Here is a 57,671-nt window from a genome sequence, read left to right as displayed (position 1 = left end):
GTGCGCCAGGTCCTCGCCGGTGGTCGCGGACTGGGAGCCCAGCTTCAGCTTGCCGCTCTTGATGTCGTCGAGGGTCTTCGCCTTGACCCCCTTGCGGGCGAGCAGCGCCTGGTCGGCGTCGAAGTAGGGGTCGGAGAAGTCGAGGTTCTGCTTGCGCTCGTCGGTGATCGTCATGCCCGCGGCGGCGACGTCGCACAGGCCCGCGTTGAGGTCGGCACCGGTCTTGATGGTCTCGAAGGACTTGTCGATGATGTCCTGCTTCACCTCGAGCTTCTTCGCGACGAGGTCCATCAGGGAGACGTCGAAGCCGACGACCTTGCCGTTCTTCTCCGACTGGAAGGGCGCGTACGGCAGGTGCGTGCAGGTGGTCAGCTTGCCCTTGTGGACCAGCTTCACCCCGCCCGCGGTCATCGTGACGTCGTCGCTCTTGCTGCACGAGGTCGTCAGGGCCACGAGGCAGGCCGCGACGGCGAGCGGGACACAGCGGCGGGCGAGGCGGGCGGTTGAAGTCACGGGGCTTCCCTGGGACTTGGAGGGGCGGGCGATGCGCGGCACGGGCGGCCGAGAGCAGGTCGGACCGGGGTGCGGGACCGGCACTGACCTCGGAAAACATGAGGTTCGGACACACTGACGCACGGGCGCGGCAAGGTCTACATCACATTTCTTTGCCCACCCCAAGAAATGCTTACCGATCTTGACTTGCGGAATGAACTCCATAGCTTGTACGCATGTTTGACTCGCGGCACATCCAGACGTTCGCCGAGGTCGTGCGCACCGGCTCCTACGCGGCGACCGCGCGGGACCTCGGGTACACGCAGCCCGCCATCAGCCAGCAGATGAAGGCGCTCGAACGCGCCGCGGGCACACCGCTGTTCGTCCGGGCGGGGCGCGGCCTGCGGCTCACGGACGCCGGGCAGCTGCTGGCACGGCACGCCACGGGCATCCTCAGCTCCATCGCGACGGCGCACGGCCAGTTGAAGGCGATCACGCGCCTGGAGTCGGGGCGCGTACGCGTCTGCGCCTTCCCCGCCGCGAACGCCACGCTGCTCCCGGCGACCGTAGCCCGCGTCGCCGCGGCCCACCCGGGCCTCCGCGTCGAGCTGCTGGAGGAGGAGCCGCCCGACTCGCTGCGGGCGCTGCGCGAGGGGCGGTGCGATCTGGCGCTCGCCTTCTCGACGGGACACACCGGCGCCGTCGCGCACCATGACGGTGAGGAGGGTCTGGTCGAGTTGCCGCTGCTCGACGATCCGCTGATGGTGCTCCTCCCGGCGGGCCATCCCCTCGCCGGGAGCGACCACGTGGAGCTGGGAGAGCTGGAGCGGGAGCGCTGGATAGCGGGGTGCCGGCACTGCCGGGGTCACTTCGTCGCCGCCTGCGCGGAGGCGGGTTTCACGCCGGACATCGCCTTCACCACCGACGACAATCTCGCGGTGCGGAGTCTGGTGGCCGCCGGTGCGGGCGTCGCGCTGATCCCCGGCATGACGCTGCCGCTCCTGCGGCACACCGAGGTCGTGGCCCGCCCACTCACCCCCGCGGGCGGGCGCCGCGTCTCGGCCTTCGCCCTCGAAGGACACGAGACGGCGCCGGTCACCGCGCTGCTGCTGCGGACGCTGAGTGAGGCGGCTGCGGACATGGAGCGGGCCACTTCCGGTTTTCCCCTGCCCGAGGCTTGACCCGCGGAGGCCATCCGAGCTTCGGACACCTCCTTCACCGGCGCGAACTCTTCTGACAGGGTGAGCCACCGGACGATCCGTTCACCCTGCAAGCACCGTGTCGAGGAGTAGCCGAGATGAGCCGCCGCACGTCCAGACAGCGTGTCGCCACCCTGTCCGCCCTGGTCTGTCTGCTGGGTCTGACCGCCGCCGCGCCCGCGGCGCCGTCGGCCACCCAGCAGTCCGCCAAGAAGCAGCCGACGAGCCTGCTCGACTCGGTCCCGAAGTCCGGCGTGCTGCGCGTGTGCACGACCGGGGACTACAAGCCGTTCACGTACAAGGACCCGAAGGACGGTTCGTACAGCGGCATCGACATCGACATGGCGAAGGACCTGGCCAAGAGCCTCGATGCCAAGGCCCAGTGGGTGGACACCACGTGGGCGAATCTGACGAAGGACCTGTCGGACGGGAAGTGCGACGTCGGCGTCGGCGGTGTCTCGATCACGCTGCCGCGCGCCCGCCAGGTGTACTTCAGCGAGCCGACCCGCGAGGACGGCAAGACGCCGATCGTGCGCTGCGCGGACAAGGACAAGTACCAGACGCTCAAGGACATCGACCAGGCGGGGACGACGGTCGTCGTCAACCCCGGTGGCACCAATGAGCAGTTCGCCCGGGCGAACATCAAGCAGGCCACCATCAAGGTCCACCCGGACAACCGCACGATCTTCGACGAGATCGTGGCGGGCCGGGCGGACGTGATGATGACGGACGCGAGCGAGACGCTCTACCAGGCCAAGCTCCACCCCGAGCTGTGCTCGATCCACCCCGACAAGCCGTTCTCGTTCGCGGAGAAGGCGTACGCGACGCCGCGCGGCGACCGCGACTTCCACGAGTACGTGGACCAGTTCGTGCACCTGACGACGCACGACGGCACGTACAAGAAGTACGAGGCGGAGTGGCTGAGTTGAGCCCCGTACGACTCAGAGGATGACGGGTGTGAGGTCGGGGCCCGCCCCGGTCTCGTACGCGTCCTCGTCGAACGGGTACAGCGGGCGCTCCACCCGGTGGTGTCCCAGGCGCAGCAGGTCCTGGTCGACGCCGCCGGGGGTGAGCGCGAGCAGCCAGTCCGCGGCCATGTCGTGCAGCTCCGGCTCCAGGTAGCCGATCTTGACGACGACCACGTCGTACGTCCGCGGGTCGATGCCGAGGCCGCCCTCGGCCGGGCCCGTGAAGTCGGCGAGGGTGTGGAACGGCTTGCGGCGCTCGACGAGGATCACGGTGAGGCCGCCGACACGGACGGCCGCCATGTCGACACCGCGGTCGTACGCGCCGCCCTCGGCGCGGTCCTTCTGGTCGGCTGCGCGCTGCAACCCCTCGACGGTGCCGGTGAGTTCGTACGGTCCGCCGTGGTTCGCATCGACCTTGCCGCCGACGGAGAGCGTCACCTCGGCGCCCACCCCGGCCTCGAAGCAGGCCGCCACGGCGACGGGGTCGGTGATGCCGGGGTGGACGGCCGTGACCTTCCCCGTGCGAATCGCGTCGTTCTCCAGCAGCTTGCCCAGCATGTACGCGAGGTCACCCGCGCCGCCCGCGGTCGGGTTGTCGCCGGAGTCGCTGATGAGGAAGGGCCGCTTGTCGGAGGCGACCGCCTTGTCGATGCACTCCTCGGCGTTGCCGGTCGGGCCGACGAAGAGGAAGTCCTTGCGGGCGTCCCAGTAGCGGCGGGCCAGCAACTCGGCTTCCTGCGAAGCGAGTTCGGCGTCCTCACCGGTGACGACGATGGCCGCCTTGCAGCGCGGCTCGTCGGCCCAGGCGTAGCCGACCCACATCGCCGCGTCGAGGATGCCGTCCTTCCGCTCGATGTCGGCGAGCGAGGCGTAGAGGGACTTGGCGGGCTCCAGGCGGGTGCTGGTCTTCTCGCCGGGCAGCAGGACCGGGACCTGGACCCAGGCGCGGTGCGGGCGGGTGCCCTCGCGCAGGCAGTGCACGAGGTTGCGGGCGGCGCGCTCACGGGTGTCCCAGGCGTCCTCGTGCGGGGCGAGGCGGTGCGCGGTGAGCAGGTCGATGGGCTCGGCGAAGCGGCGGGACACGTTGCCGTGCAGGTCCATGGCCGTGGAGATCATGGGGCGGGTGCCGTCGGGCGTGCCGTTGTGGTCGAGCGCCGCGCGGACCGCCTCGGTCAGGTCGCCCTCGGCGTCGGTGAGGCCGATGACGCTCATGGCGCCGTGGATGTCGTAGACGAGTCCGTCGAGCGGGCCCGCCTCCCGTATCCGGGTGACGAGTTCGTTCTTGAGGATCAGGTACGACTCGGCCTCCACCGGGCCGCCGGGCAGCGAGGTCGCGTGCAGCAGCGGCACCCACTCGACCAGCTCCGCGAGGTCGGAGTCGGCCTGTGTCCACGTGTAGCGGTCGAGGAGGTCCTGGCCGCGCGTCTGCCGGAAGTCGTCGGTGGTGGAGCGGTGCGGGCAGAACGTGGACGACTCGATACCGATGCCGCCGATGCCGATGCGCAGGCGGCGGCCGGTGATCGGGGTGGTGCTCGTCATGCGTGGACGCTCTCTTCCTTCAAGGCGGGGGCAGTGGACGACAGGTTGTTGTGCAGCGCCGTGAGGCCCGCGCCGAGCAGGCCCGCATCGCGGCCCGCGGCCGTCGTGGTGATCTCCAGGTCCGCGGTGGCGAGCGGCAGACAGCGCTCGTAGAGCACGCCGCGGACGGCGGCGACGAGGGGTTCGGCGGTGGCGAGGACACCGCCGATGGCGACGGCCCGCGGGTTGAAGAAGTTCACGACGACCGAGAGCACGGTGCCGATGTGCCGTCCCGCGGCCCGTACGAGGGTGGTGGCGAGGGGGTCGCCGTCGGCGACGAGCTGAAGCAGCTCGGTGGTGCTCGCCACGTCGACGCCCTGCGCGGCGAGTTCGCGGATGAGGGCGGCGCCGCTCGCGACGGTCTCCAGGCAGCCGATGTTCCCGCAGGAGCAGGGCCGCTCACCGGCCTCCTCCACGCGGACGTGGCTGATGTCTCCGGCGCTCCCGTTGGCACCGTCGTGCGGCCTGCCCGCGACGATGACGCCGCTGCCGATGCCGCGGCCGGCCTTCACGACGACCATGTGGTCGAGCTCGGGCCGGGAGGTGCGGTGCTCGCCGACCGCCATCATCGTGGCGTCGTTGGCGACGGTCACCGGCATGCCGAGCCGCTCGGCGAGGACGTCGCGCAGCGGGTAGCGGTGCCAGCCGGGCATCCGGGAGGGGCTCAGGACACGGCCGTCCGCCGGGTCGACGGGGCCGGGGAAGGAGACGCCGAGCGCGCGCACGGTGCGCCCCGACTCCTTCTGCTTCGCGGCCAGTTGAGCCACTTGACCGCACAGCCAATCGACGGCGGACTCGGGTCCCGCGGTGATGTCGTGCGGCAGGTCGACGGCGTCGTGCACGGCCGCGCCGAGATCGACGGCGCCGAGCCGCGCGTGCCGGCTGCCGAGGTCGGCGGCGAGTGCGACACCGCCCTGCGCCTTGACCCGCAGCAGCCGGGGCCTGCGTCCGCCCCGCGAGGCGCCCTCACCGGACTCGGTGAGCACGCCCTGGGCCACCAGCTCCTGCACGCGCAGCGAGACGGTGGAGGGCGCGAGGCCCAGTTCCCTGACGAGGTCGGCGCGGGAGGAGGCGGCTCCGGACGAGACGAGCCGGAGTATGTGCCGGGCCGAGCCCTGCTCGCCTTCGTTCGCGGTGTCCGCCATCCGGTCCCCCTGGAGACTTACTTCGATTAGTTCGTTCGAGTTCGGACCGAACACTAACCATCGACAAACCAAGTGCGCCAGACCCCGCCCGTTTTTGCATTACTTTCCGAATGAACCTATTGACTTGCTTCGAACGGTCGACTTAGCGTTCGGGCGCCCCTCGTCGAATCTTCACACGGGGCCGCACCCCTTCCCCTTGGAGGCCCTTCGGCATGCGTTTCCTCAGGTCAAAGGCGTCCGCGGCGCTCGCCCTAGCGGCGGCGCTGGTGGCGCTCACCGGCTGCACGCACGAGGCCGGCAGCATCGCCATGGGCCGCACGGGCGGCACTCCCGTCGAGGGCGGCACGGCCACCATGGCCCTGCCGCCGGCGGCGACCCCGAACTGGATCTTCCCGATCGGCGCTCCCGGCTACGGCGGCTCCTACAACTACGCGATCCAGTCGCAGCTCTACATGCCCGTGTACGACGCCGTGCAGGAGAAGGGCGAGCTGGTCACGCACGGCCCCAGCACGCTGGGCCTGGAGCCGAAGTACAGCGACGGGAACAAGACGGTGACCGTCCCGCTGCGCAAGGGCGTCAAGTGGTCCGACGGCACCGAGGTGACCGGCCGCGACCTCGAGTTCTGGTTCAACCTCGTCAAGGCGAACAAAGCCGACTGGGGCGGCTACTCGGTCGGCAACATCCCGGACAACGTCAAGAAGTTCGAGCTCGTCGGCGACCACACCGTACGGCTGCACCTCAAGCGCGCGTACAACCCGGACTGGTTCACGGCGAATCAGCTCTACTACATGCGCGCCCTGCCGCAGCACGCCTGGGACGCCAAGACGGACGGCGGCAAGGTCGGCGACTTCGACCGCACCACGAAGGGCGCCAAGGCGGTCTTCGCGCGGCTCACCCGGCACGCCAAGAGCCTCGGCTCGTACGGCACCGACCCGCTGTGGAAGACCGTCAACGGCCCTTGGAAGCTGGCCGGTTGGCGGGACAACGGGCAGGTGACGCTCGTACCGAACGAGAAGTACACCGGTCCGAAGTCGGAGCGCCCGCACCTCGACAAGGTCGTCTTCAAGCCCTTCACCACCGCCGACTCCGAGTACAACGTGCTGCGCTCCGGCGGCGTCGACTACGGCTACATCCCGCCGTCGGTGATGGCACAGAAGGAGAAGTTCGAGAGCAAGGGGTACCGCGTCGACCCGTGGGAGGGCTGGGCGGCCACGTACATCGTCTACAACTTCAACTCCACCCACGCGGGCCCGGAGATGAACCAGCTCTACATCCGGCAGGCGATGCAGCACCTCGTCGACCAGAAGGCGATGAGCAAGGTCATCTGGCAGGGCAGCGCGACGGAGACGCTCGGCCCGGTGCCGGTCACGCCGAAGAGCCAGTACCTGTCGAAGGAGATGGCGCACAACCAGTACCCGTTCTCCGTGTCGAAGGCCAAGTCACTGCTGGCCGCGCACGGTTGGAAGACCGTCGACGGCACGGCACGCTGTGTACGGCCCGGCACGGGGGACGACGAGTGCGGCAAGGGCATCGGGAAGAACGACCCGCTGGAGCTCACGCTTCTCTCGCAGTCCGGCTCGACCGAGACGACGAACATGATGCAGGAGCTCAAGTCCTCGCTCAGCAAGGCCGGCATCGACCTGACCGTGCGTCAGCAGCCGCTCAACTCCGTGCTCGGCAACTCCGTTCCGTGCAAGGCGAAGGACTCCGGCTGCAACTGGGACATGTCCTTCTTCGGCACCGCCGGCAGCTGGTACTACCCGCTCAACCCGAGCGGCGAGCAGCTCTTCTCCACCGGCGCCTCCTCCAACTTCGGTAATTACAGCGACAAGAAGGCCGACCGCCTCATCAGTGCTGTGCAGTACGCGCCCGACATGAAGGCCATCCACGAGTACGGCGAGTACCTGGCGGAGCAGCTGCCGGTGATGTGGATGCCGAACCCCGCGTACCAGGTGTCGGTGATCCGCAACGACCTGCGCGGCATCGAGCAGAACCCGACGGTGACCTTCCAGCCCTCGCACTGGTACTTCGTCAAGAACGCCAAGAACGTCAAGAAGGGAGCCGAGAAGTGACCGGCTTTCTGGTCAAGCGTTTCCTTCAGGCGCTCGTCGTCCTGTTCCTCGTCTCGATCATCGTCTTCACCCTGCTGCACCTGCTGCCGGGCGGCCCCGCCCGCGCGATCCTCGGCCCCAAGGGGACGCCGCAGCAGATCGAGCACTTCAACCACGTGCAGGGCTACGACCGTTCGCTGCCGACGCAGTACCTGATGTACCTGAAGCGCCTGCTGACGGGTGACCTCGGCGAGTCGTACAAGCTCAACTCGCCCGTGATCGACCTGCTCACCCAGCGCCTGCCGAAGACGCTCCTGCTCACCCTCATGTCGACGGTCCTCGCGGTCGTCATCGCGGTGCCGCTCGGCCTGCTCCAGGCGGTGCGGCGCGGCAAGGCGTCCGACTACGCGCTGACCGGGCTCGCGTTCCTGCTGTACGCGACGCCGGTGTTCTTCCTCGGCCTCGTCATGATCATCCTGTTCGCGCAGGTGCTGCCGATCTTCCCGGCGGAGGCACCGCAGGGCGAGACGATCGGACAACTCCTGGGCGACATACCCGGGTTGATCCTGCCGGTGGTGACCATGGCGTTCGGCATCGTGGCCATGTTCAGCCGGTACATGCGCTCGGCGGTCCTCGACAACCTCACCGAGGAATACGTGCGCACGGCCATGGCGAAGGGCCAGTCGAGCCGCCGGATCATGGTCAAGCACGTGATGCGCAACGCCCTGATCCCGCTCGCCACCCTCCTCGGCCTCTATCTGCCGACGCTGTTCAGCGGCGCCCTCGTCGTCGAGTCGATGTTCAACTACCCCGGCATGGGGCTGCTGTTCTGGAACGCCGCGCAGGGCTCGGACTTCCCCGTCCTGCTTGGTGTGACCCTCGTCGTCGGCATCGCGACCGTCCTCGGCTCGCTGCTCACCGACATCCTGTACGCCGTCCTCGACCCGCGGATCCGGAGCGTGTCATGACCACTGCTGTGACGACCTCTGCCATACCGGGGCAGGAGGAGGCCGCGCAGGCCACACCCTCGCTGGCCCGCCGCACCCTGCGCGTGTTCACGGGCAACAAGCTGGCGCTGAGCGGCGTCATCCTGCTCGTCCTGCTGCTGGCCTTCTGCTACCTGGGCCCGCTGGTCCACCCGACCGAGCAGATCCACACCGACCTGTCGCAGGCGAACCTGGCGCCGGGCGCGTCGGGTCACCTCCTCGGCACCACCGACCTCGGCTACGACATGGTGGGCCGGCTCATGGTCGCGGGACAGACGTCCCTCGAAATCGGCCTGGCGGCGGGCCTGTTGGCGACCCTGTTCGGCACCGTGTACGGCGCCGTCGCCGGGTACTTCGGCGGCTGGGTCGACGCGACGATGATGCGCGTCACCGACGCCGCGCTCGCCATCCCCGCGATGTTCCTGCTCGTCGTCGTGGCCGCGATCATCACGCCCAGCAAGGGCATCCTGATCCTCATCATCGCGGCCGTCGCCTGGCTCTCCCCCGCCCGCCTGGTGCGCGGCGAGGCACTGTCGCTCCGCAACCGGGAGTACGTGCAGGCGATGCGGATGATGGGCGGCGGCGGCGCCCGCGCCGTGTTCAAGCACATCGTCCCGAACGCCATCGGCACCGTCATCGTCAACTGCACGTTCCAGATCGCCGACGCCATCCTCTACGTCAGCTACCTGGCCTTCCTCGGCCTGTCGATCCCGCCGCCGTCCGCCGACTGGGGCTCGATGCTGTCCGCCGGCATCACCTACACGCAGAACGGCTACTGGTGGCTGATCTTCCCGCCGGGCATCGCGATCGTCCTGGTCGTCGCCGCGTTCAACTTCATCGGCGACGGACTGCGCGACGCGTTCGAAGTACGGCTGCGCAAGTGACGTACGAACCAGGTGACTTCAGGGACGTCAAGGGCGAGAAGGGCCTCACGAACATGACCACGACCGAGCCCCTGCTCCGGATCGAAGACCTGCGCGTCGACATCTCCACGCGCGACCGCACCGTCCACGCCCTCGACGGCGTCTCGCTCGAACTGGCGCCGGGTGACGCGCTCGGCATCGTCGGCGAGTCCGGCTGCGGAAAGACCATGACGGCGCTCAGCGTCCTCGGACTGCTGCCGTCCGGCGGCGAGGTGACCGGCGGCCGCATCATGTTCGACGGGCAGGACCTGGCGGCGGCGCCCGCGCCGGTCCTCCAGGACGTGCGCGGCAACACCATCGGCATGGTCTTCCAGGACCCGCTGACCTCCCTGAACCCGACGATGACGATCGGCGCGCAGGTCGCGGAGCCGCTGCTGCTGCACCGGGACGTGTCCAAGAAGGAGGCGTGGGCGCGCGCCGAGGAGACGCTGCGCCTTGTCGGCATGCCGCAGCCGGCCGAGCGGATGAAGGCCTATCCGCACCAGCTGTCCGGCGGCATGCGCCAGCGCGTGGCCATCGCCATGGCGCTGGTCTGCGAGCCGAAGCTGCTGATCGCGGACGAGCCGACGACGGCGCTCGACGTGACGACGCAGCACCAGATCCTGGAGCTCATCGACGATCTGCGCGAGCGGCTCGGCATGGCGATGATCCTGGTCACGCACGACCTCGGCGTCATCGCGAACCGGGTCGACCGGGTGGCCGTGATGTACGCGGGCCAGGTGGCCGAACAGTCCGATGTACGCGGCCTGTTCGCCCGCCCCCGGCACCGTTACACGGAGGCGTTGTTCGCGGCGCTGCCCGAGCGGGCGGCGGACAACGAGACGGAGCTGCACACCATCCCCGGCCTGCCGCCGAGCCTGACGGTGCGGCCCACGGGGTGCCGGTTCGCGCCGCGCTGCCTGTTCGCGACGGACGACTGCCGCACCCTTGAGCCGTTCCTGGAGGAGGACGAGGTGCAGGGGGCGGAGCACCGGTTCGCGTGCTTCCACCCGGTGCCGACGGCGGTGAACGCCGCCTCCCCGGACGAGGTGGTGACACCCGCGCCGATCCCTGCGCAGGACGCACCCGCCTCCGACGTACTGGTGGAACTCGACGCGCTGGTCAAGGAGTTCCCCCTCAAGGGCGGCCCGTTCTCGCGCAGTCGCGGCACGGTCAGCGCGGTCGGCGGGGTGTCGCTGAGCATCCGCAAGGGCGAGACGTTCGGCATGGTCGGCGAGTCGGGCTGCGGCAAGACGACGCTCGGCCGGATCGTGGCGGGCCTGGAGGAGCCGACGGCGGGTTCCGTACGTTTCGAGGGCCGCGACCGCGCTTCGCTGTCGCGCGCGGAACGCCGGGCGCACCGCCGCGACGTCCAGCTGATGTTCCAGGACTCGACGGCGGCGATGGACCCGCGGATGCGCGTCGGCGAGATCCTGCGCGAGCCGCTCGTCATCCAGGGCGTCGGCGACAAGGCCGAACAGGAGAAGCTGATCGGCGAGCTCCTCGACGCGGTGGGCCTGCCGCGCGGCGCGGTGCACCGCTACCCGCACGAGTTCTCCGGCGGCCAGCGCCAACGTCTGGGCCTCGCACGGGCGTTGACGCTCTCCCCCGATCTGGTGGTGGCGGACGAGCCGGTGTCGGCGCTCGACGTGTCGGTCCAGGCGCAGATCCTGAACCTGATGCGGGAGCTGCAACGCGAACGCGGCCTCACCTACCTCTTCATCTCGCACGACCTCGCGGTGGTCCGCTACCTCGCGGACACGGTCGGCGTGATGTACCTGGGCAAGCTGGTGGAGGTGGGCCCCGCCGAGCAGGTCTACAACCACCCGCTGCACCCGTACACACGCGGCCTGCTCGACACGGTGAACGTGCCGGACCCCGAGGCGACCGCCGCCTCCGGGTCCCCGCTGACGGGCGAGACCCCGTCGGCGGCGAAGCCCCCGTCGGGCTGCCGGTTCCGTACGCGCTGCCCGATCGCGCAGGACGTCTGCGCGACGACGGAGCCGCCGGAGTCGACGCCGGACTCGGCGGGCCACCGGGTGGCGTGCCACTTCCCACTGGCGGTGCCGACACCGGCTTGACTGGCGGTGCCGACACCGGCTTGACTGGCGGTGCCGACACCGTTCTGACCTGCGGCGATGGCCGGTACGGGGGCCGTTGTCAGTGGTGGGGTGCAGACTGACCGATACCTGGAGACAACGACGTTTCGGAGGTTCGGCATGACTGACGTACTGCTGGCAGTGGGCACCCGCAAGGGCCTCTTTCTGGGCCGCAAGCGCGACGGCGGCCCGTTCGAGTTCGACGAGAGCCCGTACTTCAACGCGCAGGCGATGTACTCGGTCGCCATCGACACCCGCGGGGAGCGACCACGACTCCTCGCGGGCGGCGACAGCACGCACTTCGGGCCGTCCGTCTTCCACTCGGACGACCTGGGCCGCACCTGGACCGAACCACCCGCGCCCGCCGTCAAGTTCCCCGATTTCACCGGGACTTCACTGGAGCGGGTGTGGCAGCTGCATCCCTCGGCCTCCGAACCGGACGTGGTCTACGCGGGCACGGAACCGGCGGCCCTCTACCGCTCAGAGGACCGGGGCGAGACCTTCGAACTGTGCCGCCCGCTGTGGGAGCACCCGACGCGTTCGCAGTGGGTGCCGGGCGGCGGCGGAGAGGGCCTGCACACGATCCTGACGGACGAGCGGGACCCCGGCGCGGTGACGGTGGCGGTGTCCACGGCCGGCGTCTTCCGTACGACGGACGGCGGCGCGAGCTGGGACCCGGCGAACAACGGAGTGGCGGCGGTCTTCCTGCCCGACCCGAACCCCGAGTTCGGCCAGTGCGTGCACAAGGTGACGCGGGACGCCGCCGACCCCGACCGCCTCTACCTCCAGAACCACTGGGGCGTGTACCGCAGCGACGACGGCGGCGGGAAGTGGCTCGACATCGGCGAGGGCCTCCCCTCGACCTTCGGCTTCGCCGCGGCCGCGCACCCGCACCGCGGCGACACGGCGTACGTCTTCCCCATCACCGCGGACATCGACCGCGTCCCCGCCGACCACCGATGTCGCGTCTACCGCACCCAGGACGCCGGCACCACCTGGGAACCCCTCACCCACGGCCTCCCGTCGAGCGACCACTACGGCACGGTCCTGCGCGACGCCCTGTGCACGGACGACAACGACCCGGCAGGCGTCTACTTCGGCAACCGCAACGGCGAGGTGTACGCGTCCCCGGACGACGGCGACACCTGGAAGCAGGTGGCGTCGCATCTGCCGGATGTGCTGTGTGTGCGGGCGGCTGTGGTGGGGTGACGCGCGGGGGCCGGGCGGTGGGGCTCGGCATCTGGGGGGCTGGGTCCGCTCAGCCCTCCGCCCTGCTCTCCTGGCTCGGCCCGGTGGTGTCCACGCGGTACCAGACCGTGGCGTCCGGAGGCAGAAGCCGGGCCGTCGGTGGGAGAGGCAGGCTGGTCAGGGACGGGGGGCCGGAGGGGACGTCCGGCAGGAGCGCCGGTTCGGGGGTCGGGTTGGTGACGCAGCGCAGGGAGCCGGTCGTGAAGTCGAGTACGGGGTCGGTTTCCGTGGAGTGCCAGGTGATTTCGGTGTCCGCGGTGAGGAGGGCGCGGCGCCGGGTGATGGCCTCGCGATAGAGGGCCAGGACGCTGGTGGGGTCGACCTGCTGGGCCTCCACCGAGAGGGCGGCGAAGGTCGCCGGCTGGGGCAGCCAGGGGGCGGCGGGGCCGAAGCCGTACGAGGGGCCGGTGCGCTCCCACGGGATCGGGACGCGGCAACCGTCGCGGCCCTTGCGGGCGCCGGCGGAGCGGTGGCGCACGGGGTCGCGGAGGGCTTCGTCCGGGAGGTCGGCGACCTCGGGGAGGCCCAGTTCCTCGCCTTGGTAGAGGTAGACGGCGCCGGGGAGGGCGAGGAGGAGGAGTGCGGCGGCGCGGGCGCGGCGGGTGGCGAGGGCCGGAGGTACGTACGGGTCGGTGCCGCCGGACCGCAGCCAGGCTTCGACATCGGTGCCGGATGGCAGGGCGAGGCGGGAGGCGTGGCGTACGACGTCGTGGTTGGAGAGGACCCAGGTGGGTGTCGCGCCGACCTCGTCGGCGAGGGTGAGGGAGCGGTCGATCGTCGCCCGCAGCGCGGCGCCGTCCCAGTCGGCGCCGAGGAAGTCGAAGTTGAAGGCCTGGTGGAGTTCGTCGGGGCGGACGTACTGGCCGCGTCGGTCGAGGGCCGCCCAGGATTCGGCGACGGTGACGCGGGGCGGCTCGTAGGAGTCGGTGACGGTGCGGAAGCCGCGCAGCAGGTCGTGCACCTCGTCGCGGTCCCAGAACGGGTGCTTGCCGTACCAACCGTCGCCGACGATGCGGTGGTGCACCTGGTCGGGGCCGAGGTCGCGGAGCGGTTCGGCGAGGTCCTTGGCCATGCCGTGGGCGACGTCGAAGCGGAAGCCGTCCACGCCGCGGTCGAGCCAGAAGCGGAGGATGTCGTGGAACTCGGCGACGGTGCCGGGGTGGGTCCAGTCCAGGTCGGGCTGGGTCGCGTCGAAGAGGTGGAGGTACCACTGGCCGTCGGGGACGCGGGTCCAGGCGGGGCCGCCGAAGACGGACTGCCAGTCGGTGGGCGGCTCCGTTCCGTCGTCGCCCCGGCCGTCGCGGAAGACGTAGCGGGTGCGGGCGGGACTGCCGGGCGGTGCGGCGAGGGCCTCCTGGAACCAGGCGTGCTGGTCGGACGTGTGGTTCGGGACGATGTCGATGATGACGCGTAGGCCCAACTCATGGGCGCGAGCGAGGAGTTCGTCGGCGTCCGCGAGGGTGCCGAAGCGGGGGTCGATGGCCCGGTAGTCGGCGACGTCATAGCCGCCGTCGCGCATCGGTGACGGGTAGAAGGGGGTGAGCCACACGGCGTCCGCGCCGAGGTCGGCGACGTGGGGCAGGCGGGCGGTGATGCCGGGGAGGTCGCCGATGCCGTCGCCGTCGCTGTCGGCGAAGCTGCGGACGTAGATCTGGTAGATGACGGCGGAGCGCCACCAGGAGTCGTCCGGAGTCATGGGGTGTCTCCCTTTCGGCTCGGCAGGGCGGCGAGTTGGACGGTGCCGGAGCGTGGCGAGGTGAGGACGGGGACGCCGCCGAGCGTGCCCTCCGGCAGCGCGGTGAGCGCGTTCGCCATCGAGGCCTGGGCGAGGACGAGGACGTCGTGGTCGGCGGCGAGGCGTCGGGCCTCGGCGGCGATGAGCGCGTCGTGCCGGTCCTGGTCACCGCCGGTCCGCGCCTCGTACGCGCCGGGGCAGGCGGTGGTGGTGAGGGTGATGTCACGGTCCTGCGCGACGGCCGCGCGGCGCACGAGGTCGACGGTGGGCGTGAGGGTCGATTCGAGCGTGGCGAGGACGGCGATGCGGCTGCCGGTTCGGACCGCTTCGGCGGCCATGGGCTCGTCGACGCGCAGCACCGGGATGCCGGCGAGCGGCCGGGCCTGTTCGGCGAACGGGCCGACGGACGAGCAGGTGACGAGGACGACGTCGGCGCCGGCCGCCTCGGCCTGCTGGACGTAGGCGGCGAGGCGGGCGGCGGTGCGGGGCAGCGGGCCGTGGGCGACGGTGTCGGCGAGGAGACTTTCGTCGACGACGTGGTACGGGCGGGTGTGCGGGGCGAGTTCGCGCAGCAGCGGGTCGAAGGTGGCGGGCAGTGCGGCGACGGTGTGCAGGACGCAGACGCGGGGGCCGAGGGTGCTCATGCCGAGACCTCCGCGCGGGCCGCGGCGGTGTCCCACCACGGGCGGCCGTGGGTATCGACGATGTCGGCAAGGAGCCGGAGGCGGTCCGTGCTGGGGCCGCGGAGGGCCGCGTCGCGGTCGCCGGTGAGCGCGTCGGTCCACAGGGCGCGGCCCGCGAGGAAGCCGGAGGCGCCGGCGCGGCAGGCGGCCTCGACGGCGGTCGGGAAGTCGGCGGCGGCGACGCCCTGGGAGAGGACGACCCAGGGGACGTCGACGACGGCGTCGATGCGGGTGGCCTGCTCGGTGAGGTGGGCGAGGGAGCCGACGCCGCCGTCGGGGACCTGGCATTTGTACAACGAGGGGCGGAGGGGGGCGAGTTCGCGGGCGGCGTCGACGATGGCGTCGTTGAGGACGAAGGTGTCCTGTTCGCCGTCGGCGGGGCGGGCCACGGGTTCGAGGACGGAGGCGAGTCCGGCCTCGCGGCACAGTTCGACGAAGCGGGCGGCGAGTTCGACGCGGGCGTCGCGCTGGTCGTCACGGCGCCAGATGACCAGGAGCTTCAGGCCGCGGGTGCCGTCGGCGACGACCGCGGCGGTGTCCACGGCCTCGTCGAGGGAGGTGCCTTCGACGGCCTGTCCGGGTACCTGGTCGAGTACGTCGACGGCGAGGATCGGCGCGCAGGTGCCGGGCAGCACGCTGTCGTCGATCAGCTGCCGGTATCCGTAGTCACGGTCGATCAGCAACGCGGAGGCGTGCGGGCCGAGTTCGCGGGCGACGGCCATCTTGAACTCGGTGAGGTGGTCGTGCGGAATGTCCTCGCCGGGGACTCCGGCCCGCTCGGCCATCATCGTGCGCAGCGAGTCGCGCTGGTCGGCGGCGACCATGGCGAAGGTTCCGGTTTCTCGGGCCAGGTGGGCGGGGGCGAGGGAGCCGCCGGCGAGCAGGGGGGTGGTACGGGTACCAGTGCGGGTCATGGGGTGGGTTCCTCGGGGTCGCTGTCGGTATCGGGGTCGGGGTAGTCGTGAGGTGCGGCCTGCACCGGGGGCCGCCTTGCCCACCCTGCCGCCCGATGGGGTCTCCCCTGCTCGGAGCTTGTCGGAGAGCTTGGGGAAGGCAGATTGCCCAAGGCGGTGGAGGCCGACCGTCCGAGGTGGGGAGCCGTGCTTGACGGGTGGGCCAATTCCAGCCCCTCCGGCGTTTGAGGAGCGGGGTCCGGGGCGGAGCCCCGGCCTTTCAGCCCCGCCGGCGATTGAGGCGCAGGGCCCAAGGCGGAGGACCGCCCTTCCAGCCCCGCCGGCGTTTGAGGCGCGGGGTCCGGGGCGGAGCCCCGTGGCGTAGGCGCGGTCGGCCCTGCAGGGGCGACTGGCGTAGTGGCCAGAGGGAGGAACCGGTCCCGGTGATGGGCCCGGTGGGCCTCCGCCGTTGCCGCGTCGGGGACCACGGGGTGCGAGGGTGCGACCGGCGACGCCCCCTCCACGCCAACCGCGCGGCCAGCGAGAAGCGCCGCACCGAGCCCCGCCGCCTCCGGCTCCGCGCACACCCGCGTGGGCCACGGCCCGACCGCCGCCTTGAGCGCGGTCCAGGCGGCGAGGCGGGTCGAGCCACCGAGCAGCGTCACCGACCCGGGGGCCACCCCACCGCACAGCCACGCCTGCGTATCCGTCATCCAGCGCGCCTGATGCGCCGTGCCCTCCAGGATCGCGCGGGCGATGTGGGCGGGCCCGTGCTCGAGGCGCAGATCGTGCACCGCGAACCGGGCCCCCGGATCGGGCCGCGGGGCGCTGCGCCCGTGCGCGTACGGGGTGACCGTCGGCCCACACGGCGCAGCGGGCAACGTGGCGACGAGCCGCGCGAACTCCTCGTAGCGCCCGGCGCCCTGAACGCCGTCGAGGAACCGGTCGCAGAACCACTCCACCAACAGCCCGGAGCTCGCCGCCCCCGCGAGCACCATGAAGTGCTCACCGTCGGCATGCCGCCCCCACGACATGCCCTCCGCAGCGGCCCGGGCCCGGTCGGGCGGTTCGCCGGTCACCGTGAGGACGGCCTCGGCCGTACCCATCGAGTCGGCGACCTGTCCGGGTCCGCGCGCCCCGGCGGCCCAGGCGCCGACGAGGTGATCGTGCCCGGCGACGACCACAGGTGTGCCCGCACGCAGCCCGACGTCGGCCGCGGCCTCCGCCGTGACGCGGCCGACCGGTTCGCCGACCTCGCGCACGCGCGGCATGTGGTCGACGCCGAGGCCCGCCTCGTCCAGAAGCTCCGGGAGCCACTCGCGCGCGACCGGGTCCCACGCCATGGTCCGCTGCGCGAAGGTGGCGTCCGTGCCGACCGCCCCCGTCAGCGCGTGCGCGACGAGATCCGCGGCGCCCACCCACGTCCGCATCCGCGCGGGCAACCCCGCGTCGTCCGCCACCAGCGCGCACCACTTGGCCAGCGGCACCTTGGGGCTGGGCAACACCCCTGTACGGGCATGGAGTTGAGGACGTCCGAACGTCTCGGCGAGGCGTGCGGCATGCGGGGCCGGTGCCGGGTCGGACCAGGCGCGTACGGGGCCGATGGCGCGGCCGTCCGCGTCCAGCGGCACGCCGGCCTCCGCCATCCCGGTCACACCGATGGCCTCCGGCGCCCGCCCGGCCTCGCGGACGCACTGCGCGAGGGTGCCGAGCGCGGCCGCGACGAGACCGTCGGCGGGGTGAGTGTGGGGCACACTCCCGTAAGGTGTCGGCGACTTGGCGCGGCCCACGATCCGCCCCTCGCCGTCGCACAGCACGGCCTTCACGTGGGTCGTGCCGATGTCGAGCCCACCCAGGAGCACGTCCTCGCTCATCGTCCGGCCCCGTCGTCGGACACGGGCAGCACACCGGAGCGGGCCACGTCCGCGTACCAGCGGCCGCTGTCCTTGATGGTGCGGCGCTGCGTATCCCTGTCGACGTGGACAAGGCCGAAACGCGGCCAATACCCCATCGCCCACTCGAAGTTGTCGAGCAGTGACCAGTGGTAGTAGCCCTCGACGGGGGCTCCTGCGTCGATCGCACGGTGCACGGCGGCGAGGTGGGAGCGGAGGAAGGCGATACGGCGGCTGTCGCGCACGCGTCCTTCACCATCCGGTCCGTCGCCGTAGATGGCGCCGTTCTCGGTGATCAGGAGCGGCACGTCCGGGTAGTCGCGGTGCAGGCGCACCAGCAGGGCTTCCAGGTCGTCGGGGACGATCTCCCAGCCGAGGTCGGTGCGTTCGGTGTCGGGGCGGCCCTCCTCGACCTTCCAGGGCCATGGTCCGTCACCGGCGCGGGCGCTGACGATGCGGCGCGTGTAGTAGTTGACGCCGATGAAGTCGCTGCCCGCCGCGATGGTGTCGAGGTCGCCCGCGTGGATGAAGTCGAGCTCCCCCACCGCCTGTTCCCAGTGGGCGCGCATGTCGGCGGGGTAGCCGCGGCCGTGCACGGGGTCGAGGAACCAGCGGTTGACGTAGCCGTCGGAGGCCTCGGACGCGGTCCGGTCGGCGGGGTTCGCCGGGTCGTCGGGGGTGTGCGGGAAGAGCGAGTACGCGATACCGGCGCGGGCGTCGTCGCGCCCGCCGGCCCGCAGTTCGCGGACCGCGAGGCCGTGCGCGAGCAGCAGGTGGTGCATGACCTCCACGGACGCTTTGAGGTCCTTCTCGCCGGGCGCGTGCAGGCCGAGTTGGTGGCCGAGCAGTCCGACGATCCATGGTTCGTTGATGGTGACCCAGTCACGGACACGGTCGCCGAACGCGTCGAAGCAGACGGCGGCGTAGTCGGCGAACCTCTGCGCCGTCTCCCGGTTGCGCCAGCCGCCGCGCTCCTGCAAGGCCTGCGGCAGATCCCAGTGGTAGAGCGTGACGAGCGGTTCGATGCCACGTTCCAGCAACCCGTCGATGAACCGGTCGTAGTGATCGAGGCCGCGCTTCTCCACACGCCCGTCGCCCTCGGGCACGATGCGCGGCCAGGCGAGCGAGAACCGGTGGGCGTTGGTGCCGAGTTCGGCCATCAGCGCGGTGTCGTCGGCCCGTCGGCGGTACTGGTCGACGGAGACGTCACCGGTGTCGCCGCCGTCGATCGCGCCCGGCACTCGACAGAACCGGTCCCAGATCGACTCGCCGCGTCCGTCGACGTCGACGGCCCCCTCGACCTGGTACGAGGAGGTGGAGGTGCCCCACCGGAAACCCGCGGGGAAGCGCAAGCCGGGCGTCGTCACAAAGCCTCCTGAAATTGCGGGAGTTCACGGGCGAGTTCACAGGCGTACAGCAGTACGCCGGCCGACCAGGCGTGGGAGAGCGTGAGGAGCATGCCCTTGGCCTGAAAGCATTCGGTCTGGTAGAAGCGTTCGCTGACCATGCCGCGGTAGGCGTTGAAATCGCCGTCGGCGCGGGCCACGAACTGGCGGAAACAGTCCAGGTTCTCGCGCGTCGAGCGCAGGTAGTAGGCGTCGTCGAGGTGTCGCGCCAGGCGCACGAACTCGGGCAGGCAGATCAGGCCGAAGGCGTGCAGGTGCTGATTGGACGGCGAGGCCTGGTCGGCGCCGCGGGTGCGGAAGCCGTAGCGGGCGAGGAAGGTGTGCTCGCCGAAGTGGACGTCGTACGTATAACGGAAAGTGAGGGTCCAGTCTGCGGCGCGGCGGGCCAGGTCGAGCCACCGCCCGGCGTCGCCCTCCGCGTCCCCCGCCTCGTGGAGCAGCGTGTACGCGATGACCGCGTTGTAGCCGTCCTCGGAGGTCGGCGCGAGGGAGACGTCCTCGGGGGCGCCGCACAGGAACTCGGAGCGCACGTCGTCGGCGAACGCGGCGCCCGCACGTCGGGCCGCCTCCAGGTACGCGGGTTCCGCGAACACCTCGGCGGACTCCACGAGTGCGCCGACGAACGCGAGTCCCGCCGCGCCCTCGTGGTCGATCGCCTTGCCGGTGTGCACGTCGTGCGCGGCGGCGAGACGCCCGGTGGCGGGGTCCTGCCCGGCGAGCGCGGCGGCCAGATTGCCCCGCACGGCCGCCTCCCAGGAGGGGTGGTCGTGGCCCCGCGCCCGCTCGGCGACCAGGGCCCGCAGCGTGAACAGCGTCGCGTCGCCGATGGTGCGCGCGTGCAGCCGGCCGGCGTCGCCCGTCCACCCGGCCGACCAGCCGCGGGAGCGCGACCACTGGCCCCAGAACGTGCCGCCGGGCGTGAGGTTGGCGCAGATGTGGTCGATGACGGCGCAGGCCGCGTCCGCCTGTTCGCCGTTTTCCGTACGACGGGCGTGCAGCAGCAGGGCGTGGGCGTAGGGCACACCGCTGATCCAGGAGACGTGCATGGCCTGCCGGTCGCCGCTTTCGCCGAGCGCCTCGCGGTCGAAGGCGGCGGTCTCCAGGAGGACGGGCGGGTCGCTGCGGTAGTGCCAGCGGTGCAGGCCCTCGGCGGACAGCGCGGCGGCCTCGTCGATGCCCATCCACGCGGCGGGTTCCGCCTCCGGCACCGCTTGATGCAGGTCGCGCAGCACGCGCGCGTAGGCGTGCGGATCGGCGTCGAGGAGGTGCACGGTGAAGCGCAGGGTGTGTTCCTCGCCGGGCCGCCAGGTGTGCAGAGGTGTGTCGGCAGGCTTGGGGGTGCCGGACCCGTAGTAGGTGACGGGTTCCTCGCGGTACGGGAAGTGCAGGCGCAGCGCGGGCCGGTCGCCGTCCAACAGGGCGAATCCGACGCCCTGTTCACCGAGCGGCCCGGTCTCCGTCAGGGCGAGTGCGGCGCCGCCGCGCCGGTCGCGGGCGAAGACGGCGGGAGTGGCGCAGCGGTCGGCGCGGAAGGACCAGGCGGACGCGGTGAGGTCGTCCTGAGGGTCCTCGGTGGCGTAGCGCGGGTAGGGGCGGGCGCAGTCGGGGCGGCGGTTCTCGCCGTAGAAGGCGCCGGGAATCAGCCAGCCGGGGTCGTCGGTCGCGCCGAGCCGCAGCTCCACGCGGAGCCCGGCGTCGACGGGTTCGGTCCCCTCGTGGCGCACGTCGAGTTCGGCGTCGTACGAGGCCTCGTCCACGCGGCTCAGCCGGAGGGCGGCGGTGAAGCCGTGTGCGCTGCCGCTCAGGAGCGACGGCTCGGCGGTGTGCGTGACCGGCAGGGGCAGGCATCGCCCGTTCGCGTCCAACACCCCGACCAGATACGGCAGTTCGACGAGCCCCTCGGCCTCGGCGCGCAGCACCCGCACCGGAGGAGCCTGCGGCTCAGTCAAGGACTCGGGCATCGACATTCCAGCCTTCCAGCAGTACGGCGCGGCCCTCTTCGGGAGCGTCGCGCCAGGTGACGGGCACCTCGACGGACTCCCCGGGCAGCAGATCGAGCATGTTGTCTCCGAACACGGCCCAGCCGGGGGCTTCGAAGGGCCGGGCGTCGGTGAGGTGGAGGCCGAGGGCGGCGGGGCCCTCGACGTGGGTGAGGCACAAGGTGCGACGGTCCCGGGCCCAGGCGTGCGAGACGTGGGCCGGGGGCAGGTCCAGGTGGGCGGCGAGGTCGGTGCCGGTGCTGTGGACGTACCGATTGCCGGCCAGCAGCTCGCCGCCCGGTCCCAGCAGCGCGAGGTCGAGCACGAACAGGGGGCCTGGAAGGCCCCCCGTCGGGACGGCGATCTCGGCGTCCCGCGTCTCGGCCACCACGCTCCCGTCGAGCGCCACGACCCGCGCGAGGGTCACCCCGTCCCGCCACCCGTGCACCCGCGCCTCGAACCGTTCACGCCCGGCCCACGCCTGCGTGGCGAACGACGCGCACACGTGGTCGGGCCGGTAGGCGCGCCGCACCCCGTGGTAGGCGGGCTTGGGGTCGCCGCGGTGGTCGACGGCGGCCGTGCACCAGGCGTTCGGGAACGGCTCGTTGAACTGCCAGGGGATGGCGCCGGACGAGCGTGGCGCACGCCGCAGGTTCGCCTCCACCGCGTAACGCAGTCCGTCGTACTGGAGTTGCTGACTGGCGCGGCGCATCCGGTCGACGCTGTCGAGCCGTCCGCCGAAGGTCCGCTGCACGAGCGGCGCGTTGTTCCACCAGGCGCCGAGGTGTTCCATGACGGGGTTGGTCCGGTCGGCCGGCCACTGGGATTCCGTGGGCACCACGGCGTCCCAGGTGCGGCGGTTGGCCATGCCCTCCACGCCGAACTCGGAGTGCAGCAGGCTGGTTCCGGCGTCGTACAACTCCTGGTGGGCGCCGAGCCCTTGGTGCTCCCAGGGGCCGTGCACGTCGTGCTGGCCGTCCGGTGCGCGCTCGATGTTCTCCCGCGTGTTGAGGAAGTCGCGCCCCGAGGGCGAACCGGGCAACCACCCGCGCCCCGGGTCGAGTTCGGACACAACAGCGGACAGCCGCGCGACGACCGGCGAGGTCTTCTCGTCGAGCGGGGTGGCGGTGGCCGTGTCGTGGAGTTCGTTGCCGGGGCCCCACAGGGCGAGCGCCGGGTGGTGGCGCAGGACGGGGACGATCGCGCGCGCCTCGCGTTCCATCCGGTCGAGATAGGCGTCGTCGACGGCAGGGACGGAGTCGATGCCGGAGCTGGAAAGGCTGAACTCCTGCCACACCAACAGGCCGAGCCGGTCGCAGAGTTGATAGAACTCCTCGGTCTCGATGAGCCCGCCGCCCCACACCCGCAGCAGCGTCACGTGCGCGTCGGCGGCGAGCTGGAGCAGGTGCGCGAGCGGGCCCGGGCGCGGCACCCCGTAGAGCGCGTCCTGCGGCACCCAGTTCCAGCCCTTGGCGTGGATGCGACGGCCGTTGACCTCGACGGTGTAGGGCAAGGCGCCCTTCGGCGCACCGGGGTTCGCCACGAGCCGCACCGTACGGAAGCCGACCGTACGCACCACCGGCTCGCCTCCCGACGCCCGTACGGTCACCGTGTAGAGCGGCTGATCGCCGTGACCGTTGGGCCACCACAACTGCGGGTCAGGCACGCCGAGTTCGGCGTGGACCGTGCCGTGGCCCACCTCGAACGGGGTCTCCAGCTCCGCGACGAGCACGCCGTCGGGGCCGTGCACGGTGACACGCAGCGCGCCCGCCTCGGCAGCCTCGACCGCTGCCTCCACCCGGACGCAATGGTCGTCCGCGTGTGCGCCGACCACCGCATCGCGCAGCCGCACCGGGTCCGCGATCTCCAGGCGGACCGGCTTCCAGATGCCCTGGTGAACGAGGCGCGGGCAGAAGTCCCAGCCGTAGTTCATCCGCGTCTTGTGGGTGCGCACCCGGTCCGTGCGTCCCACCTGGGGTTCGCCGGGCGGGGCGGGGTGGACGACGACGGCGAGGAGGTGTGGGGCGCCGTCGGCGTACGCGCTCACGTCGACATCGAAGGGCACGAACATGCCCTCGTGGTGGGCGAGTTCGTACCCGTCGACGAGGACGGTCGCCTCGTGGTCGACGCCTTCGAAGCGCAGCAGGGCGCGTTCGCCGGGCGCGAGGCGGGGCAGGTCGAGGGCCCGCCGGTACAGCCAGGCGCGCTGCGGCACCCATTCGGTGAGCAGGCTGTTCGTGCCCACGTACGGATCGGGGATCTCCCCTGCCGTGCGCAGGTCGTCGAGGACCGAGCCGGGGACCCGGGCGGGGAACCAGCCGGGCTCCCCGTCCGGGCGGCCGGGGCCGCACAGCCAGCGCCAGGTGTCCCCCAGGCAGGCGCGCAGCTCCCAGCCGCTGTCGAGCGTGTGCACGGTGGGTCAGGCCTCCGGCGAGCTGTTCGCGGGCACGGGGAGTTCCAGCAGGTCCGTCTCGGTGACAGGGGCCGCCGGGTCGGCCGGCACGCGGAACGTCTTGATCTCGTGCGGCCCGAACTCGGCCTCGATCACCCGCTGTTCGCCCAGCATCGGCAGCGCGATCCGCGCCGACGCCGACGCGCCCCGCGACTCGTAGGCCCGCACGATCGCGTCGCCGGAGGCGTCCTCGTCGCCCTTGACGACGGTGACCAGGACGCTGCCCGCGCCGTCGTCGGCGTGTGCCTGCGACTGGGCGAGCGGCCCCTCGTGGAAGGTCTCCAGGAGGGCGAACGAGGGCTGGTTCAGCTCGGCGGCCCGGCGCGCCGGGTCGGCCGCGCGCCAGTCCTCGCCGTGCGGGAGCAGCACGTAACGGAACTCCTGGCGCCCCTGGTCGAGGTACTCGTAGACGCCGTCCTCTTCGAGGATCTTCGGCTCGTGCCAGGCGTAGACGGGGCTGCGCAGCGCCGTCATGCCGATCTCGGCGCCGGTCACGTCGTGGCCGTGCTTGCTGTCGTTGACGACGGTGAGCCCCGCCCGCTTGCCGCCGGGCAGGGTGCCGGTCACGTCGACCCAGGCCTGGGTGGGCTCCTCGGTGCCGTCGGGGGTGCGCTCGATGAACCCGTACGGGATCTCGTGCGTGGCCGTGACATCGGTCAGCGCCGTCGGGAAGCGCAGCTTGAGCGTCTTGAGCTGCTCGTGCCAGTCGACGACGGCGCGCACCTCGACGGAGCGGGCGCCCGCCGACAGCACCAGCTCCTCCGCCATGCGGGAGTCGCCGTACGCGGACTCGATGCGCAGCACCGCGCGCACCGGGCCCGACTCGACGAGGCGCACGCGGCGGCCGGCGAAGGAGCCGATCGCCTGGTCGTAGGCGCGGACGCGGTGGCCCCAGGTGTCGCTCTGGTCGTCGATGACGACGGCGTGCGGTGCGGGCTTCGCGGGGATGAGCTCGGCTCCGGTCGACTTGTCGACGAAGGAGGTGAGCCAGCCGCTCGCGGGGTCGACCTCCAGGCGCAGGTGCTCGTTCTCCAGGCTCGTGTCGCTCGCCTTGACCGGGCCGTCCATCTCCGCCGTCCCCGGCAGCAGGTGGTACACCCGGTGTCCGAGCGGCGGCACCGTGGCACGGAACGCGAGCCGGCCGCGGCTGCCCATCATGCTGGCCTCGGACCGCGTCAACTGCACCGGCACCGGGCGGCCGTCCTGGTCGGTGAGGCGCACGGTGGCGGCCTGCGCGAACTCGACCTCGACGTCCTGCTCCAGCTCCCACGGGTGCGGGTTGAAGACGACGACGGGCACGGTGCCGTCGGCGAGGGGGATGTCGATGCGGCGGGCGATGGCCTGGGTGGCCCGGTTGAAGACGTCGGCGGCGATCGAGCGCGCGCGGCCGTATTCGTCGCGGGCGTCGTCGTAGGCGGAGCGGATCGAGGTGCCGGCGAGTATGTCGTGGAACTGGTTGAACAGGACCAGCTTCCAGGCCTCCGTCAGCTTCTCGACGGGGTACGTCTCCCCCGCCACGGCCGCGGCGACCGACGCCCACTTCTCGGCGCGCTGGAGGTCGTTCTCGGCACGGCGGTTCCACGCCTTGACGCCGGAGTGGGCGGAGTAACAGCCGGGGCCGTGGTGCTGCAGCTCACCCGCGTGCACGGGCACGTCCTCGCGGCCACGGACCCGGTCGAAGAACCGCTCCGGGTGGGAGAGTTCGAGCTTGGGCAGGCCGCCGATGGCGTCGAGGCGGGCGATGGAGTCGAGGTTGGCCTTGGTGGGGCCGCCGCCGTGGTTGCCGACGCCGTAGAACACCATCAGCTCGGGCTCGTCCGGCGGCATCATCGCGAGGGACTTGTCGAGGTGGTTGCCGATGTCCTTGCCGGGCGTGCAGTACTCGTTGGGCAGCCGGTAGGCCATGACGCGGGAGCCGTCGGGGGCCTCCCAGTGGAAGAACTGGCCGGGCAGCACCTGCTCGTGCGGGCCGGGGCGCAGGAAGATGTAGCCGTCCATCCCGGACTTGCGGAGAATCTGCGGGATGGTCGCGTTGTGGCCGAACGGGTCGAGGTTGCAGCCGATCGTCGCGGCCTCGCCGAACTTCTCCATCAAGTACCGCTGCCCGTAAAGGGCTTGGCGGACGAAGGACTCGCCGGACGGGATGTTGCAGTCGGGCTCGATCCACCAGCCGCCGACGATCTGCCAGCGGCCGTCGGCGACCCGCTTGCGGATGCTCGCGAACAGGTCCGGGTCGTGCTGCTCGATCCACTCCAGGTACATGACGGAGTCGCAGGTGAACACGAAGTCGGGGTACTCCTCCATGCGGTCGATCGCGGACTGGAAGGTGGCCCGGATCTCCTGAAGACCCTCCGGCCAGCGCCACAGCCACACCGGGTCGATGTGGGCGTTGCCGACGAGGTGCAGGGTGCGCTCGCGGGAGTTGGGCTTCGCGGTGGTCATACGGCGGCCTCCGGGCGGTGGTCGTGCGGGTGGTGGTCGTTCAGACGGTCGGTGTCCGCGCCCGCGGCCCAGGCGTCGACGTGCTCGCTCAGCAGGTGCAGGAGCGTCAGATGCATCTCCTGGATACGGGCGGTGGTGTGCGCGGGGGCTACGAGGACGTGCTCCGCGTGGGCGGCAGCGGGCAGGCCGTCGTTGTCACCGCCCGCGAAGAGGACCGTGCGCGCACCGCGTTTGCCGGCCTCCTCCAGGCCCCGGATGACATTCGCGGAACGCCCCGACGTGGTGAAGCCGACCACCATGTCGTCGCCGGTGACGAGGGCCTCGACCTGGCGGGCGAAGACCTCCTCGTACGCGTAGTCGTTGCCGATGCAGGAGACGACGGAAGGGTCCGTGACGAGCGAGACCGCCGGGAGCGCCCGGCGTTCGCGCAGGTAGCGGCCGATGAACTCGCCCGCCAGGTGCTGTGCGTCGGCGGCGCTGCCGCCGTTGCCGAAGGTGTAGAGGCGGCCGCCGCGGCGGAACACCTCGATCAGCGCGTCGCCGACGGTACGGAGGGTGGGCAGCAGCTCCTCCAGGCGCTGTGCTGCGGCGACGTGTTCGGCGATCTGGGTCGTCGGACTGAGGCGGGCGGTGGGCGGGGCGGACATGGTGCTCCAGGGGCGAGGCGTAGGGGCTTTCGGCGACGGCGTAGGGGTCAGACCGGGGCGAGACCGGCACAGGCCCCGTCGTGTTCCGTGAGGCGTTCGAAGGCGATGGCGGCGGCGCCGAGCACCCCGGCCCTGTCACCGCCGGTGGCGGTCACGATGCGGGCGGCTCCGGCGGCCGGTCCCATGGCGAGGCGCGCCACCTTCTCCCGTACGGGGGCGAGGAGTTGTTCGCCGGAGCGGGTGACGCCGCCGCCGAGGACGACGAGCTCCGGCTCGTAGAGGTTGACGATGGAGGCGAGGCCCTGGGCGAGGAGTTCGCAGGTCTCCTGCCACAGTTCGGCGGCGAGTTCGTCGCCCTCTCGGGCGGCGCGCGCGACGTCGGCGGCGGTGACCTCACCGGCCGGCAGCTGCGCGAGCACCGACTCGCGGTCGAGGGCGAGGGCCTCCCGCGCCCGTTCGGCAATCGACGTGCCGGACGCATACGCCTCCAGGCAGCCGGCCCGCCCGCAGCTCTTGCAGGTCCTGCCATCGGAGCGGACGGTGATGTGTCCCGGCTCGCCGCCGTTGCCCGCCGCGCCCCGGTAGGTGCGGCCATCGACGACGAAGCCGCCGCCGACGCCGGTGGACACGGTGAGGTACACGAGGTGGCGGGTGCCGCGTCCAGCACCGAACCGCCACTCCCCCGCCGCGCCGGCCGTACCGTCATTGTCGAGAACGGACGTCAACCCGTATGCGTCGTAGGCGAGTTGGGCGATCGGGATGTCGAGCCAGCCCGGCAGGTGCGGCGGCGCGACGAGCACGCCCGACGTGGAGTCGAGCGGTCCGCCGCAGCCGATGCCGCAGCCGAGCAGCGCACGCGGCGCGTCGTCCGGGTCGATGCCGGCGGCCCGCAGCGCATCGCGCCCGAGGGTGAAGAGGCGGTCGAGGGCTGCGGCGGGCCCCTGCTCGACGCGGGTGGGCACGGTCAAAAACGACAGCACCTCACCGTCCTCTCGCACCACGCCGGCCGCGAGCTTGGTGCCACCGATGTCGAGCGCGAGCACGCTTGAGTTGGTCATGTGACTGGTCAGCCCTTGCTTCCTGTGGTGGCGATGCCCTGTGTGAAGTGCCGCTGGCAGACGAAGAAGGCGATGATCATCGGCACGGTGACCACGACGCTGGCCGCGCAGACGATCTCCCAGCGCATCTCGCCGCCGTCGCCGAACTGGTCCAGGACGGCCTTGAGGCCGCGGGGCACCGTGTACAGCTGGGGGTCGCGGAGATAGATGAGTGGTCGGACGAGGTCGGTCCAGGAGGCCTGGACCTCGAAGATGAAGGTGACGATGAGCGCGGGGCGGCACAGCGGCGCAGCGATCCGCCAGAACAGCGTCCAGTAGCCCGCGCCGTCGACCCGGGCCGCCTCGAAGAGTTCGCGCGGCAGGCCGAGGAAGAACTGGCGGAGCAGGAAGATGTAGAAGGCGCTGCCGAACAAGTTCGGCGCCCACAGCGGGACTTGGGAGCTGGCGAGGTGCAGCCAGTTCCAGACCATGTACTGCGGCACCATCGTGACGGCGGCCGGCAGCATCATCGTGCCGATGACGAGCGCGAACAGGGCGTCGCGGCCGGGGAAGCGGAAGTACGCGAACCCGAAGGCGACGACGGCGCTGCTGACCGTGACGGAGACAGCGGCGGCCAGAGTCACCAGGACGCTGTTGCCGATCCAGGTGAACAGCGGCAGCGCCTTCCACAGCTCCTGGTAGTTCGACCACTGCACCACGTGCGGGATCAGCGCGTTGTCGAAGACGTCGGTGGACGGCTTGAGCGAGGCGCTGATCAGCCACACGAACGGGTAGAGGAAGACGACGGAGGCGAGCAGCACACCGACGACGCGCAGCACCCGCTTGGCGGCGCCTTCCTTCGTGTCGGGACGCATCGTGAGCTGGGTCATCGCTGGTCACCCTCGTAGTAGACGAACCGCTTGCTGACCTTGGCCTGGATGATCGTGATGACGAGGATCACCAGGAACAGCAGCCACGCAAGGGCGGAGGCGTAGCCCATGTGCATGTACTGGAAGGCCTGTTGGAAGAGGTAGACGACGTAGAACAGGGCCGCGTCGCTGCTGTACGACTGCGTGGTGGCGGTGCCGAAGAACGCGGTGTACGCCTCCGTGAACGTCTGGAGCGAGGCGATCGTGTTGACGATCAGCGTGAAGAACAGCGTCCCGGAGATCTGCGGCAGCGTCACGTGCCGGAAGGACGTCCAGCGGCTCGCGCCGTCCAACTCGGCTGCTTCGTAAAGGTCCTTGGGGACGTTGCGCAGCGCCGCGAAGTAGATGACGACGGTGGAGCCGACCGACCACAGGCTGGTGAGCACGAGGCCCGGTTTCACCCAGAAGCTGTCGGTGGTCCAGGACGGCCCTTCGATGCCGAAGAGGCCGAGGACGTGGTTGATCAGGCCGACGTTGCCGTTGAACAGGAGCAGGAAGAGGATGCCGACGGCGACCGGCGGTGTCATCACGGGCAGATAGAACACGGTGCGGAAGAACCCGGCGGTGCGGCCGACCTTCAGCAGCAGCATGGCGAGCACGAGCGCGAATGCCATGGCGAGCGGCACCCGCAGCACGGCGAAGATCAGCGTGTTCATCAGCGACTTCGCGACCTGCGGGTCCTCGAAGAGCTGCTGGTAGTTGGCGAACCCGACGTTGTGGGTCGAGCCGATGGCGTCGTAGTCGGTGAAGGACAGGACGAGACTGGCGAGCATCGGTCCTGCGGTGAAGACGACGAAGCCGATGATCCACGGCGAGATGAACCCGTACGCGGCCCAGATCTCGCGGCGCCTCGCGCTGCCTGCGGCCTTCGGCTTTCCGGTGGCCGGGTCCTGGGCGCGCGCCGCCCTGCCGGTCCTCGGGCGCTTCGGGGGCCTCGGGGTGAGGACGGACTGCACGCTACTCACGTCCTTCGTTGGCGAGGTCGAGCGCGCTCTGCGCCTTGCGCTGCGCCTGGTCGAGGGCCTGCTGAGGGGTCTGCTCACCGGAGAGGACCCGGTTCACCGCGGACTGCCAGGCGTCCTTGAACTCGCTGCCCGCCGCGTTGGACGGGACCGCGAAGCCCTTGCGGGAGAGGTCGAAGACGATCCGGGTCGCCTTGTCGAAGGCCTTGTTGCCGGTGGGCTTCCAGACGTCGCGCTCGATGATGCGGTCCGCGGCGAGGTTGCCGGTGACGTCGCCTGTGTAGGGCGAGCCGTTCGCGCGCGTCTCCTTCGCCTTGGCCCGCGCGGCGTGCACCCACGTCTTCGTCGACGTCATCGTCTTGATGAACTCGCAGGCGGCGTCCGGGTGTTTGGCGTTCTTGGGGATCGCCCAGCCGAGCCCTGAGGACCAGTTGAGCGGCTTGCCCTTGCGGTCGCGGAACACATCGGGCGCGAGGTCGATCTTCGGCGAGGAACCGGCGAGGACGTTGACGTACCAGTCCTCCATGGGGAAGGAGCCGAGCTGTTCGCGCACGAACTCGTTCTTCGCGCCGAACATGTCGAAGGAGTCGCGCAGCGCCTTCAGCTTCCCCCAGCCGCCCTGCGCGTCGACCAGCTTCACCGCGTACGTGAGGGCCTGCACGGCCTTTGGGTCGTTCAGCTCGGCGGTGCGGCCGTCGGAGCTGATCAGGTCGGCGCCGTTGGCCTTGGCCCACATCGGGAAGAACTCGGGGATCTTCGGGTCGAAGCCGATCCGGGTGAGCTTGCCGCCGCTGCGCTTCTGCAGCTTGCGCGTCGTCGCCGCCAGCTTCTTCCAGTTGCCGGTGGAGAACTCGGCGGCGCTGGTGCCGTTGTCCTTGAGCACCTTGTCGTTGGTGAGCAGCAGCCGGCTGTCGTACGAGTCCGGGAGCGCGTACACCGTGCCGTCGAGGGAGCCCTCGTCGATGGCCGTCTTCACGTAGCCGTCGGTGTCGATGTGTTCACGCTTGAGGCAGTCGGTGAGCGGCATCAGCGCTCCGCGGGCCGCGTAGCCGCCGACGAGGGTGCGGTCCATGACCACCGCGTCGGGGGCGTCGCCCGCGGCGACTGCGGAGAGGAACTGCTGCGAGTCGAAGGCGCCTTCGTTGACCTGGATGTGCAGGCCGTCGGGCGCAAGGGCCTTGCGCGCCGCGTCCATGCGGTCGCTCGCGAGGGCGTCGGACTGCATGAACCCCATGGTGGTGAAGGTGGAGTTGCCGCTGTCGGCCACGCTCACGCCGCCGCAGCCGGACAGCGCCGGCAGCAGGGCGAACGCCGCGGCGAGTCCCGCCGCCTTGCGGCGTATGCGCTGGGGTGGTGCCGCCATCATCTCTCCTTTGAGTGGCTGGCTACACGAGGGGTGGGGAGGGGATGCGGCTCAGATCCACCGTGGTCCTGTCGATGTACCGACGGTGTGGCATCGATCCCATGTGAGAACGTAGCCACATGCGGTCCGAGCGTCAACGGTTTTCGGCCGGGCAGTTGCTGGAATTGAGCGGTGGGTTCGGGTGGTGCCGGTTCCAGGGGCCTGTCGGGGCAGCCCTGGCGGGGCCTGGCGGGTCAGTTCTTGGGCGGCGCGGTCGAGCCGCGCAGCACCAACTCCGGTTGCAGTACGACCGATTCGGCCCGTCCCGCCCCGTCCCGCCCGACCCGGTCGAGCAGCAGCTCGGCGGCCCGCCCACCGAGGTCGAACACGGGCTGGCGTACGGCGCTCAGTCCGGGCTCGACCATCTTCATCCACGCCAGGTCGTCGAACGAGACCACGGAGCAGTCCCCCGGCACAGCGGCGCCGCGCCTCTTCAGTTCCTGCCACACGAGTTCGGCCATCACGTTGTTCGCGGCGAACACGGCGGTCAGGGACGGGTTTCCGTCGAGGAACGCGGCGAGCTGCCCCGGCTGGTCGCCGCGGCCCTGGCTGAGGTCGAGCACGTGCCGGCGCGGCACGGGCAGCTCCGCGTCCCGCAGCGCCGCCCGATAGCCCTTGAGCCGGTTGCGCCCGGTGTCCCACTGGACCTCGTCGACGACGATGCCGATGTCACGGTGGCCGAGCCCGATCAGGTGCTCCACGGCGAGCCGCGCTCCCCGCTCGTTGTCGATGGCGACGGCGTCGCAGCCGCGCACCCCCGACCTGCGGTCCAGCTCCGTGACCGGGACGCCGTGTCCGACGAGGGTCTCGGTGGCGCCGCGCGCGACGGGCGTGAGCAGCACCCCGTCGGCCCGCATCGCCAGGAAGGCCCGGGCTCCCGCGGCGGCCCGCTCCTCGTCGGCGTGGTCGTCGACGAGCACCATCTGGTACCCGGCGGCGGACAAGGTGTGTTCGACCCCCGCGGCCAGCTCGGCGTAGAACTGGTTGCGCAGGTCGGAGACGAGGACGCCCACGAGGCCGCTGCTGCGCCCCTTCAGGGTGCGTGCCGACACGTCCGGTACGTAGCCGAGCCGATCGGCGGCGGCCTCGACCCGCTCCTTGATGTGGTCGGCGACATAGCCGTGTCCGCCGAGCGCCCGGGAGGCCGTGGAGCGCGAGGTGCCCGCGGCCTCGGCGACATCGCGCAGGGTCGCCCGCGCACGCCTGCCGCCCGAACCGCCGCCGCGCACAGCCGCCGCCCCGTTCGCCATCAGGCCGTCCTTCCCGTCGCCCCCGCCGGCCTTTTCGGCCCCGCCGTGCCGCCCCCGGGCCCGTCACGTCCGCGCCACCGGGCCCACATCGTCCGCAACGCAGCGTAGTCGATGTCCTCCAGCGGCTCGCCCGTCCGGTCCACATGGGTGCTCAGGTAGAGCGCCGGGACACCGAGTTCGTCCTTCATCCCGGTGTACGCGCGCCACTGTTCGCGGTCGGGCGGGCACCAGTCGTCGGTGTCGACGGGTGTCTCGGGGCAGGCGGCCGAGGCGACGGCCGCGCGCAGCCGCATCTGCGGCACCACGCGCGCGTACGGGTCCGGGTCGTCGAGGCGGAGCATGTCGTTGAGCCGGATCATGTCGGTGACGTCGGTGAAGGCCGGGTGCGGGGTGTGGGTGACGACGAGCGCGTCCGGTTTCGCGGCCTTGGCGGCCTCGTACACGACCTCCAGGTAAGTGTGCAGGAGCGCGATCCCCCATACGTCACCGTCGTGGCTGCGCAGGCCTTCGCCCGTCGGGGTGTCGGCGGTGAAGTCGATCTTCAGCCCGTCGGCGTCGAGGCCTTCGGGCGAGAGCATGGCGCGGATGTTCCCGGTGAGGAGTTCGCGGGCCTCGGGGTGGGTCGGGTCGAGGGTGACGGGTTGCCCGTCCGCGGTGCGCACGCACAGTGCGTCGGGAACACCCTCGGTGGCCCAGGCCCGCCACCACAGGAGGACCTTCTGGCCGCGGGCATGACGGGCGGCGATCCACTCCTTGAGCGACGGCCAGCGGGTCTCGTCGGGGCGCCAACTGCCGTACTGCCGCTGCCACTTGTCGTCGATGACGACGGTTCCCGGTACGAGGCCGTGGTGTTCGAGATGGTCAAGGTGTGCGTCGTACTCGGCCCGCGTGCTCAGCGCGGGGGCGGGTGTGCCGGTGGCGCGGGAGCGTGCCATCTGGGCGCCCCAGCCGCAGAACATCGGCTCCGTCCACCACGCGGGGCGGACCTCGGGAGCGGTGCGCGGTCGCGCGGCCCAGCCCTCGCGCTCGAGCCAGTCGCGGTGGGCGCGCAGGCCCGTGTACGGGTCCGGGTGGCCGGGTGAGACGAGCACGGCGGGCGAGCGGTGCACACCGTCGACGCGGGTGTGACCCTCGTAGGAGAGGGCGAGGTGGAAGCCGCCGTCGGAGGGCACGTACGTCAGCTCGGTGAAGGTCAGGGCGTCGAGGGGCGCTCCGGCCGATACCGTCCACCAGCCGTGCGGCGCCTCGGTGGCGGCCGGGTCGGCGGCGTCGTCGAGGCCGTCCTCGGTCAGGGCGAGGGCGAGCGGCGCGGGCGTGAAGAACCAGTGGCCGCGGCCGGGGCGGGCGTCACCGCACGCTCCGATGACGGCGCTCTCGCCCGCGCCCCGGGTGAGGCGGCGGGGCGGCCCCGGGTTCGGCGTGAAGAGCGTCCGCCAGGCGTGACCGCTCGGGCGCAGGCCGCCGCCACGGCCGCCGAGCGCGGCACGCCCGGCGAGCAACAGGGCCTGCCGCAGGGCGCCTTCCCCCTCGACCTCCCAGCTGAGGACGGGTCCTTCGGGCGTGCAGATGATCCGGGTGCGGGCCGCGCGCCAGGCGCTGCTGCGGCGGGCGATCGTGATCACTGGGTGCGCGCCGGTGACGTCGAGCACCGGCGCCTCGACGGACAGGGTCTCGTCGGTGCGGTCGGTGCGGTCGAGCGCTCCGGCGAGTTCGAGGTGGACGGGATGGTGCGGCACGGAGGCGTCGGTCGTGCGCAGTTCGGCCGACTGGCCGTCGGAGGCCACGGTCAGCCGCCAGCTCGCGGCACGCACCTCCACGGCTCCGTCGAGGTACGTGCCGTGTACGGATGTTGTGGTCGTCATCGCACGCTCACCAATGCCTCCGCCTGCTGTCCGAACGTCATCTGTCCCACCGTCAGGTCCACCGCCACCCGCACCCGCTCCGCCACGGGGGCGTCGGCGGGCACCCGCAGGGTGAACCGCGCCTCGGCCACCTCCCGCCCACCCAGCTTGAGTTGGCGTACCGGTGGATCAGAGCGCCAGCCGGGTGGGACGACCAGTTCGAGCCGTGCCGTCTCCGCGCGGGGGAACGGGTTGCGCACCTCGACCGTGAGCGGCACGGTGCCGCCCGGCGCGGGCGCGCTGCGGTACGGGAAGATCCGCGCACCGAATCCCTCCGCCTCGAAGTCGACGTCGCGCGGCAGCAGTTCACGGTGCAGTCGGGCCAGGCGCGCGCCTTCCGTGGACAGCATGTCGAGGTAGCCGTCGCTCACCTCGAACGGCTGCCAGTGTCCGCTGATCATCACCTCCGGGCGCAGCCGCTGGTACAGCTCGGCGCTGCGCACGAAGTCGTCGATGCGGAAGCGGTTGCGGTACTGGTAGTTGAGCAGCTCCGGCTGCCCGCCGTCCGGGTCCCACGCGGTGTTCTGCTGGTCCCCCGTGGCGATGACCCTGCGGCCGTCGACGGTGAAGGAGTACGCGGCTGCGTAGAGGGTGTGGCCGGGCAGTTCGTGCACGCCGATCTCGTACTCGCGCCAGCGCACGGTGCCGTTGTCCGGCAGCGAACGGTCGACCGGGATCGGGTCGTACCAGAGACACGGCAGGTCCCAGCGGGTGGGCGCGGCGAGCACGGGGGCGATGTGGGCGGGGGCCCAGACCTGGGTGCCGTACACCTCGCGGAGCAGGTTGAACCCGGCCACGTGGTCGTCGTGGTAGTGCGTCGGCAGGGCGACGTCGACGCGCTCGATGCCGTGGTCGCGGCGCAGCGCCTCGATCGAGGCGAGCAGCGGCCGGCGGGAGGAACGGTCGTGGCCGCCCGGCAGGCCGGTCGTCAGGTCGAAGCCGAAGTCGATGAGGAGGGCGGTGCCGCTGTCGGAGAGCAGGGCGTAGGAGTTGGCCATGCTCGTGATGTTGCGCAGGAGATGCGGGGTGACGGGCTTCCAGGGGCTCGCGAGCATCGGCTCGGGTTCCCAAGGGGTGGGGCGCCGCATGTCGATGAGCTCTTGGAGGTGGGTACGCAGCCGGGTCACCGCGGCGGGTGGGTCCGTGACCGTGTCGCCGTGGGAGGGGAGCAGCAACTCCGGGGTGTGCTCCAGGAGTTGGATGCAGGAGAGGATCGTGGCCGCCGCGCCCTCCACGCCTGCGTTCGGGTGCCATCCGGTGTACGCCCACTGCGTCGCGGCGAGGGACCAGACCCGGCCCTCGCCGTGGATCAGGTCTCCGGTGAAGGCGAGGCGGCGGCCGTTGATGTCCACGACGTAGCCGACCGAGCCGACCGTGTGGCCCGGCAGCGGCAGCGTATGGATGTCGAACGCGCCGTGGCGGACGGTGCGGTACTCGGCGACCGTGCCGGTGACCGGGACCTGGTTCAGGAGCGAGAAGCGGTCCTGGCGCACGTCGTAGTCGTTGTCCAGGGGGCGGGTGCGCCAGTGCTCGTCGACCGCGTCGATCAGGTCGCGTTCCACCGGGGGGACCCAGATCCGGATGCCCTCGCGGGCGGCGCGGGCCAGGCCCTGGACCTGGTCGCGGTGGTGGTGGGTGACGAGGATGTCGGTGACCCGGTCGATGCCCAGGGCGGCGAGTTCGTCGAGGACCCGGCCCGTGCCGAAGTCGATGAGGACGGCTTCGCGGTCGCTGCGGAGTACGTAGACGTGGCAGGTGTCTTCGAAGCGGAAGACGTCCTCGGTTATTCGCCGGTGTGGCATCGATCCCATGTGGGAACGATGCCACTTGGTTTTGTGCGGGTCAATGGTTTCGCTGCGGCGGGGTTGAGGTCGCGGGGCGCTGCCCCGGGCCCCCTGCTCAATCGCCGCAGGGGCTCTAATTGGCTCGATCGGCGCGGGGGCTTGAAAGATTGGGGCGCTGCCCCATACCCCGCTCCTCAATCGCCGGAGGGGCTTTACTTGGCTCGATCGTCGCAGAGTGTCAGTCGGATGCCTGGGCAAGTAGACGTTGCAGGTGCAGGCCCCTGTGCGCGTTCAGTTCACTGGACCGTCCCAGCCGCACCGACTGCGCGAACTCGTGGCGGAGGATCGGCCAGCATTCCTCGTGGTTGATGGCTGCCGTGTCGTAGGTCAGCTCCGGGCCCGGGCCGAAGAGTTCGACTCGGGTCAGGGCGCGGTCACGCGCGACGCTGCCGGACAGGGATGCCTGGCTCACCGCGCCGTTCTCGTGTTCGCAGGTCAGTTCCAGCCAGCGGCGGGAGTCGCCCGTGGCGCGGATCGAGGCGATCGGGCCCACCGCCGCGTCGAGAAGGTCGAGGAGGTGGGGGCCCAGGTCGTAGAGGGCGCCGTGTTCCAGGCGCCAGGACGTGGCGAAGTCGCCGCCCAGGAAGGCTCCGTGGAGGTAGCAGGAGCGGGCGCCCGTCACCGACATGCCCTGCGCCTGTTCGATGAAGGCGCGCGTCGTCGGGTGGTAGCGCTTCGTCAGGACCAGCTGGGAGACCACGCCCGCTTCGTCGATGGCGTCCACCAGGCGCTGCGCCGATGCCAGGTCCAGGGCGAGGGGCTTCTCCAGGAGCAGTGCCTTGCCGGCCTTGGCCGCGCGCGGCGCCAACTCGGCCTGGACCTGGGGCGGTACGGCGAAGGCGACCGCCTCGCAGGTGTCGAGGAGTTCGTCGAAGCTGCCCGCCACCGCCGCGCCATAGGGTTCGGCCGTCGCGCGGGCCGCGTCCGCCCGGCGGGCCCAGACGGCGGTCAGCCGGGTCTCCGGGCCCGCGGCGAGCATGCGGGCGTGCATGGTGCGGGCCCAGGGCCCGGCGCCGACGAGTGCGATCCGGACGGGGTCGTGGGGCCATGCGGCGTTGTCTGTCACGGCGTTCCTTGTGGCGCTTGTGGCGCTTGTGGTGCTTGTGGTGCTTGTCATGCCTGTGCGTCGGCGGGTTCGGCGAAGGCGCGTAGGCGGGCGTCCGCGCGTTCGGGGGCGTAGAGGACGTCGACGACCATCGCCGCCGCGCCGATCAGGCCCGCGTGGTCGCCGAGCCGGGAGGTGACGACGTCGAGGTGGGCGGTGGTGCGCGGCATCGCCCGCTGGTAGAGGAGTTCGCGTACGCCGGTGAGGAAGGGGATGCCCGCCAGGTCGCCGGCGAGCATCAGGACGCCGGGGTTGAGGAGGGTGACGACCGTGACCAGGACCTCGCCTGCGCGCTGTCCCGCCGCGCGGGCGAGGCGGACCGCGTCGGGGTTCCCCTGTTCCAGGAGTGCCTTGACGTCGGCGCCGGAGGACACCTCCATGCCCAGGTTGGAGAGGTCCTTGGCCAGGGCGCGGCCGCTGGCCACCGCCGCCAGGCAGCCGTAGGACCCGCACATGCACAGGGCGTCGGGCTTGTCGTGGAGACGGATGTGGCCGATGTCGCCGGCGCCGCCGTCGATGCCGCGGAAGATCTCGTGGTTGACGACGACGCCCGCGCCGATGCCGGTGGAGACCTTGATGAGGACGAAGGCCGAGCAGTCGGGGTGGCCCGCTTGTTGTTCGGCCAGGGCCATCAGGTTGGCGTCGTTGTCGACGAAGACCGGGATCGGTCTGGCGCCCGTCGTGTCCTCCATCGAGGCGCCGACGTGCTGTGCGTACGCCTCCTGCATGCGTTCCCTGACCGGGAAGCGGTCCCAGCCCGGCATGATCGGCGGCTGGACGACCTGTCCCGTCTCCCAGTCCACGGGGCCCGGCACCGACAGGCCGATGCCGCAGACCCGCTCGGCCGGGGTACCGGAGGTGGCGAGCAGCTCCGGGAAGCAGCGGGCCAGCCCGTCGAGGACCCGGTCGGGGCCGTCGCCGATGTCGAGGTCGACGGTCCGCTCCGCGAGGACCGTGCCCCCGAGGTCGAGCACGGCCACGCGCGCGTACCGGGTCTCCAGGTCTACGGCCAGGACAGCGGCGTGGCCGGGGTCGAAGACGATGCGGTGGGAGGGCCGCCCGCCGGTGGACGTGCCGGTGTCCTGGCGGAGCCAGCCCGCCCGGTCGAGTTCGTCGAGGCGGAGGCCCACCGTGGAGCGGGACAGTCCGGTCGCGCGTTGCAGTTCGGCGCGGGTGTTGGCCTGGCCGCCGCGGATCAGCTGCAGCAGCCGGCCCGCGCTCGCCGGGCTTGGCGTGCTCATCGTCTTCTTCCCCCTGTTCACCTGGGTGGTTCCCCCTGGTCAGCTCTTGTCCGCGCCGGCGGTCAGGCCCTCGGTCAGCAGGCGTTCCGCGGCGAAGAACAGGATTACCACGGGGATCGTCAGGACCACGGACCCGGCCATGAGGACCGTCTTGGACACCTCGATGCCGTTGGACAGCTGGGCGAGGCCGAGCGACACCGTCCACTTGCCGGGGTCGGCGGCCAGGAAGAGGAGCGCGAAGAGGAATTCGTTCCACGCGATCATCAGCACGTACAGGCCGGTCGCCATGAGGGACGGCAGGGCCAGCGGGAGGATGACCTTGCGGACCGTCTGAAGGCGGCTGCAACCGTCGAGCGCCGCCGCCTCCTCGATCGAGTACGGGATGGTGACCAGGTAGTTCTTGAGCATGTAGATCGCGACCGGGACCGTCTGCGCCACGTAGACGATCGCCAGGCCCACGAGGCTGGACGACAGGCCGATCTTCGCGAACATCACGAACAGCGGCACCGCGAGCAGCGTCGACGGGAACATGTAGACCGCGAGGAACAGCGCGCTGACCTGCCGGTTGCCGAAGAATTTCAGGCGGCTGATGGCGTACGCGCCGGGGACGGCCGCGAGCAGGGTGAGGGCGACCGTGCCGAGGGACACCAGGGCGGAGTTCTTCAGGAGCTGGAGGAAGCCCTGGCCGCCGTCGTCGGTGGAGCGCAGCACCTCGGTGTACGTGTCGAGGGTGAACTGCTTGGCCGAGACCCACAGAGAGCCGGGGTCGAGCAGCAGTGCGTCGATCGGCTTCACCGACAGCAGCAGCATGTAGTAGAAGGGCACGATCGTGATCAGCGCGAGGAACGCGATGACCACCCAGCGTGCGACGCCGAAGAACCGCTCCTCGAACTGGGCGCGCGTCATGGCCGGCCTACCGGTACGCGTACTGGTACTGGTCACGACTCCTCCTGAACCTTGTTGCCGAAGAACTTGAAGTACAGGCCCAGCAGGACCATGAGCGCGACGGCCAGGACGAGGGCCTGGGCGGCAGCCGCGCCGACGTCGTAGCGCGAGGTCAGGAAGTCGTAGACGCGCACGGCCGCGACATCGGTGCCGGCTCCGCCGCCGGTCAGCAGGTACACGTCGTCGAACTTGTTGAACGTCATGATGAAACGCAGCACGCAGAGCAGCGCGATCACCGGCATCAGCTGCGGCAGCATGACGTGCCGGAAGCGCTGGGTGGGCGTCGCCCCGTCTACCTTCGCGGCTTCCTCCAGGCCGTCCGGGACCGCCTGGAGGCGGGCGAGGATGAAGAGGAAGGCGAACGGGAAGTAGCGCCAGCACTCGAAGGCGATCACCGTGAGCAGGGCGAGCGGGATGTCGAAGTGCAGGCCCAGGACGTGGACTTCGTACGCGCGCGTGGACAGGAACGCGATCGGGTCGTCCCAGCCGAAGAGCTTCTGGCCCCACTCGTTGACGATGCCGTACTGCGGGCTGAGCGCGACCTCCCACACGAACGCGACGGCGACGACCGGCGCCACGTACGGCAGCAGCATCGCGGCGCGCAGCAGGCCGCGCCCCCGGAAGGGCTTGCGCAGGGCGAGCGCGGCGATCAGGCCGAGGGCGACGGAGCCGAAGGTGGCGCCGACGGTGTAGAGGAGCGTGGTGCCGAGGCTGGACCAGAAGCCGGCGGAGTCGAAGACCTGCGAGAAGTTGCGCAGGCTCCAGTTGCCGAACAGACCCATGCCCTGGATGTCGACGAGCTTGGCGCGCTGGAAGGCGAGCAGCACCGTCCACAGGATGGGCAGCACCACGACGACGAGGACGACGAGGAAGGTGGGGCTGACGAAGGCGAGGCCCGCGCGGTTGGTGCGGCGGCTCGCGGTCATCGGCCTGCGGGGGCGGCGGCCGCCGGACGGTGCCGGGGATCCGTCCGGCGGGTTGGTGCGCTGCTTCGCACCGGTGGTGGCTGTAGTCATGGGGAGGCTTTCGACGAGAAGGTCACGAGGGAGGGCGAGGAAGGGCCGGGGCGGGCCGCTGCTTCAGGGACTACTGGCGGGCCGCTATTGCAGGGACTTCTTCAGGGCGGCCACCTCTTCCTCGGCCTCGCGCGAGGCCTCGCGGGGTGAGGTCTGGCCCGCGGTCATGGACCCGATGGCCTTCGGTACCGGCAGTTCGCCGTTGGTGGCGCCGACCAGTGCGCCCTCGCCCTGCTCGATGCCCCAGCGGCGCAAGTCGCCGATACCGGCGGCCAGTTGGTCGAGGACCTTCGGCGAGTAGACCTCGTCGAGGGGCTTGCGCTCGCCGACGCCGATCTTGCTGTGCCGCCAGGCGGCCATGTACTTCTCGGGCTCGGCGGCGGTGCCCCGGCGGACCGGGATCTTGCCCTCGGGGGCCTGCCCGAACCAGGACTCGTAGCCGCTGCCCATCATGTACTCGATGAACTCGCGGGAGGCGTCCGTCTCGGCCGTCTTGGTGGTGACCCAGGACGTGATCTCGCCGAACTGCGCGGCCTTGCTCGCCTTCGCGCCCTTGAGCGCGGTGACGATGCCGGTGTTGTCGGCGAGGAACTGCTTGTCCTTGCCGTCGCACTGCGGGCAGCTCGGCAGGGCGTCCTTGCGCAGGCCGGCCAGCTCGTCGAGGAGGAACGAGGACCAGATCATCATCGACGAGCGGCCCGAGAAGTAGGTGGCGCGCGTCGAGTCGACGGTCTGGGTGCCGGGGGCTCCGTACTCGCGCGCCAGCTGGTCGTAGGTGTGGAACGCCTTGACGCACTGCGGGGAGTCGAGAGTGACCTTGCCGTGGCCGTCGACGAGCTGGCAGTTGTTCGCGAGCGCGAGGCTCTCGAAGCTCTGCGAGGTGAAGACGTCCGAGGGGTCGGTGGCGGCGGAGACGCCGTCGTGCCCCTTGGTGGTGAGCTTCTTGGCGGCCGTGACGAGCTTGTTGTACGTGTCCGGCTTGCTCAGGCCCGCCTTGGCGAAGTCGTCCTTGCGGTAGACGAGGAGCTGGAGCCAGGCGTCGGAGGGGACACCGAGGCTGACGTTGCCGTCGCTGGTGAGCTTGAGGGCGTTCTTGTCGAACGTCCCGCGGCCCAGCTTCTTGACGATCTGCTGTGGTATGTCTGTGTTGAGCAGGCCGTTGCTGTACATCTGCCAGGTCTGGCCCATGGGGGCGGCGCCGATCACGTCGGGCAGATGGCCGGATGCCGCCGCGGACATGATGAGTTGGGGCATCTGCCCCTCGTCGACGCCGACGAGATGCACCTTGACGCCGGTCTTCTTCTCGAAGCCGTCGATGATCTTCTGCGTCGCCGCGACGCGGTCCGGGAGGTTCTCCTGGGACCACACGGTGATCTCACGGTCCGGTGTGCCCGGCCCTGTGCTGCTCGAGCAGCCGGTGAGCAGTCCTATGCCCAAGGCTGCCGTGGGGCCGACCGCGATCGCCTTCGACCGCCGCGTCCTGGTGCGCATTACCGTCCCCATCGCCGACTTACGTCTATCAAGCACGCATCTCAGCACTACTTTTGCCTGTTGACAAGACATAAGTTGCGGATATTGTCGACTCAACCAACAGGCACACCACCCTTTTTCGGAGCCGTCCGTGGAACGCGTCGTTCAATTCACAGGTCCCCGCCAGGTGGAGGTGGCCGAGCACGAGAGCCTGGAGCTGCCGCCGGGCCACCTGCGCGTCCACACCCGCTATTCGGGCATATCGGCCGGCACGGAGCTGACCGCCTACCGCGGCACGAACCCCTATCTGACCCGGACCTGGGACGCCGACGCCCGTCTCTTCCGCGACGACGAGGCCGGCATCTCGTACCCGGTCGTCGGCTGGGGCTACTCCGAGGTCGGCGAAGTCGCCGAGGTCTCCCCCGAGTTGGTCGGCACGCCGGGCATGCCCGAGGTCGGCGACCTCGTGTGGGGCATCTGGGGTCACCGCAGCGAGGGCATCGTCCCGGCCGAGCGCATGATCGGCCACACCCTCCCCGCGGGCCTCGAACCGCTGGCAGGGGCCTTCGCCCGGGTCGGCGCCATCGCGTACAACGCGGTCCTGGCCGGCGGCATCAACCTCGGCGAGGACGTCGCCGTGTTCGGCCAGGGCGTCATCGGCCTGATCGCCACCCGCCTCGCCCAGCTCAGCGGCGCCCGTGTCACCGCGGTCGACGCGATGGACGCCCGCCTGGAATCGGCGAAGAAGTACGGCGCCCACGCCACGCTCAACGCCCGCACGGACGCGGTCGCCGAGCGCATCCGCGAGGCCACCGGGGGCCGCGGCACCGACCTCGCCATCGAGATCAGCGGCGTCTACCCGGCGCTGCACCAGGCCGTGCGCTCGGTGACCGTCGGCGGCCGCGTCGTCGCCTCCGGCTTCTACCAGGGCGACGGCATGGGCCTGCGGCTCGGCGACGAGTTCCACCACAACCGCGTGGAGATCGTCTGCTCGCAGATCGGCGGCGTCCCGGCACAGCTGTCCGGCCGCTGGACCGTGGAGCGCCTCCAGCAGACGTTCCTGCGGCTCGTCGCCGAGGGGCAGGTGGACGTGGAGTCGCTGGTCAGCCATGTCGTCCCGGTCGCGGACGCGGCCGACGCCTACGTCCTGCTCGACGAGCGCCCGGCGGATGCCCTCCAGGTCGTCCTGGAATTCTGAGAAGTTTCGAGACGCCGGCCCGATCCACATGACAGGCCCCGGGGCCGAGACGCCCCATGGGCCTGAGACGGCCCGCAGGGCCTGAGAGGTACCGAGAAAGACATGCTGAAGATCGCTGCCCAGGAACAGCTGCTGCCCGGCGAGAGCCTCCAGGAGAAGTGGGAGTTCGCGCAGGGCGCCGGGTACGGGGCCATCGAGTTGCGCGCCAAGGGCGACCTGCACTTCGCCTCCCGGCTCCCGGAGTTGAAGCAGGCGCTCAAGGACGGCGTGGTCATGCCGACCGTGTGCGTCGAGATGCTGCACTTCTTCGGCGCCTTCGACGACGAGCTGCGCCGCGACGCGATCGTCCAGATGAAGTCGCAGCTGTCCGTCATCGCCGAGATCGGCGGGCTCGGCGCCCAGACCCCGGCCTCGTACGGGATGTTCTCGCGCCGCCTTCCCCCCTTCGAGCCGCCGCGCTCCGAGGAGCGGGACCGCGAGATCCTGCTCGAAGGACTCACCGAGCTGGGCGAGCACGCCTCCGCCGAGGGCGTCACGCTCTACCTCGAACCGCTCAACCGGTACGAGGACCACATGGTCAACCGCCTTGAGCAGGCAGCCGAGTTGATCCGGGAGGTGGGCCTGGACTCGGTGCGGATCGGCATCGACAGCTACCACATGAACATCGAAGAGACCGACCCCGCGCAGGCGATCCTCACCCACGCCCCCTACATCGGGCACGCCCAGGTGTCGGACTCCAACCGCTTCCAGCCGGGCGCCGGACACCTCGACTGGCAGGCGTGGCTCGGCGCCCTGCACACCGCCGGGTACGAGGGGTACCTCGCGGCCGAGTGCCGGCTGACCGGTGACCCGGTCGAGGCGGTCCGGTCCGTGCCCGCGTTCCTCAAGGGGTCCGGCGCGTGACCGCTCTTCTCGACGAGCCCGCCCGCACCGCCGCCGCGGACCTGACCCTGCGGCGCGGTGCGGGCCGGGTCCTCCTCGACAACTGGGTGGGCACGAGCACCGTGCCGTCCCGAACTCTGTATCCGCACCAGTGGAGTTGGGACTCCGCGTTCATCGCGATCGGGCTTCGGCACCTGTCCGCGCGCCGGGCGCAGCGCGAGCTGGAGTCGCTGCTCGGGGCGCAGTGGGGCGACGGGCGCGTCCCGCACATCGTGTTCAACTCGGCGGTGCCGAACGGGGCGTACTTCCCGAGCCCCGACTTCTGGCGCTCGTCCACGGCGGGCGCCGGGGTGGGCGCGCCGGTCTCGCCCGAGACGTCGGGCATCGTCCAGCCGCCCGTGCACGCGCTGGCCGCCTGGCTCGTGCACCGGGCCGATCCGGCCGAGTCGCGGCGTCGCGGCTTCCTGGACCGGGTGTATCCACGCCTCGTGGCCTGGCACCGCTACCTCCTCGACCGGCGCGACCTGGGCGGCGGGGGCCTCGCGGCGATCGTGCACCCGTGGGAGCCCGGCATGGACAACAGCCCTTGCTGGGACGCCCCGTTGGCCCGCGTCGCCCCGGCGGATCCGGGCAGCTACCGGCGAGCCGACCTCGACCACGGTCACCCGGCGGACCGCCCGACCGACCTCGACTACGGCCGCTATGTGCGGCTCGCCGTCGACTACCGCGACGCGGGGTACGACGACCGTGCGGCCGAGCACCCGTTCCGGCTCGAAGACCCGTGCATGAACGCCCTGTTGATCGCGAGCGAGCTGGCGCTCGCCGAGATCGCGGGCCGCGTGGGCGGCGACGCAGCTGCCCACGAGGCGGGGGCCGCGAAGCTCACCGACGCGCTCGTGACACGTCTGTGGGACGACGAAGCCGGCCTGTTCCGGGCCCGCGACCTGGTCGACGACACCTTCGTGCCGGCGCGCAGTGTGGCTGGGCTCGTTCCGCTGCTCGCGCCCGGTCTGCCCGATGAGGTGGTGGACCGTCTGGTGGCGACGCTGGACGGCCCGGCCTTCCACGCCGACTCCACGGCTCTCGTGCCGAGTTACGACCTGACGGGCCCGGCCTTCGACCCGACCCGGTACTGGCGGGGGCCCGCCTGGTTCAACACCGCGTGGCTCATCGAGCGCGGCCTGCGCACCCACGGCCGGCACCACCACGCCGACCGGATCCGCGCCGCGCTCCTCGACACGGCGGGCGCGTCCGGGTTCGCGGAGTACGTCGACCCGACGACGGGTGCGGCGCGCGGCGCCCGCTCGTTCTCCTGGACGGCCGCGCTCGCCCTCGACCTGCTGAACTCCGACTCCAAGGAGGCAGCCCGATGAGCGGCGCCACCCACCGCTCCCAACTCGTGCGCGACGCCACGTTCGCGCACGTCGATCCGGACGGCGGTGTCACCGGTACGCGGGGTGCCACGCCGGACGGGTTGTTCGTGCGCGACGCCCGGCATCTGAGCCGCTGGCAGCTCGCCGTCGACGGCACCGCGCCCGTCGTGCTCTCCCCCGTCGGGTCGGCCGGGGAGTGCGTACTCACTCCGGAAGGCACCCGCGACGCGCCGCCCGCGTACACCGTGTTTCGCCACCAGGCCGTAGCGGCAGGCGAGTTCACGGACAGCCTGCAGCTGGTCAGCAACAGTCCCGACCCGCTCGTCGCCGAGGTCGTCATCACGGCGGACGCCGACTTCGCCGACACCTTCGAGCTGCGCGCGGACGAGCGCAGCTACCCCAAGCCCGGTGCGGAGCGCACGGCTCACCGTACGGACACGGGCGTCGAGTTCGACTACCGCAGGGCCGACTGGCACTCCCGCACCGTCGTGTCCGCCACTCCCGCGCCGGACTCCGTGCGCGGCGACGGGCCGTACGAGCTGGTGTGGCGCCTCGCCCTGGCGCCGCACGGCCGGGCCGAGCTGCGGCTGAACGCGTCGGCGCATCCGCACGGCGGACCGCAGCTCGCGGCGGACCGGGTGCGCGGCGGTGCGGCCGAACTCATCGACGTATCCGACGACTTGGACAGGGCCTGCGCTCAAGGCCTCACGGATCTTGACCTGTTGACGATCTCCGCTCCGGGCGTGGACGGCGAGGCCGTCAGCATCCCGGCGGCCGGTGTGCCGTGGTTCCTCACCCTGTTCGGCCGGGACTCGCTGCTCACCTCGTACTTCATGCTCCCCTACCGGCCCGCCCTCGCGGCCGGCACGCTCAGCGCGCTCGCCGCCACGCAGGGCCGGGAGTACGACGCGTTCCGCGGCGAGCAGCCCGGCCGGATCGTGCACGAGACGCGGCGCGGCGAACTCGCCCACTTCGGGCAGGTGCCGTACGGGCGTTACTACGGGACGATCGACGCGACGCCGCTGTTCCTGGTGCTCCTGCACGCCCACTACGAGGCGACGAAGGACCCGGCGCTCGCCGCCCGTCTGCAGACGCACGCGCGCTCCGCCGTCGACTGGATGCTCGGCGACGGCGGTCTGCGCGAGCACGGCTACCTCGTGTACGAGCCGGATCCGAACGGCCTCGTCAACCAGAACTGGAAGGACTCCGCGGGCGCCATCTGCTTCAAGGACGGCACCCAGGCGGAAGGCCCCATCGCCGTGTCCGAGGCGCAGGGTTACGCGTACGACGCGCTGCGCCGCACGGCCCGTGTCGCCGCGCAGGTGTGGCAGGACGCCGCGTACGCACAGGAGTTGGACGGTCTCGCGGATGAACTGCGCGAGCGCTTCGCCCACGACTTCTGGCTGGACGGCGACGACTTCCCGGCGCTCGCCCTCGACGGGCAGGGCCACCAGGTCGACGCGCTCGCCTCGGACGCCGGGCATCTGCTGTGGTCCGGCATCCTCGACGAGGACCGCGCGCGACGCGTCGGCGAGCGGCTGCTCGCCCCGGACTTCTTCTCCGGCTGGGCGATCCGCACGCTCGCCGCGGACCAGCGTCCCTACCACCCGCTGTCGTACCACCGCGGCAGCGCCTGGCCGCACGACAACGCCGTCATCGCGCTCGGTCTCGCCCGCTACGGGCTCGGCGACGAGCTGCGCCGGATGGCGTCCGGCCTGATCGACGCGGCGGCCGGGCACGGACACCGGCTGCCCGAGGTGCTCGGCGGCTACGCGCGCTCCAACGCCGCCCGCCCGGTCCCCTACCCGCACTCCTGCTCCCCGCAGGCGTGGGCGGCCGCGACGCCGTGGGCGCTGCGCACGGCCCTTACCTCGGTGGGAGGTTGACGCCCTACCACGACGAGTGGTCGACGGCGGCCGGTTGAGATGAGGTGCCGGGGCGGCAGTAGGGTGACGCCCGTGGCACCACGACCTCTGCATGAAATCGTCGAAGCGGGCTGGGCGAAGGCCCTCGAGCCCGTGGCCGGGCAGATCTCCGCGATGGGGGAATTCCTCCGCGCGGAGATCGGCGCCGGGCGCACCTACCTCCCGGCGGGCGCCAACGTGCTGCGCGCCTTCCAGCAGCCGTTCGACGACGTGCGGGTGCTGATCGTCGGGCAGGACCCCTACCCGACACCGGGGCACGCTGTCGGCCTGTCGTTCTCGGTGGCCCCTGACGTACGCCCCCTGCCGCCCAGCCTCATCAACATCTACCGCGAGATGAACGCGGACCTCGGTCTGCCGGAGCCGTCGAACGGGGACCTGACCCCGTGGACGCGGCAGGGCGTGCTGCTCCTCAACAGGGCGCTCACGGTGGCTCCGCGCCGTCCGGCCTCGCACCGCGACAAGGGCTGGGAGCAGGTCACCGAGCAGGCGATCCGCGCCCTCGCCGCACGCGGGACGCCGCTCGTGTCGATCCTGTGGGGCCGTGACGCGCGCAATCTGCGGCCGCTGCTCAGCGACTATCCGGCCGTCGAGTCCTCGCACCCCTCCCCCATGTCGGCGGACCGCGGCTTCTTCGGCTCCCGCCCGTTCAGCCGGGCCAACGACCTTCTCGAACGCCAGGGCTCGCAGCCCGTCGACTGGCGGCTGCCGTGACCGAGCGCCCGGCCGAGTGGGTGCTCGGGGTGGACTCGGGCGGCTCGGGACTCCGGGCCGCGCTCGCGCCCGTCGACGACATCGGACGCGCGCTGACGAACGCTTCGTCCGTACCTGTACGTACGTCGGGCTCCGGCATCGATCCCGGGCACATGGTGGAACAACTCGTGCCGATGGCGCGGGAGTTGCTGGGCCGAGCCGGGGAAGTCGCCGTGTCCGCCGTCGCGTTGGGGGCGGCCGGGATGGCGACGCTCGGCGACGGACTCCGGGCCGAGTTGCCGGGCGCGCTCGCGCGTGAACTGGGCGTCGAGCGGCTCGCGTTGGCCGCCGACGGGGTCACCGCGTACGCGGGAGCGCTCGGGCAGCGGCGCGGTGCGGTCGTCGCCGCGGGCACCGGGATGATCGCGCTCGGTACCGACCTCGCGGGCTGGCGTCGGGCCGACGGGTGGGGGCACCTGCTCGGCGACTGCGGCGGCGGCGCGTGGATCGGGCAAGCCGGGCTCGACGCCGCGATGCGCGCCTTCGACGGTCGGCGCGGTGGCAGCAAGGCGCTGCTCGCGCTCGCCGAGGAACGCTTCGGGCCCGCCATGGAACTGCCGGGCCGCATCTACCCGCGCACCGACCGCCCGGCGGCGCTCGCCGCCTTCGCGCCCGACGTGGCGCGCTGCGCCCTCGACGACCCGGCGGCCGCGGACATCCTGCGCCGGGCCGCCGCCCACATCGCCGAGGCCGCCGCGGCGGTCTGCCCGGCCGACGGCGGTGAGATCGCCCTGACCGGTGGCCTCTTCAAGCTGGGTGAGCCGCTGCTCGGCCCGCTGCACGAGGAGCTGGCCGAGCAGCTTCCGCGGGCCACGGTCGTGCCCGCCACCGGCGACCCTCTGCACGGCTCGCTCGTGATCGCTGCCGCGCTCGCGGCGGACGGGCTCCGGCTGCCGCCGGACCGGCGCCTGCTTCATGTGCCGTAATTCACTTCGAATCTCCCGCACACCCCTCCGGACCAGGACACTTACAGGATTCGTAACTGAAAGGACAATCTCGGACGGAAACCGCTCATGTGCACCCTGACCGAACAGCGAAGCCGGTCGAGCCAGTAGCATGCGGCGCCATGAGCACCCCCACTGGGCCCGCATCCGGCCTGCCCGTACGAATGCCGCGACCCCGACAGCCCGGACGCCACCGTCGTCCGGAACCCGTGGCCGCCCCCGAGGGCGCGCCGTCTCTTGTGCTCGCGGTGCCCGGCACGCCCAGCGCCGCCACGCGCATGCTCGCCGACGAGGTGGTGAGCATCGCCCGGTCCGAGCTGCCCGGTCTGGACGCGCGGGTCGGCTTCGTGGAGGGTGAGCTCACCGACTTCCCGATCTCCGCCGAGTTCCCCTCGCTGGCGTCCGTGCTCGCGCACGCCGCGAAGGAGCGCACCGCCCGCTACGAGCAGGCGCTCGCGGCCGGTGTCGAGGCGCAGGAGCCGGCCGGGCCCGTCGGCGTCGTCGTGCCGCTGCTCGCAGGCCCGGACAACGCCCAGCTGCGGCAGATCCGGCAGGCCATCGCCGACAGCCGGGTCGCCGCGGAGCTGACCGATGTGCTCGGCCCGCACCCGCTGCTCGCGGAGGCCCTGCACGTGCGGCTCTCGGAGGCCGGCCTCGCCCGCGCCGACCGCGCCCGCCTCTTCGCCGTGACCACGGCGGCCGACGGGATCATCCTCGCCTCCATAGGCGGCGAGGAGGCGGTCCAGGCCGCGGGGATCACCGGCATGCTGCTCGCCGCGCGGCTCGCCGTGCCGGTGATGGCGGCGGCGCTCGACGAGGAGGGGGCCGTTGCCGCCACCGCCGAGCAGCTGCGCGGCTCCGGTTCGCAGCAGCTGGCGCTCGCGCCGTACCTCGTCGGCCCCGAGCTGGACCCGTCCGTGCTTGAGGCTGCCGCCAAGGATGCGGGGTGTGCCGTCGCGGAGCCGCTGGGGGCGTATCCGGCGATGGGGAAGCTCGCGCTCGCGAAGTACGCGACGGCGTTGGGGATCACGCCTCAGCCGGTTACCTCCGGCAGCTGAGCGGTTGGGGGTTCGGGGTCCGGGACGGTGTCCCGGACCCCTTTTTTTGTCCTCAATCGCCGGACGGGCTTGATGGGCGATCTTTGGCCGTTACGGTCGGGGGATGACCCTCGATGACGCCTTGGTGACGGAACAGTTGGCCTACTACCGGGCGCGGGCGCCCGAGTACGACCGGCCCTATGCGCAGCGGGCGGACTTGCGGGAGTTGTTGCGCGGCAGCGCGGAGTGGCCCGTCCGCGGGGACGTGCTGGAGCTGGCGTGTGGGACCGGGCAGTGGACCGCCCAGTTCGCGCCGCGGGTCACGTCCGTGACAGCCGTCGACGCGTCGGAGGAAGTGCTCGCGATCGCACGGGAGCGGGTGTCCGCGCCCAACGTCCGGTTCGAGCAGGCCGACCTGTTCGACTGGCGGCCGTCGCGGCGCTACGACACCGTGTTCTTCGGTTTCTGGCTGTCGCACGTGCCGCCGGCCCGGATGCCGGGGTTCTGGAGCTCGGTCGCCGCCTCCCTCGCTCCCGGCGGCAAGGTGGTCTTCGTCGACGACGGCCCGTCCATGGCGGCGGACGAGGAGCTGCTGACGGACGAGTCCGCCCCGGCCGCGGTGCGCGAACTCGACGACGGCAGCCGGTACCGCATCGTGAAGGTCTTCCACGAGGCCGAGGCGCTGACCGGCGACCTGGCCTCCCTCGGCTGGGCGGCGGACGTACGCCCTGCGGCGCGGAACTACCTCGTGGGTGTGGCGGAGCCGGCGGTCTAGCCGAACACCACGCAGGACGCCGCCGGCACCGGCGCGCTGCCGCCCCGCACCGGGACCCCGGACTCCCGGTCGACCGTGAACCACGTGACGTCGCCGGAGCGCTCGTTCGCGGCGTAGAGGAAGCGTCCTGACGGGTCGAGGGCCAGGTCGCGGGGCCAGTTGCCGCCGCAGGGGACGGTTCCGTGCAGCGTCGGCCGCTCGCCGGTCGGGTCGAGGGCGAAGAGGGAGAGCAGATCGGCGCCGCGCGTCGCCGTCCACAGGAAGCGGCCGTCGGGGGCGACGACGAGCGCCGAGGGGTACGCGTCGCCTGCCGGTGCCCCCGTCAGGACCGGGATCTCCGTAAGGGGCTTGAGGGTGCCGTCCTCGGCGTTCCACGCGCAGACCGTCAGCGTGGGGGCGAGTTCGTTGAGGACGTACGCGTAGTCGCCCGACGGGTGGAAGGCCAGGTGGCGGGGGCCCGAGCCCGGGCGCAGGGCCGTCTCCTGGTGCGGCAGGAGGCCGCTTCCTTCGGGGTTCTTCGCGTACGTGCGGACCGAGTCAGTGCCCAGGTCGACCGCGAGGGCCCAGGCGCCGGTGGGGTCCGGCAGGATCTGGTGGGCGTGCGGGGACTGCTGGCGCTGCGGGTGTGGGCCCGAACCGGTGTGGCGGTGCACCTCGGCCGTGCCTTTGGCCGGGATGCCGTCGGCGCGCAACGGGACCGAACTGACGCTGCCGGAACCATAGTTGGCGGTCAGGACGCGCCCGTCCCAGACGGACAGATGCGTGGGGCTCCCGCCGCCCACCGGCACCGGCGGCGCGGCGGGCGTCAGCGGCGCCGAGTCCGTGCGGAACGCGGCCACCGCCCCGTCGGCCGTCTCGCTCACCGCGTACAGCAGCCCGCCGGAGACCGTCAGGTACGAGGGGTCGGGCAGCTCGTCCGTGGCGTCGAGGAGTGTGAGCGAGCCGTCCTTCGGGTCGAGCGCGGCGGTCACGATGCCGCGCCCGCCGGCCGCCGTGAACGATCCGATGTACACCCGCCCTGTCTGACTCCCGGTCACTGCGTCCCCTTTCGGCGTGCGGACCCGGCGCCCGCGCCGCCGACGGTAGCAGCGGGCCAGGGCCTGTCGTTTGGATCAGGCCGGATCAGGGAGCGGGGTAATGGGGCCTCCCCTGCTCGAGCGAAGCCGAGAGCTTGGGGAAGCGTGCGGTCGCAAGGCGGAGGAGGGAGGCGACGCGGAGCGTCGTCGACCGACGACAACGCCGCGAGCGTGCGTGCCGGGCCCCGCGAGCCCGGCCTGATCCAAACAACAGGCCCTAGGTCAGAGCAGGTCCCGCCAGGGCCTCGTGGGGCGTTGCGTGGTCGGTTCCTCGCCGCGGGCGCGGGTGTGGGCGTCGGGGTGGTGGACGTAGGCGGGGGTGGCCGGTTCGTCGTCGTACGTGCGGTGGAAGACCGGGGTCGTCGAGCCGGAGAGCGGCGGGACGATCCAGGACCAGTCGGCGCCGACGGCGCGGCCACGGGACTCCTCGCGGGCGACGTGGGTGAGGAAGCGCCGGGACTCGGTGTGGTGGTCGGCCATGGTGACGCCCGCGCTGTCGAAGGAGTGCAGGACGGAGCGGTTCAGCTCGACGAGGGCGCGGTCCTTCCAGAGGGAGCGGTCGCTGGAGGTGTCGAGGCCGAGGCGGTCGGCGAGGTAGGGCAGCAGGTTGTAGCGGTCGGTGTCGGCGAGGTTGCGGGCGCCGATCTCCGTGCCCATGTACCAGCCGTTGAAGGGCGCCGCGCCGTAGCAGACGCCGCCGATCTCCAGGCACATGTTGGCGAGCGCGGGGACCGCGTGCCAGCGCAGGCCGAGCTCCGACCACCAGTCGAACTCCGGGTGCCGCAAGGGGACTTCGAGGACCGCGTCGGAGGGGAGGTCGAAGCAGCGGGGCGGCCGGCGCGGGTCCGCCTGGACGAGCAGCGGCAGTACGTCGAAGGGGCTGCCGTCGCCGCCGCGCCAGCCGAGGCGGCGGGCGTAGGCCGTAAGCCCGGTGCCGCGCGGGTCCCCGACCACATGGCCGTCGCGCTGGACGTAGCCGGCGTAGCGGATGAGCTGTTCGTTCCAGATCCGGGGTCCTGAGTGGTCCGGCCGGTCGGGGGCGAAGACCGTGATGAGCGGGCGGATGCGGCCGCCGGGGGCCGCCTCGCGCAGATGGTCGGCGCAGGCCTCGGCGATCTCCTCGGCGGTTGTGAGGTGCCGCAGGTCGCGTACGCGCAGGGACTGCCAGTAGAGGCGGCCTATGCAGCGGTTGGCGTTGCGCCAGGCGACACGGGCGCCGAAGACGAGTTCCTCAGGAGTGTGCGTGTACGTGCCCGTGGCCGCGAGCTCCGCGTCGACCTCGGCGAGGCGGCCGGCCGGGTCGCCGAGCTCCTGCTCCGCGTGGTGCTGGCGGACGAACGCGGCGGCTGCGTGCGCGACTTCGCCGGTGCCGCGCGGGGTGGCGGTGGCGGGCTTCGGGCGGGCGCCATCGGCCGTGACCGGGCAGCGGTCGTGGCGGGACGGTTCGGGGGCGCGGGCGCCGGCGCGCCGGTTCGGGGCGAGGGCCAGCCAGCCCGCGGCGTCCGCCGGGTCCGTCGCGTTCGTCCCGTCCTCCACGACTCGTGTTCCGTTCCGGCGCAGGTTGCTACGCATGGTGCACCCCCAGCGGCTCGTCATCGGCGCGCGGCCCGCTCCCGCACGGGCGTGCGCCCTGGATTCGATGGCGCGGGGTCTACCCTTCGGGCGAACTGATCCACCCTGTATGTGCCCCGGACACGTGCCTCAAACAGCGCCGTGGTGTCCACGCCGCTGCGAGACAACCACAAGCCGGGGCCGGTCGGCGTCCGGTTACGGACGCGCGGGGAGCGCATGGAATTGCGCGACGGGCGCGCGCGGTCGACTGCGCGCCCTGCGTCATCAGCCGCCCACCTTCGCCCCGCCGTCCGGCGAGAGGCAGCGGAGCCCCGCGGGAGCTCCCCCGTCCCGCCGCGAGCTACGCCTCCCGCGCCCCGCGCAGCGGCACCGCCAGCTCCACCAGCGCACGCTCCAGCGCGTGCAGATGGGCCAGGACCGGATGCTCCGCCTCCGCGACCTGCGGCACCGCGACCGCCGCGCGGGCGTACGGCGCGGGCGCCGTGAGCGCCTCGACCGCCGCCTCCACCCGCTGGCACGCCGCCGCGAGCCGCGCGTCGTGGGAGGCCTCCGGGTCCGAGGCGACGGACGCGAGCCCCCGCACCTCACGCGCACAGTCGTCGAGCAGAGCCAGCACCTGCCGGGCCCGCCCCTTCCTGGCCTTCGCGGGGCTCAGCGGATGCACGAGCGGCGACAACGACAGACGGACCCGCCCGAGGATGTGCTCCAGTTCCGCGACGCGCGGCGCCGGATCTGCGCTCTCGGCGCCACCCAGCCGCGCCGCCGCCTCGGCCGTGCACGCGTGCACACACCGCAGCGCCCGCTCGACCCATGCCTCGGTGACGGAGTGCGTGGTCACGGGCAGCAGGAGCAGCACCGCGAGCGCGGCGCCGAGCGAACCGACCGCCGTCTCCCCCACCCGGAGGGCAAGCAGCGCCGGGTCGAGCACGCCGAGGAGTCCGTACAGCATGCTCGCCATCACGGTTACCGCGAGCATCATCCAGGTGTACGAGACGTGCGCGGTGTAGAAGATCCCGAAGACGCTGACCGCGACGATGACGGCGGCGGCCACCGCGTGGTCGTGCAGCGGGACGGCGACCAGGAATCCGAGCACGATACCGAGCACCGTTCCGAGGAACCGCCTGAAGCCCCGCACCACCGTCTCCCCGCGCGACGTCGTCGCCACGAACACCCACCACGTCGCGCCCACGGCCCAGTACCACCGCTGGTCCGAGAGCAGCTGCCCGATGCCGAGCGCGAATCCCGCCCCCACGGTCGCCTGCACGGCCTGCCGCGTCGTGATCCGCGCGAGCCCAGTGCCCCCGGTCGGCGCGGGCACGCCGACGGGCGCCGGGAGCCGCCGCTCGTAGCACCACACCCCGAACCGGACGACCGCCGCCGCGCCGAGCGACAGCAGCACGGCGACGTACAGCTCGGGCAGCTGCCGCGGCACGGTGTGCAGGAACTGGGCGGCGAAGAAGGTCATGAACGCGAAGACGCCGAGCGAGTGCCCGCGCGGCCCCCACCGCCGCGCGTACACGCCCGCTCCCACGACGGCGAGGAAGGCGAGATCGCGGGCGAGGGGGATGTCGTGCAGGGCCGCGGCGAGCGCGAGCACCGGCAGCCCGACGGCCGGCAGCAGCGCCGTCGTGACGGCCTGCCCGCGCACCCTCGCGTCGGTCACCGTGAACAGCGCGAGCAGCGCGGCGAGGCCGCCCGTGATCGCGCCGGTCAGCGACTGCCCGACCGCGCCGCACAGGGCGACGGCGAGTCCGATCCCCAGTACGGCCCGCGTCGCGAACCGCAGCCGTATCCGTCCCGGATCCGCCGCAACGAACGCCCTCTTCAGCAACGTACCCCGCCCCTTCCGTACCGCGTCCGTCCCCTGACATGGAAAAGGCGCCGCGGAGACCCTCCCGGGGTCCGCAGCGCCATCGACAGGCCCATCTCAGCACCTGGGGGGCCTGTGGTTCAACAGCGCCCGGATTCGCTGGGCCATTGGCCCAGTCGCCGACGCACGCGCCGTCGCACCACCGGACCATCTGTCCAGCCCGGCCACCGACGTCACTTCCTCCCGACAGAAAGCCCGTGATGCGCGGTGTCTGTGAAGTGACGGTGAAGCGGGTTTCGGCTGCTCGGGACGGGCAACATGCCGCCCGTGACTCACCCAAGCGACGGCATTCCGAACAATGCCCCATACGGTTCCAGCCCGAACAGGCCTCCCTATAGGGGCCCTTATCCCGCTCAAGGCGGAGACACCGCCCCGATACACGGCGGCCCTGGCGCCCCGTACGACGGTGGTCCCCGCGCCCCGATGCACGGTGGCCAGCGCCCCGCGTACGACGGTCCCCCGCCGCCCGCCTACCGCCAGGACCCCGACGTGCCGTACGAGCCCGTCCCCCACACCGGCTACGGCCAGAACTCCGGGTTCACCCCGTCCGGCCGCCCGGTCCGCAACCGCAGTGGCCGTGGCGCGGACCGCTTCGCCCTGATCGTGCACACGCTGGCCGACATCGCCGCGGTCTTCCTCGGCCTCTGGATCCTGCTGTACCTGCTCGACGCGAACCAGTCGAACGTGTTCGTCGACTTCGTGCACGGCATGGCCGACTGGCTCTCCGGCTGGTCGCAGGACATCTTCACCATGGACACCGAGGGACTGCGCGTCTTCTTCAACAACGCACTGCCCGCGGTGATCTATCTCGTGGTGGGCCACGGCGCGGCCGCCTGGATCCGCCGCCTGTGAGTCGCTCGTCGGCCGGACTTCGGGGCGGCCCCCAACGCCCTGGAGACTCCGCCGACGGGCCCTCTTTCGATCACCCCCGTCGCACACCTTGACGCCCGCGGGCACCCGGCGGGACGCTCGGCTCACCTTGAATCCGACGTCAACTCCGACGTCCACATCGAGAGGTGCGCCGATGACGCAGGTCTGGACGGTCCGAGGTCCGATCGACTCCAGCGAACTCGGGAACGTACTCGTCCATGAACACGTCGTCATCGTCGGCGAGGAGTTCCGGCGGAACTACGCGGAGTGGGACGAGCAGGCCGTCGTCGACGACGCCGTCGCCCAGCTGAACGAGCTCAAGGGACTCGGCATCGACACGATCCTCGATCCGACCGTCCTCGGTCTCGGGCGCTACATCCCCCGCATCCAGAAGATCGCCGCGCGCACGGACCTCAACATCGTCCCCGCGACCGGTCTCTACACGTACAACGATCTGCCGTTCCAGTTCCACTACAACGGTCCCGGCACCCTGTTCGGCGGCCCCGATCCGCTCATCGACCTGTTCGTGAAGGATCTGACCGAGGGCATCGCGGACACCGGTGTGCGCGCCGCGTTCCTCAAGTGCGCCATCGAGGAACAGGGCCTCACCCCCGGCGTCGAACGGGCCATGCGGGCGGTCGGTCAGGCGTCCGTACGCACCGGGGCGCCGATCACCGTGCACACCCACCCGGCATCGGAGTCGGGGCTCGTCGCGCAGCGCGTGCTCGCCGAGGAGGGCGTCGACCTCTCCCGCGTCGTCATCGGCCACTCCGGGGACACCGCCGACCTCGACTATCTGATGCGGCTCGCCGACGCCGGCTCGTACCTCGGCATGGACCGGTTCGGGCTCGACACACCACTGACCACCGAGCAGCGCGTCGACACCATCGCGGAGCTGGTGCGCCGCGGCTACACCGACCGGATCACGATCTCGCACGACGCCGCGTGCGTCATCGACTGGTTCGGCGACATCGACCGCGCCGAGGTCGCCCCGCACTGGAACTACCGGCACATCAGCGAGGACGTACTGCCCGCCCTCGCCGACAAGGGTGTGTCCAAGGACGACATCGACACGATCCTGCGGGCGAACCCGCGGCGCCACTTCGAAGGCTGACGTCAACCTTCAGGGGCTGACCGCGCCTCCCCCTTGCTCCACGCGGCGCAGCACCTCGGCGTGCAGGGCTTCCAGGCCCTCGGGCGGCACCGTCGTGGGGCTGCCGGTGAGGGTGTACCACTCGTCGGCGCCGGTGTACTGGACGGCGATCCGGGCCCGGCCCCCGGCCTCCGGGACGGTGGCGACGGTGAGGTCTCCGGTGACCACGCCGACCTCGTCGGTCATGGCGCCGCCGGGGCCCGCGTGCACATCGCCGGTGAGGGCCTCGGCCTTCTTCTCGCCCCCGCTCATGCGGAACACGTGCCCAGCATCGTGGTCAGCTCGGCCTTCTCGGCGTCGGTGACCGTCAGTTCGTACGTCGACTTCACCGACACCCAGGAACGGGC

Annotated in this window: 46 protein-coding genes (2 of these 46 running past the window's edge); 17 read left to right on the top strand and 29 right to left on the bottom strand. The window is 71.6% G+C overall.

Annotated features, from left to right (window positions below; all coding sequences use genetic code 11):
• Positions 1 to 513, bottom strand: partial view of a transporter substrate-binding domain-containing protein gene (locus ACOKM3_RS35785; RefSeq protein ID WP_426905393.1) — the 5' portion only. Its footprint begins 318 nt before the window's first position; 513 of the gene's 831 nt are visible here — the first part of the coding sequence; it begins with the start codon at positions 511 to 513; its stop codon lies off the left edge, out of view.
• Positions 514 to 728: 215 nt separating this feature from the next.
• Here ACOKM3_RS35785 and ACOKM3_RS35780 point away from each other — a divergent pair, with 215 nt between their 5' ends.
• Positions 729 to 1,673: a LysR family transcriptional regulator gene (locus ACOKM3_RS35780; RefSeq protein ID WP_426905392.1), complete on the top strand. Its 945-nt coding sequence runs from the start codon at positions 729 to 731 to the stop codon at positions 1,671 to 1,673.
• A 116-nt stretch (positions 1,674 to 1,789) separates the two neighbouring features.
• Positions 1,790 to 2,620, top strand: a complete 831-nt coding sequence (locus ACOKM3_RS35775) for a transporter substrate-binding domain-containing protein (protein ID WP_426905391.1) — start codon at positions 1,790 to 1,792, stop codon at positions 2,618 to 2,620.
• A gap of 12 nt (positions 2,621 to 2,632) precedes the next feature.
• On the opposite strand, the gene ACOKM3_RS35770 is transcribed toward ACOKM3_RS35775, so the two are convergent.
• Positions 2,633 to 4,198: a M81 family metallopeptidase gene (locus tag ACOKM3_RS35770; protein WP_426905390.1), complete on the bottom strand. Its 1,566-nt coding sequence runs from the start codon at positions 4,196 to 4,198 to the stop codon at positions 2,633 to 2,635.
• Complete coding sequence (locus ACOKM3_RS35765; RefSeq protein WP_426905389.1) at positions 4,195 to 5,382, bottom strand: ROK family protein; 1,188 nt, start codon at positions 5,380 to 5,382, stop codon at positions 4,195 to 4,197. The genes ACOKM3_RS35770 and ACOKM3_RS35765 overlap by 4 nt, the downstream gene beginning before the upstream one ends.
• Before the next feature lie 212 nt (positions 5,383 to 5,594).
• On the opposite strand from ACOKM3_RS35765, the gene ACOKM3_RS35760 reads away from it, so the two are divergent.
• From ACOKM3_RS35760 to ACOKM3_RS35740, 5 genes are all read left to right on the top strand, one after another.
• Entirely contained in the window at positions 5,595 to 7,454 is a 1,860-nt protein-coding gene (locus tag ACOKM3_RS35760; RefSeq protein WP_426905388.1) for a peptide ABC transporter substrate-binding protein, read from the top strand.
• On the top strand, positions 7,451 to 8,401 hold the full coding sequence (locus ACOKM3_RS35755; protein WP_327664723.1) for an ABC transporter permease: 951 nt from the start codon (positions 7,451 to 7,453) through the stop codon (positions 8,399 to 8,401). Before ACOKM3_RS35760 ends, ACOKM3_RS35755 begins: the two co-directional genes overlap by 4 nt.
• Positions 8,398 to 9,303, top strand: coding sequence for an ABC transporter permease (locus ACOKM3_RS35750; protein WP_426905387.1), 906 nt, complete (start codon positions 8,398 to 8,400; stop codon positions 9,301 to 9,303). Before ACOKM3_RS35755 ends, ACOKM3_RS35750 begins: the two co-directional genes overlap by 4 nt.
• A 53-nt stretch (positions 9,304 to 9,356) precedes the next feature.
• Positions 9,357 to 11,402: an ABC transporter ATP-binding protein gene (locus ACOKM3_RS35745; protein ID WP_426906981.1), complete on the top strand. Its 2,046-nt coding sequence runs from the start codon at positions 9,357 to 9,359 to the stop codon at positions 11,400 to 11,402.
• Positions 11,403 to 11,540: 138 nt separating this feature from the next.
• On the top strand, positions 11,541 to 12,629 hold the full coding sequence (locus ACOKM3_RS35740; protein WP_426905386.1) for a WD40/YVTN/BNR-like repeat-containing protein: 1,089 nt from the start codon (positions 11,541 to 11,543) through the stop codon (positions 12,627 to 12,629).
• 49 nt (positions 12,630 to 12,678) lie between these two features.
• Here the strand turns inward: ACOKM3_RS35740 and ACOKM3_RS35735 are convergent, their stop codons facing one another.
• From ACOKM3_RS35735 to ACOKM3_RS35635, 21 genes are all read right to left on the bottom strand, one after another.
• Entirely contained in the window at positions 12,679 to 14,364 is a 1,686-nt protein-coding gene (locus ACOKM3_RS35735) for a glycoside hydrolase family 13 protein (RefSeq protein WP_426905385.1), read from the bottom strand.
• Positions 14,361 to 15,047, bottom strand: a complete 687-nt coding sequence (locus tag ACOKM3_RS35730; RefSeq protein ID WP_426905384.1) for an aspartate/glutamate racemase family protein — start codon at positions 15,045 to 15,047, stop codon at positions 14,361 to 14,363. The genes ACOKM3_RS35735 and ACOKM3_RS35730 overlap by 4 nt, the downstream gene beginning before the upstream one ends.
• Entirely contained in the window at positions 15,044 to 16,000 is a 957-nt protein-coding gene (locus tag ACOKM3_RS35725; RefSeq protein ID WP_426905382.1) for a hypothetical protein, read from the bottom strand. The genes ACOKM3_RS35730 and ACOKM3_RS35725 overlap by 4 nt, the downstream gene beginning before the upstream one ends.
• Entirely contained in the window at positions 15,997 to 17,853 is a 1,857-nt protein-coding gene (locus ACOKM3_RS35720; RefSeq protein ID WP_426905381.1) for an FGGY-family carbohydrate kinase, read from the bottom strand. Before ACOKM3_RS35720 ends, ACOKM3_RS35725 begins: the two co-directional genes overlap by 4 nt.
• A complete protein-coding gene (locus ACOKM3_RS35715; RefSeq protein WP_426905380.1) occupies positions 17,850 to 19,238 on the bottom strand; it encodes a GH1 family beta-glucosidase in 1,389 nt (462 codons plus the stop codon). The genes ACOKM3_RS35720 and ACOKM3_RS35715 overlap by 4 nt, the downstream gene beginning before the upstream one ends.
• Positions 19,235 to 21,226, bottom strand: coding sequence for a hypothetical protein (locus ACOKM3_RS35710; RefSeq protein ID WP_426905379.1), 1,992 nt, complete (start codon positions 21,224 to 21,226; stop codon positions 19,235 to 19,237). Before ACOKM3_RS35710 ends, ACOKM3_RS35715 begins: the two co-directional genes overlap by 4 nt.
• The gene (locus ACOKM3_RS35705; RefSeq protein WP_426905378.1) at positions 21,219 to 23,669 is read right to left on the bottom strand and encodes a glycoside hydrolase family 2 protein; all 2,451 of its coding nucleotides are present in this window, start codon (positions 23,667 to 23,669) and stop codon (positions 21,219 to 21,221) included. Before ACOKM3_RS35705 ends, ACOKM3_RS35710 begins: the two co-directional genes overlap by 8 nt.
• 6 nt (positions 23,670 to 23,675) lie before the next feature.
• The gene (locus ACOKM3_RS35700; RefSeq protein WP_426905377.1) at positions 23,676 to 26,150 is read right to left on the bottom strand and encodes an alpha-mannosidase; all 2,475 of its coding nucleotides are present in this window, start codon (positions 26,148 to 26,150) and stop codon (positions 23,676 to 23,678) included.
• The gene (locus ACOKM3_RS35695) at positions 26,147 to 26,797 is read right to left on the bottom strand and encodes a D-sedoheptulose-7-phosphate isomerase (RefSeq protein ID WP_426905376.1); all 651 of its coding nucleotides are present in this window, start codon (positions 26,795 to 26,797) and stop codon (positions 26,147 to 26,149) included. The genes ACOKM3_RS35700 and ACOKM3_RS35695 overlap by 4 nt, the downstream gene beginning before the upstream one ends.
• A 47-nt stretch (positions 26,798 to 26,844) precedes the next feature.
• Positions 26,845 to 27,855, bottom strand: a complete 1,011-nt coding sequence (locus tag ACOKM3_RS35690) for an ROK family protein (protein ID WP_426905375.1) — start codon at positions 27,853 to 27,855, stop codon at positions 26,845 to 26,847.
• 8 nt (positions 27,856 to 27,863) lie between these two features.
• Entirely contained in the window at positions 27,864 to 28,724 is an 861-nt protein-coding gene (locus ACOKM3_RS35685) for a carbohydrate ABC transporter permease (protein WP_426905374.1), read from the bottom strand.
• Positions 28,721 to 29,728: a carbohydrate ABC transporter permease gene (locus ACOKM3_RS35680; protein WP_426905373.1), complete on the bottom strand. Its 1,008-nt coding sequence runs from the start codon at positions 29,726 to 29,728 to the stop codon at positions 28,721 to 28,723. The genes ACOKM3_RS35685 and ACOKM3_RS35680 overlap by 4 nt, the downstream gene beginning before the upstream one ends.
• On the bottom strand, positions 29,721 to 31,088 hold the full coding sequence (locus ACOKM3_RS35675) for an extracellular solute-binding protein (RefSeq protein WP_426905372.1): 1,368 nt from the start codon (positions 31,086 to 31,088) through the stop codon (positions 29,721 to 29,723). The genes ACOKM3_RS35680 and ACOKM3_RS35675 overlap by 8 nt, the downstream gene beginning before the upstream one ends.
• 233 nt (positions 31,089 to 31,321) lie before the next feature.
• Entirely contained in the window at positions 31,322 to 32,377 is a 1,056-nt protein-coding gene (locus ACOKM3_RS35670; protein ID WP_426905371.1) for a LacI family DNA-binding transcriptional regulator, read from the bottom strand.
• Positions 32,377 to 34,239: an alpha-amylase family protein gene (locus ACOKM3_RS35665; RefSeq protein WP_426905369.1), complete on the bottom strand. Its 1,863-nt coding sequence runs from the start codon at positions 34,237 to 34,239 to the stop codon at positions 32,377 to 32,379. Before ACOKM3_RS35665 ends, ACOKM3_RS35670 begins: the two co-directional genes overlap by 1 nt.
• Entirely contained in the window at positions 34,236 to 36,089 is a 1,854-nt protein-coding gene (locus ACOKM3_RS35660; RefSeq protein WP_426905367.1) for an MBL fold metallo-hydrolase, read from the bottom strand. Before ACOKM3_RS35660 ends, ACOKM3_RS35665 begins: the two co-directional genes overlap by 4 nt.
• 211 nt (positions 36,090 to 36,300) lie before the next feature.
• Positions 36,301 to 37,188 carry a Gfo/Idh/MocA family protein gene (locus ACOKM3_RS35655; protein WP_426905366.1) on the bottom strand — a complete coding sequence of 296 codons (888 nt, stop codon included), beginning with the start codon at positions 37,186 to 37,188 and terminating at the stop codon, positions 36,301 to 36,303.
• Between the two features lie 47 nt (positions 37,189 to 37,235).
• Positions 37,236 to 38,468, bottom strand: a complete 1,233-nt coding sequence (locus ACOKM3_RS35650; protein ID WP_426905365.1) for an ROK family protein — start codon at positions 38,466 to 38,468, stop codon at positions 37,236 to 37,238.
• A 39-nt stretch (positions 38,469 to 38,507) separates the two neighbouring features.
• Entirely contained in the window at positions 38,508 to 39,374 is an 867-nt protein-coding gene (locus ACOKM3_RS35645; RefSeq protein WP_266719077.1) for a carbohydrate ABC transporter permease, read from the bottom strand.
• A gap of 32 nt (positions 39,375 to 39,406) precedes the next feature.
• Complete coding sequence (locus tag ACOKM3_RS35640) at positions 39,407 to 40,429, bottom strand: carbohydrate ABC transporter permease (RefSeq protein ID WP_426905364.1); 1,023 nt, start codon at positions 40,427 to 40,429, stop codon at positions 39,407 to 39,409.
• A gap of 84 nt (positions 40,430 to 40,513) precedes the next feature.
• Entirely contained in the window at positions 40,514 to 41,920 is a 1,407-nt protein-coding gene (locus ACOKM3_RS35635; RefSeq protein ID WP_426905363.1) for an ABC transporter substrate-binding protein, read from the bottom strand.
• 130 nt (positions 41,921 to 42,050) lie between these two features.
• On the opposite strand from ACOKM3_RS35635, the gene ACOKM3_RS35630 reads away from it, so the two are divergent.
• The 8 genes from ACOKM3_RS35630 to ACOKM3_RS35595 all read left to right on the top strand — a co-directional run bounded on the left by ACOKM3_RS35630 (position 42,051) and on the right by ACOKM3_RS35595 (position 50,783).
• Positions 42,051 to 43,097, top strand: coding sequence for a zinc-dependent alcohol dehydrogenase (locus ACOKM3_RS35630; RefSeq protein WP_426905362.1), 1,047 nt, complete (start codon positions 42,051 to 42,053; stop codon positions 43,095 to 43,097).
• A 102-nt stretch (positions 43,098 to 43,199) separates the two neighbouring features.
• Positions 43,200 to 44,000: a TIM barrel protein gene (locus ACOKM3_RS35625; protein WP_426905361.1), complete on the top strand. Its 801-nt coding sequence runs from the start codon at positions 43,200 to 43,202 to the stop codon at positions 43,998 to 44,000.
• Positions 43,997 to 45,352, top strand: coding sequence for an MGH1-like glycoside hydrolase domain-containing protein (locus tag ACOKM3_RS35620; RefSeq protein WP_426905360.1), 1,356 nt, complete (start codon positions 43,997 to 43,999; stop codon positions 45,350 to 45,352). The genes ACOKM3_RS35625 and ACOKM3_RS35620 overlap by 4 nt, the downstream gene beginning before the upstream one ends.
• Positions 45,349 to 47,238, top strand: coding sequence for an amylo-alpha-1,6-glucosidase (locus ACOKM3_RS35615; protein ID WP_426905359.1), 1,890 nt, complete (start codon positions 45,349 to 45,351; stop codon positions 47,236 to 47,238). Before ACOKM3_RS35620 ends, ACOKM3_RS35615 begins: the two co-directional genes overlap by 4 nt.
• Positions 47,239 to 47,310: 72 nt before the next feature.
• Complete coding sequence (locus ACOKM3_RS35610) at positions 47,311 to 47,988, top strand: uracil-DNA glycosylase (protein WP_327669186.1); 678 nt, start codon at positions 47,311 to 47,313, stop codon at positions 47,986 to 47,988.
• Positions 47,985 to 48,953: an N-acetylglucosamine kinase gene (locus ACOKM3_RS35605; RefSeq protein ID WP_426905357.1), complete on the top strand. Its 969-nt coding sequence runs from the start codon at positions 47,985 to 47,987 to the stop codon at positions 48,951 to 48,953. Before ACOKM3_RS35610 ends, ACOKM3_RS35605 begins: the two co-directional genes overlap by 4 nt.
• 140 nt (positions 48,954 to 49,093) lie before the next feature.
• Entirely contained in the window at positions 49,094 to 50,029 is a 936-nt protein-coding gene (locus ACOKM3_RS35600; RefSeq protein ID WP_426905356.1) for a sirohydrochlorin chelatase, read from the top strand.
• A gap of 103 nt (positions 50,030 to 50,132) precedes the next feature.
• On the top strand, positions 50,133 to 50,783 hold the full coding sequence (locus ACOKM3_RS35595; protein ID WP_426905355.1) for a class I SAM-dependent methyltransferase: 651 nt from the start codon (positions 50,133 to 50,135) through the stop codon (positions 50,781 to 50,783).
• Here ACOKM3_RS35595 and ACOKM3_RS35590 read toward each other — a convergent pair.
• The 3 genes from ACOKM3_RS35590 to ACOKM3_RS35580 all read right to left on the bottom strand — a co-directional run bounded on the left by ACOKM3_RS35590 (position 50,780) and on the right by ACOKM3_RS35580 (position 55,262).
• Positions 50,780 to 51,820: a lactonase family protein gene (locus ACOKM3_RS35590; RefSeq protein ID WP_426905354.1), complete on the bottom strand. Its 1,041-nt coding sequence runs from the start codon at positions 51,818 to 51,820 to the stop codon at positions 50,780 to 50,782. The two genes, ACOKM3_RS35595 and ACOKM3_RS35590, sit on opposite strands and share 4 nt — an antisense overlap.
• A gap of 261 nt (positions 51,821 to 52,081) precedes the next feature.
• Complete coding sequence (locus tag ACOKM3_RS35585; protein WP_426905353.1) at positions 52,082 to 53,395, bottom strand: nitric oxide synthase oxygenase; 1,314 nt, start codon at positions 53,393 to 53,395, stop codon at positions 52,082 to 52,084.
• A gap of 376 nt (positions 53,396 to 53,771) precedes the next feature.
• Positions 53,772 to 55,262 (bottom strand): FUSC family protein, encoded by a 1,491-nt coding sequence (locus tag ACOKM3_RS35580; RefSeq protein WP_426905352.1) that lies wholly within the window; start codon positions 55,260 to 55,262, stop codon positions 53,772 to 53,774.
• A 462-nt stretch (positions 55,263 to 55,724) separates the two neighbouring features.
• Between ACOKM3_RS35580 and ACOKM3_RS35575 the strand changes: the two genes are divergently transcribed.
• Together ACOKM3_RS35575 and ACOKM3_RS35570 are read left to right on the top strand one after the other, a co-directional pair.
• Positions 55,725 to 56,153: a hypothetical protein gene (locus tag ACOKM3_RS35575; RefSeq protein WP_426905351.1), complete on the top strand. Its 429-nt coding sequence runs from the start codon at positions 55,725 to 55,727 to the stop codon at positions 56,151 to 56,153.
• 172 nt (positions 56,154 to 56,325) lie between these two features.
• Positions 56,326 to 57,285: a phosphotriesterase family protein gene (locus ACOKM3_RS35570; protein WP_426905350.1), complete on the top strand. Its 960-nt coding sequence runs from the start codon at positions 56,326 to 56,328 to the stop codon at positions 57,283 to 57,285.
• Positions 57,286 to 57,294: 9 nt separating this feature from the next.
• Here the strand turns inward: ACOKM3_RS35570 and ACOKM3_RS35565 are convergent, their stop codons facing one another.
• Together ACOKM3_RS35565 and ACOKM3_RS35560 are read right to left on the bottom strand one after the other, a co-directional pair.
• Positions 57,295 to 57,576 carry a hypothetical protein gene (locus ACOKM3_RS35565; protein ID WP_426906980.1) on the bottom strand — a complete coding sequence of 94 codons (282 nt, stop codon included), beginning with the start codon at positions 57,574 to 57,576 and terminating at the stop codon, positions 57,295 to 57,297.
• On the bottom strand, positions 57,573 to 57,671 hold the 3' portion of the coding sequence (locus tag ACOKM3_RS35560) for an HNH endonuclease family protein (protein ID WP_426905349.1). It continues 636 nt past the right edge of the window; only the last 99 of its 735 coding nucleotides appear in the window; the start codon falls outside the window, past its right edge — the gene reads right to left on this strand; the stop codon is at positions 57,573 to 57,575. Before ACOKM3_RS35560 ends, ACOKM3_RS35565 begins: the two co-directional genes overlap by 4 nt.

The sequence above is a fragment of the Streptomyces nidicola genome, assembly GCF_050106155.1.
In the GTDB taxonomy this organism is placed as follows: Bacteria; Actinomycetota; Actinomycetes; order Streptomycetales; family Streptomycetaceae; genus Streptomyces.
The sequence above is the reverse complement of the archived record's forward strand: the minus strand, read 5'-3'. Positions and strand labels throughout refer to the sequence as shown.

Coding starts and splice junctions, on each gene's coding strand:
- ACOKM3_RS35780 (WP_426905392.1), top strand. CDS start 729: ATGTTTGACTCGCGGCACATCCAGACGTTCGCCGAGGTCGTGCGCACC.
- ACOKM3_RS35775 (WP_426905391.1), top strand. CDS start 1,790: ATGAGCCGCCGCACGTCCAGACAGCGTGTCGCCACCCTGTCCGCCCTG.
- ACOKM3_RS35770 (WP_426905390.1), bottom strand. CDS start 4,198: ATGACGAGCACCACCCCGATCACCGGCCGCCGCCTGCGCATCGGCATC.
- ACOKM3_RS35765 (WP_426905389.1), bottom strand. CDS start 5,382: ATGGCGGACACCGCGAACGAAGGCGAGCAGGGCTCGGCCCGGCACATA.
- ACOKM3_RS35760 (WP_426905388.1), top strand. CDS start 5,595: ATGCGTTTCCTCAGGTCAAAGGCGTCCGCGGCGCTCGCCCTAGCGGCG.
- ACOKM3_RS35750 (WP_426905387.1), top strand. CDS start 8,398: ATGACCACTGCTGTGACGACCTCTGCCATACCGGGGCAGGAGGAGGCC.
- ACOKM3_RS35745 (WP_426906981.1), top strand. CDS start 9,357: ATGACCACGACCGAGCCCCTGCTCCGGATCGAAGACCTGCGCGTCGAC.
- ACOKM3_RS35740 (WP_426905386.1), top strand. CDS start 11,541: ATGACTGACGTACTGCTGGCAGTGGGCACCCGCAAGGGCCTCTTTCTG.
- ACOKM3_RS35735 (WP_426905385.1), bottom strand. CDS start 14,364: ATGACTCCGGACGACTCCTGGTGGCGCTCCGCCGTCATCTACCAGATC.
- ACOKM3_RS35730 (WP_426905384.1), bottom strand. CDS start 15,047: ATGAGCACCCTCGGCCCCCGCGTCTGCGTCCTGCACACCGTCGCCGCA.
- ACOKM3_RS35725 (WP_426905382.1), bottom strand. CDS start 16,000: ATGACCCGCACTGGTACCCGTACCACCCCCCTGCTCGCCGGCGGCTCC.
- ACOKM3_RS35720 (WP_426905381.1), bottom strand. CDS start 17,853: ATGAGCGAGGACGTGCTCCTGGGTGGGCTCGACATCGGCACGACCCAC.
- ACOKM3_RS35700 (WP_426905377.1), bottom strand. CDS start 26,150: ATGACCACCGCGAAGCCCAACTCCCGCGAGCGCACCCTGCACCTCGTC.
- ACOKM3_RS35695 (WP_426905376.1), bottom strand. CDS start 26,797: ATGTCCGCCCCGCCCACCGCCCGCCTCAGTCCGACGACCCAGATCGCC.
- ACOKM3_RS35690 (WP_426905375.1), bottom strand. CDS start 27,855: ATGACCAACTCAAGCGTGCTCGCGCTCGACATCGGTGGCACCAAGCTC.
- ACOKM3_RS35685 (WP_426905374.1), bottom strand. CDS start 28,724: ATGACCCAGCTCACGATGCGTCCCGACACGAAGGAAGGCGCCGCCAAG.
- ACOKM3_RS35675 (WP_426905372.1), bottom strand. CDS start 31,088: ATGGCGGCACCACCCCAGCGCATACGCCGCAAGGCGGCGGGACTCGCC.
- ACOKM3_RS35670 (WP_426905371.1), bottom strand. CDS start 32,377: ATGGCGAACGGGGCGGCGGCTGTGCGCGGCGGCGGTTCGGGCGGCAGG.
- ACOKM3_RS35665 (WP_426905369.1), bottom strand. CDS start 34,239: ATGACGACCACAACATCCGTACACGGCACGTACCTCGACGGAGCCGTG.
- ACOKM3_RS35660 (WP_426905367.1), bottom strand. CDS start 36,089: ATGGGATCGATGCCACACCGGCGAATAACCGAGGACGTCTTCCGCTTC.
- ACOKM3_RS35650 (WP_426905365.1), bottom strand. CDS start 38,468: ATGAGCACGCCAAGCCCGGCGAGCGCGGGCCGGCTGCTGCAGCTGATC.
- ACOKM3_RS35645 (WP_266719077.1), bottom strand. CDS start 39,374: ATGACGCGCGCCCAGTTCGAGGAGCGGTTCTTCGGCGTCGCACGCTGG.
- ACOKM3_RS35640 (WP_426905364.1), bottom strand. CDS start 40,429: ATGACTACAGCCACCACCGGTGCGAAGCAGCGCACCAACCCGCCGGAC.
- ACOKM3_RS35635 (WP_426905363.1), bottom strand. CDS start 41,920: ATGCGCACCAGGACGCGGCGGTCGAAGGCGATCGCGGTCGGCCCCACG.
- ACOKM3_RS35625 (WP_426905361.1), top strand. CDS start 43,200: ATGCTGAAGATCGCTGCCCAGGAACAGCTGCTGCCCGGCGAGAGCCTC.
- ACOKM3_RS35615 (WP_426905359.1), top strand. CDS start 45,349: ATGAGCGGCGCCACCCACCGCTCCCAACTCGTGCGCGACGCCACGTTC.
- ACOKM3_RS35600 (WP_426905356.1), top strand. CDS start 49,094: ATGAGCACCCCCACTGGGCCCGCATCCGGCCTGCCCGTACGAATGCCG.
- ACOKM3_RS35595 (WP_426905355.1), top strand. CDS start 50,133: ATGACCCTCGATGACGCCTTGGTGACGGAACAGTTGGCCTACTACCGG.
- ACOKM3_RS35575 (WP_426905351.1), top strand. CDS start 55,725: ATGCACGGTGGCCAGCGCCCCGCGTACGACGGTCCCCCGCCGCCCGCC.
- ACOKM3_RS35570 (WP_426905350.1), top strand. CDS start 56,326: ATGACGCAGGTCTGGACGGTCCGAGGTCCGATCGACTCCAGCGAACTC.
- ACOKM3_RS35565 (WP_426906980.1), bottom strand. CDS start 57,576: ATGAGCGGGGGCGAGAAGAAGGCCGAGGCCCTCACCGGCGATGTGCAC.